This window comes from Nocardia beijingensis NBRC 16342 (genome assembly GCF_001612785.1).
In the GTDB taxonomy this organism is placed as follows: Bacteria; Actinomycetota; Actinomycetes; order Mycobacteriales; family Mycobacteriaceae; genus Nocardia; species Nocardia beijingensis.
On sequence record NZ_BDBC01000024.1, the window covers coordinates 1 to 41,114 of the forward strand.

General features: G+C 69.3%; 39 protein-coding genes and 2 tRNA genes. 20 read left to right on the top strand and 21 right to left on the bottom strand.

Annotated elements, in window-relative coordinates:
- The 6 genes from NB3_RS34125 to argS all read right to left on the bottom strand — a co-directional run.
- The coding region (locus tag NB3_RS34125; protein WP_174553209.1) for a Rho termination factor N-terminal domain-containing protein at nucleotides 1-268 on the bottom strand (268 nt) is incomplete at its 3' end.
- A 415-nt stretch (nucleotides 269-683) separates the two neighbouring features.
- Nucleotides 684-1,637 (bottom strand): homoserine kinase, encoded by a 954-nt coding sequence (thrB, locus tag NB3_RS15695; protein ID WP_067803268.1) that lies wholly within the window; start codon nucleotides 1,635-1,637, stop codon nucleotides 684-686.
- 25 nt (nucleotides 1,638-1,662) lie between these two features.
- Entirely contained in the window at nucleotides 1,663-2,766 is a 1,104-nt protein-coding gene (thrC, locus tag NB3_RS15700; protein WP_067803172.1) for a threonine synthase, read from the bottom strand.
- Nucleotides 2,763-4,118, bottom strand: a complete 1,356-nt coding sequence (locus NB3_RS15705; protein WP_084486275.1) for a homoserine dehydrogenase — start codon at nucleotides 4,116-4,118, stop codon at nucleotides 2,763-2,765. Before NB3_RS15705 ends, thrC begins: the two co-directional genes overlap by 4 nt.
- Nucleotides 4,115-5,536 (bottom strand): diaminopimelate decarboxylase, encoded by a 1,422-nt coding sequence (gene lysA / locus NB3_RS15710; protein WP_067803175.1) that lies wholly within the window; start codon nucleotides 5,534-5,536, stop codon nucleotides 4,115-4,117. The genes NB3_RS15705 and lysA overlap by 4 nt, the downstream gene beginning before the upstream one ends.
- Nucleotides 5,537-5,597: 61 nt before the next feature.
- Complete coding sequence (gene argS, locus NB3_RS15715; protein ID WP_067803178.1) at nucleotides 5,598-7,256, bottom strand: arginine--tRNA ligase; 1,659 nt, start codon at nucleotides 7,254-7,256, stop codon at nucleotides 5,598-5,600.
- Nucleotides 7,257-7,348: 92 nt separating this feature from the next.
- On the opposite strand from argS, the gene NB3_RS15720 reads away from it, so the two are divergent.
- The 5 genes from NB3_RS15720 (at nucleotide 7,349) to NB3_RS15740 (ending at nucleotide 10,454) form a co-directional block, all read left to right on the top strand.
- Entirely contained in the window at nucleotides 7,349-8,269 is a 921-nt protein-coding gene (locus NB3_RS15720) for a thioredoxin-like domain-containing protein (protein WP_067803181.1), read from the top strand.
- A 302-nt stretch (nucleotides 8,270-8,571) separates the two neighbouring features.
- Entirely contained in the window at nucleotides 8,572-9,207 is a 636-nt protein-coding gene (locus NB3_RS15725) for a DUF305 domain-containing protein (protein WP_067803273.1), read from the top strand.
- Between the two features lie 106 nt (nucleotides 9,208-9,313).
- Nucleotides 9,314-9,386, top strand: a tRNA-Arg gene (locus NB3_RS15730).
- A gap of 307 nt (nucleotides 9,387-9,693) precedes the next feature.
- On the top strand, nucleotides 9,694-10,200 hold the full coding sequence (locus tag NB3_RS15735) for a type II toxin-antitoxin system Phd/YefM family antitoxin (RefSeq protein WP_067803184.1): 507 nt from the start codon (nucleotides 9,694-9,696) through the stop codon (nucleotides 10,198-10,200).
- Nucleotides 10,197-10,454, top strand: a complete 258-nt coding sequence (locus NB3_RS15740) for a Txe/YoeB family addiction module toxin (RefSeq protein ID WP_067803187.1) — start codon at nucleotides 10,197-10,199, stop codon at nucleotides 10,452-10,454. The genes NB3_RS15735 and NB3_RS15740 overlap by 4 nt, the downstream gene beginning before the upstream one ends.
- Before the next feature lie 90 nt (nucleotides 10,455-10,544).
- On the opposite strand, the gene NB3_RS15745 is transcribed toward NB3_RS15740, so the two are convergent.
- Together NB3_RS15745 and NB3_RS15750 are read right to left on the bottom strand one after the other, a co-directional pair.
- Nucleotides 10,545-10,751, bottom strand: coding sequence for a DUF397 domain-containing protein (locus tag NB3_RS15745; protein WP_067803196.1), 207 nt, complete (start codon nucleotides 10,749-10,751; stop codon nucleotides 10,545-10,547).
- The gene (locus tag NB3_RS15750; protein ID WP_067803197.1) at nucleotides 10,741-11,643 is read right to left on the bottom strand and encodes a helix-turn-helix domain-containing protein; all 903 of its coding nucleotides are present in this window, start codon (nucleotides 11,641-11,643) and stop codon (nucleotides 10,741-10,743) included. Before NB3_RS15750 ends, NB3_RS15745 begins: the two co-directional genes overlap by 11 nt.
- A gap of 158 nt (nucleotides 11,644-11,801) precedes the next feature.
- Between NB3_RS15750 and NB3_RS15755 the strand changes: the two genes are divergently transcribed.
- The 3 genes from NB3_RS15755 (at nucleotide 11,802) to NB3_RS35035 (ending at nucleotide 13,093) form a co-directional block, all read left to right on the top strand.
- A complete protein-coding gene (locus NB3_RS15755) occupies nucleotides 11,802-12,089 on the top strand; it encodes a hypothetical protein (protein ID WP_067803205.1) in 288 nt (95 codons plus the stop codon).
- The gene (locus NB3_RS35905; protein ID WP_067803208.1) at nucleotides 12,064-12,354 is read left to right on the top strand and encodes a hypothetical protein; all 291 of its coding nucleotides are present in this window, start codon (nucleotides 12,064-12,066) and stop codon (nucleotides 12,352-12,354) included. The genes NB3_RS15755 and NB3_RS35905 overlap by 26 nt, the downstream gene beginning before the upstream one ends.
- A 340-nt stretch (nucleotides 12,355-12,694) precedes the next feature.
- A complete protein-coding gene (locus tag NB3_RS35035) occupies nucleotides 12,695-13,093 on the top strand; it encodes a hypothetical protein (protein WP_157111816.1) in 399 nt (132 codons plus the stop codon).
- A 262-nt stretch (nucleotides 13,094-13,355) separates the two neighbouring features.
- On the opposite strand, the gene NB3_RS15765 is transcribed toward NB3_RS35035, so the two are convergent.
- Together NB3_RS15765 and NB3_RS15770 are read right to left on the bottom strand one after the other, a co-directional pair.
- Nucleotides 13,356-14,039: a hypothetical protein gene (locus NB3_RS15765; protein WP_067803212.1), complete on the bottom strand. Its 684-nt coding sequence runs from the start codon at nucleotides 14,037-14,039 to the stop codon at nucleotides 13,356-13,358.
- Nucleotides 14,040-14,200: 161 nt separating this feature from the next.
- Nucleotides 14,201-14,611: a hypothetical protein gene (locus tag NB3_RS15770; RefSeq protein ID WP_067803214.1), complete on the bottom strand. Its 411-nt coding sequence runs from the start codon at nucleotides 14,609-14,611 to the stop codon at nucleotides 14,201-14,203.
- A 136-nt stretch (nucleotides 14,612-14,747) separates the two neighbouring features.
- Here NB3_RS15770 and NB3_RS15775 point away from each other — a divergent pair, with 136 nt between their 5' ends.
- From NB3_RS15775 to NB3_RS15800, 6 genes are all read left to right on the top strand, one after another.
- The gene (locus tag NB3_RS15775) at nucleotides 14,748-15,149 is read left to right on the top strand and encodes a nuclear transport factor 2 family protein (protein ID WP_067803216.1); all 402 of its coding nucleotides are present in this window, start codon (nucleotides 14,748-14,750) and stop codon (nucleotides 15,147-15,149) included.
- Between the two features lie 296 nt (nucleotides 15,150-15,445).
- On the top strand, nucleotides 15,446-16,063 hold the full coding sequence (locus tag NB3_RS15780; RefSeq protein ID WP_067803219.1) for an Rv0361 family membrane protein: 618 nt from the start codon (nucleotides 15,446-15,448) through the stop codon (nucleotides 16,061-16,063).
- 4 nt (nucleotides 16,064-16,067) lie between these two features.
- On the top strand, nucleotides 16,068-17,489 hold the full coding sequence (locus tag NB3_RS15785) for a metallophosphoesterase family protein (protein ID WP_244891923.1): 1,422 nt from the start codon (nucleotides 16,068-16,070) through the stop codon (nucleotides 17,487-17,489).
- Nucleotides 17,490-17,597: 108 nt separating this feature from the next.
- Nucleotides 17,598-18,620, top strand: coding sequence for an iron ABC transporter substrate-binding protein (locus tag NB3_RS15790; RefSeq protein WP_067803225.1), 1,023 nt, complete (start codon nucleotides 17,598-17,600; stop codon nucleotides 18,618-18,620).
- A 2-nt stretch (nucleotides 18,621-18,622) separates the two neighbouring features.
- Nucleotides 18,623-20,176 carry an ABC transporter permease gene (locus NB3_RS15795; RefSeq protein ID WP_067803227.1) on the top strand — a complete coding sequence of 518 codons (1,554 nt, stop codon included), beginning with the start codon at nucleotides 18,623-18,625 and terminating at the stop codon, nucleotides 20,174-20,176.
- The gene (locus NB3_RS15800) at nucleotides 20,173-21,225 is read left to right on the top strand and encodes an ABC transporter ATP-binding protein (protein ID WP_067803228.1); all 1,053 of its coding nucleotides are present in this window, start codon (nucleotides 20,173-20,175) and stop codon (nucleotides 21,223-21,225) included. Before NB3_RS15795 ends, NB3_RS15800 begins: the two co-directional genes overlap by 4 nt.
- An 82-nt stretch (nucleotides 21,226-21,307) precedes the next feature.
- Here NB3_RS15800 and NB3_RS15805 read toward each other — a convergent pair.
- Nucleotides 21,308-21,382, bottom strand: a tRNA-Cys gene (locus NB3_RS15805).
- A gap of 114 nt (nucleotides 21,383-21,496) precedes the next feature.
- Here NB3_RS15805 and NB3_RS15810 point away from each other — a divergent pair.
- Both NB3_RS15810 and NB3_RS15815 read left to right on the top strand, forming a co-directional pair.
- Nucleotides 21,497-22,048 (top strand): MarR family winged helix-turn-helix transcriptional regulator, encoded by a 552-nt coding sequence (locus tag NB3_RS15810; protein ID WP_067803231.1) that lies wholly within the window; start codon nucleotides 21,497-21,499, stop codon nucleotides 22,046-22,048.
- A 125-nt stretch (nucleotides 22,049-22,173) separates the two neighbouring features.
- Nucleotides 22,174-23,214 carry an Hsp70 family protein gene (locus tag NB3_RS15815; RefSeq protein ID WP_067803276.1) on the top strand — a complete coding sequence of 347 codons (1,041 nt, stop codon included), beginning with the start codon at nucleotides 22,174-22,176 and terminating at the stop codon, nucleotides 23,212-23,214.
- 38 nt (nucleotides 23,215-23,252) lie between these two features.
- On the opposite strand, the gene NB3_RS15820 is transcribed toward NB3_RS15815, so the two are convergent.
- The 6 genes from NB3_RS15820 to NB3_RS36575 form a co-directional block, all read right to left on the bottom strand.
- Nucleotides 23,253-24,080 carry an enoyl-CoA hydratase gene (locus tag NB3_RS15820; protein WP_067803234.1) on the bottom strand — a complete coding sequence of 276 codons (828 nt, stop codon included), beginning with the start codon at nucleotides 24,078-24,080 and terminating at the stop codon, nucleotides 23,253-23,255.
- Nucleotides 24,081-24,974, bottom strand: coding sequence for a 3-hydroxyisobutyrate dehydrogenase (gene mmsB, locus NB3_RS15825; protein ID WP_067803237.1), 894 nt, complete (start codon nucleotides 24,972-24,974; stop codon nucleotides 24,081-24,083).
- Entirely contained in the window at nucleotides 24,975-26,039 is a 1,065-nt protein-coding gene (locus NB3_RS15830; protein WP_067803239.1) for an enoyl-CoA hydratase/isomerase family protein, read from the bottom strand.
- The gene (locus tag NB3_RS15835; RefSeq protein WP_067803241.1) at nucleotides 26,036-27,175 is read right to left on the bottom strand and encodes an acyl-CoA dehydrogenase family protein; all 1,140 of its coding nucleotides are present in this window, start codon (nucleotides 27,173-27,175) and stop codon (nucleotides 26,036-26,038) included. Before NB3_RS15835 ends, NB3_RS15830 begins: the two co-directional genes overlap by 4 nt.
- Before the next feature lie 5 nt (nucleotides 27,176-27,180).
- On the bottom strand, nucleotides 27,181-28,680 hold the full coding sequence (locus NB3_RS15840) for a CoA-acylating methylmalonate-semialdehyde dehydrogenase (RefSeq protein ID WP_067803243.1): 1,500 nt from the start codon (nucleotides 28,678-28,680) through the stop codon (nucleotides 27,181-27,183).
- 165 nt (nucleotides 28,681-28,845) lie between these two features.
- Nucleotides 28,846-29,817, bottom strand: coding sequence for a DUF2157 domain-containing protein (locus NB3_RS36575; RefSeq protein ID WP_067803246.1), 972 nt, complete (start codon nucleotides 29,815-29,817; stop codon nucleotides 28,846-28,848).
- A 197-nt stretch (nucleotides 29,818-30,014) separates the two neighbouring features.
- Here NB3_RS36575 and icmF point away from each other — a divergent pair, with 197 nt between their 5' ends.
- Together icmF and NB3_RS15855 are read left to right on the top strand one after the other, a co-directional pair.
- Nucleotides 30,015-33,233, top strand: a complete 3,219-nt coding sequence (gene icmF / locus NB3_RS15850) for a fused isobutyryl-CoA mutase/GTPase IcmF (RefSeq protein WP_067803249.1) — start codon at nucleotides 30,015-30,017, stop codon at nucleotides 33,231-33,233.
- 183 nt (nucleotides 33,234-33,416) lie between these two features.
- Complete coding sequence (locus NB3_RS15855) at nucleotides 33,417-34,487, top strand: amidohydrolase family protein (RefSeq protein WP_067803251.1); 1,071 nt, start codon at nucleotides 33,417-33,419, stop codon at nucleotides 34,485-34,487.
- An 18-nt stretch (nucleotides 34,488-34,505) separates the two neighbouring features.
- Here NB3_RS15855 and NB3_RS15860 read toward each other — a convergent pair whose 3' ends face one another.
- From NB3_RS15860 to NB3_RS15870, 3 genes are all read right to left on the bottom strand, one after another.
- Complete coding sequence (locus NB3_RS15860) at nucleotides 34,506-35,303, bottom strand: helical backbone metal receptor (RefSeq protein WP_067803253.1); 798 nt, start codon at nucleotides 35,301-35,303, stop codon at nucleotides 34,506-34,508.
- Nucleotides 35,304-35,585: 282 nt separating this feature from the next.
- Nucleotides 35,586-36,353 (bottom strand): SWIM zinc finger family protein, encoded by a 768-nt coding sequence (locus NB3_RS15865; protein WP_067803255.1) that lies wholly within the window; start codon nucleotides 36,351-36,353, stop codon nucleotides 35,586-35,588.
- A complete protein-coding gene (locus tag NB3_RS15870; protein WP_067803258.1) occupies nucleotides 36,350-39,160 on the bottom strand; it encodes a DEAD/DEAH box helicase in 2,811 nt (936 codons plus the stop codon). The genes NB3_RS15865 and NB3_RS15870 overlap by 4 nt, the downstream gene beginning before the upstream one ends.
- A 149-nt stretch (nucleotides 39,161-39,309) precedes the next feature.
- Between NB3_RS15870 and NB3_RS15875 the strand changes: the two genes are divergently transcribed.
- Nucleotides 39,310-39,672: a hypothetical protein gene (locus NB3_RS15875; RefSeq protein ID WP_067803264.1), complete on the top strand. Its 363-nt coding sequence runs from the start codon at nucleotides 39,310-39,312 to the stop codon at nucleotides 39,670-39,672.
- A 4-nt stretch (nucleotides 39,673-39,676) separates the two neighbouring features.
- On the opposite strand, the gene NB3_RS15880 is transcribed toward NB3_RS15875, so the two are convergent.
- Nucleotides 39,677-40,495: a sulfurtransferase gene (locus tag NB3_RS15880; protein ID WP_067803266.1), complete on the bottom strand. Its 819-nt coding sequence runs from the start codon at nucleotides 40,493-40,495 to the stop codon at nucleotides 39,677-39,679.
- 174 nt (nucleotides 40,496-40,669) lie between these two features.
- Between NB3_RS15880 and NB3_RS15885 the strand changes: the two genes are divergently transcribed.
- Nucleotides 40,670-41,114, top strand: a 445-nt coding sequence (locus tag NB3_RS15885; RefSeq protein ID WP_174553210.1) for a benzoate/H(+) symporter BenE family transporter, incomplete at its 3' end; no start/stop codon positions are given.

Here is a 41,114-nt window from a genome sequence, read left to right on the forward strand (position 1 = left end):
GCTCCGCGGGAGCGGCGGTCTTGGCGGGGGCACCGGCCTTCGCGGGCGCGTCGGCCTTGGTGGTTGCCGCGGACTTGGCCTCGCTCTTGGCGGGCTTCTCCACCTTCGCCGCCTTGCCCGCGGCCTGATTTTCCTTGATGGCGGCGATCAGATCGCCCTTGCGCATCCCGGAGGTGCCTCGGATACCGAGCTCCCCCGCGAGCGCGCGCAGTTGCGGCAACAACATTCCAGTCAGCCCCGATCGTGCGACGTCGGTGTGTTCGCTCATCTTCGAAATCTGTCCGGATTCACTTTCGCGCTCGCCCGTCGGGCTCGATTCCACGCCGGGTGTCGCGAGCAGGTCCGTATCTGTCACGGAAATCCTTTCCTTCCCTCGATTGCCGTGTGCTGTTTCGAGGGTTCGTCCCGCAGCCCGGGCATTCTGCCGGACTGGGATGCGTCCGTCCGGGCGCTGTGTGCCGTATCACCTGCCCCGCCGGCCCGGCGGCTTCTCCACCGTTGGTGAAAGGTGGGGAGAGATCATTCCAGTTGCGCAGCTACGCAGCACCCCCATGGCCTGGAGGCTCGAGCCTGGAGCCTGCTGGAGCGATTGCCCTGATGAAGCACCGGCGTCTGATGCGCACGATGTACGGACCTGCCCAGAATAGCTGTCCATTGCGAATCTCGGCAAGGCAGACTCGCCGTCAGTCGACCAGGACGCCTTCGGCGATTCCCGGCTCCACCACGCGCAGGCCGTCGGCCGCCGCCAGTTCGCGGAGTTCCGCGGGAAATTCGCTGGTCCCCATGGCCAAGATGGTCGGTCCCGCCCCGGAGACGGTGGCCGCGATGCCCGCCGTGCGCAGGCGGGTGATCCAAGCGGTGGTCAACGGTAGCGCGGGGGCACGCTGGGTTTGGTGCAGCCGGTCCGCGGTGGCGGGAAGCAACAGGTCGGGACGCTGGGTGAGTGCCACGACGGCCAGCGCGGCGCGACTGACGTTGAACGCCGCGTCGCTGTGCGGCACGACGTCGGGCAGCAGGCCGCGGGTGTGCGCGGTGGAGGAGCGCTCCTGCGGGATCAGCACCACCGGGCGCAGCGCCGCATGCGCCTCCAGCCGCACCGCGCGGTAGACGCGACCGTGGTATTCCGTGCCGGGGGCCTCGTCGGCCGGATGATCGGTCTCGGTCCAGGAGACTACGATGCCGCCGAGCACGCTGGCCGCCGCGTTGTCCGGATGCCCCTCGAATTCCGCGGCCAGCTGCACCATTCGGTCTGGGGACGTGGCCAGCGCCGGGTCCAGCTTCGCGGCGAGAGCGCACCCGGCGGCCAGTCCGCCGACCACCGCCGAGGCCGAGGAGCCGAGTCCGCGGGAATGTGGAATCACGTTGCGGCACACCACATCGAGGCCGTCGGCCCATACGCCCGCCGCTTCCAGGCCGCGCTCGATCGCACGGACAACGAGATGCGAAGGGCCCCAGGGCACGTCGTCGGCGCCCTCACCCTCGACCCGGATGGTGAGCCCGGAATCGGTGGTTCGCACCTGGATTTCGTCGTAGATCCCCAATGCCATACCGAGCGAGTCGAACCCGGGACCGAGGTTCGCGGTGGACGCGGGCACCCGTGCGGTCACGGTCAGACCAGCGGGCAGCGTCGCGCTCATGACCTGGCTTTCGCGCGAATTCAACTCAGGCCAGCTCTAATTCGGCGGCCACCGCGACCGGGTCGACGGAGATCGGCTGCACCTGCGGCATGCCCGACAGCGCGGTGTCGGGGTCCTTGAGGCCGTTGCCGGTCACGGTGCACACCACGGTGAGCCCGGCATCCAGCCAGCCTTCCTTGCGTGCGGCGAGCACACCGGCGACACTGGCCGCCGACGCTGGCTCGACGAACACGCCTTCGGTGGCCGCGACCAGGCGGTACGCGTCGAGAATCTCCTCGTCGGTGGCGGCGCGGAAAGCGCCACCGGACTGTTCCTTGGCCTCGACGGCGCCGTTCCAGGACGCGGGCGCGCCGATCCGGATCGCCGTGGCGATGGTCTCGGGGTCCTTCACCGGGACGCCGTTGACCAGCGGGGCCGCGCCGGCGGCCTGCACGCCGAGCATGCGCGGCAGACCCCCGGTGATGCCGTCGGCGTGGTACTCCCGGTAGCCACGCCAGTACGCGGTGATGTTGCCCGCGTTGCCGACGGGGAGGGCGTGCACGTCGGGGGCCTTGCCGAGCACGTCGCAGATCTCGAAGGCCGCCGTCTTCTGGCCCTCGATGCGGGCCGGGTTCACCGAGTTGACCAGGCCGATGCTGGGGAAATCGGCGGTGACCTTGCGGGCGAGTTCCAGGCAGTCGTCGAAGTTGCCCTGCACCTGGATGATCTTCGCGCCGAGCATCACGGCCTGGGCCAGCTTGCCCATGGCGATCTTGCCCTGCGGAATCAGCACGGCGCAGCTCATACCGGCGCGGGTGGCGTACGCCGCGGCGGAGGCCGAGGTGTTACCCGTGGACGCGCACAGCACCGCCTTCTGGCCGCGGTACTTGGCGTCGGTCATCGCCATCGTCATGCCGCGGTCCTTGAACGAGCCGGTCGGGTTCAGGCCCTCGACCTTCAGGTACACCTCGCAGCCGGTGATCTCGGACAGGTGCGGCGCGGGCACCAGCGGCGTTCCGCCCTCGAACAGCGTGACCGGTTCCCAGTCGGCCGCGCCGGGGAGCCGGTCGCGGTAGGCCGCGATCAGGCCGGGCCAGCGTGAGTGCGCTCCGGCCTGTGGCGCGACGCCAGGCGTGTGCCCTGTGGTCATTCTTCGGTGCCTTCCAATCTCAGAACGCTGGTCACGGATGTGACGGATTCCATTTCCGCCAGTGCGGCCACGGTGTCCGCGAGCGCCGACTCCACGGCGTGGTGGGTCACCACGACCAGGCGCGCACCCGAGCCGTGCCCTTCTTGTCGGACGGTCGAGATGCTCACCCCATGTGCGGCGAATTCGCCCGCCACCGCGGCCAGGACCCCAGGGCGGTCCTCGACCTGCAGGTTCACGTGATAGCGGGTGGGCGTGTCGCCGATCGGCGCGATCGGTAGCTCAGCATAAACCGATTCGCCGGGAGCGCGACCCCCATAGAACTTGTTCCGCGCCGCCATCACCAGATCGCCGAGCACGGCCGACGCGGTCGGAGCACCGCCGGCGCCCTGCCCGTAGAACATCAGCCGTCCGGCGTTCTCCGCCTCGACGACCACCGCGTTGAACGCGCCGTTCACCGCGGCCAGCGGGTGCTTGCGGGGAATGAGCGCCGGGTAGACGCGCACCGAGACGCGCTCCTTGCCCCCGTCCTCCGGTCCCGGCTCACCGGGGCCCGCGTCCACGCGCTCGCAGATGGCCAGCAGCTTCACCGTGCAGTCGAGCGCCGATGCGGTCTCCAGATCCTCGGCGGTGATCCGGGAGATGCCCTCGCGGTAGACGTCGGCGGCGGTGACCCGGGTGTGGAACGCCAGCGAGGCGAGGATCGCGGCCTTGGCCGCGGCGTCGTAACCCTCCACGTCGGCGGTCGGGTCGGCTTCCGCGTAGCCCAGGCGGGTGGCCTCGGCCAGCGTCCGCGAGTAGTCGGCGCCGGTCTCGTCCATGGCGGAGAGGATGAAGTTGGTGGTGCCGTTGACGATGCCGACGACCCGGTTCACCCGGTCGCCCGCCAGCGACTGGATCAGCGGGCGCACCACGGGGATCGCGCCCGCGACGGCGGCCTCGAAGTACAGGTCGGCGCGGCTGGCCTCGGCGGCGGCGGCGAGCTCGCCGGTGTAGTCGGCCAGCAGCGCCTTGTTCGCGGTCACCACGGATTTGCCCGCGTTCAGCGCGGCCAGGATCAACCGGCGCGGCGGATCGATGCCGCCGATCACCTCCACCACCAGGTCGACGTCGGGGCGGGCGACCAGTGCGTCCGCGTCGGTGGTCAGCAGCTCGGCGGGGATGCCGCGGTCGGTGTCGAGGCTGCGCACGGCCACACCGCGGAGCACCACCGGCGCGCCGACGCGGGAACGCAGGTCCTCGGTGTGCTCACGCAGGATGCGCACGACCTCGGTGCCCACGTTGCCCATGCCGAGGACCGCGACCCCGATCGGGCGATCGGTCCCCCACACGCCGTTCTTCGCGTTGGCCGTCACGCTTCCACCTCCAAGCTGAGCAGGTCCGCCACCGTCTCCCTGCGCAGGATCAGGCGCGGCTGTCCGTCCCGCACCGCGACGACCGCGGGACGGGTCAACTGGTTGTACCGGCTGGACATCGAGTAGCAGTACGCGCCGGTGGCGGCGACGGCGATCAGGTCGCCGGGGCCGACGTCGGCGGGCATCCAGGTGTCCCGGATGACGATATCGCCGCTCTCGCAATGCTTTCCGACGACGCGCGCGACCACCGGCCCGGCCTGCGACGACCGCGAGACCAAGCGGCAGTCGTAGTCGGCCTGGTACAGCGCGGGCCGGATGTTGTCGCTCATGCCGCCGTCGACGCTCACGTAGCGGCGGCGCAGCCCGCCGTCCAGCGAGACATCCTTGATGGTGCCGACCTCGTAGAGCGTCACCGTGCCAGGACCGGCGATGGCGCGGCCGGGCTCGACCGCGATCGTCGGCGTGGGCAGGCCCGCGCGTTCGGCTTCGGCGGCCACCAGTTCGCGCAGGTTCGCCGCGAACTGGTCCAGCGGCGGCGGATCGTCCGACGGCAGGTAGGAAATGCCGAGTCCGCCACCGAGATCCAGCGTCGCGATCTGCGCGGTGCGCTCGATGCCGAACTTGTCGATGGCCTCGCGCAGCAGGCCGAGCATGCGCCGCGCGGCGATCTCGAAGCCGTCGATCTCGAAGATCTGCGAGCCGATGTGGCTGTGCAGACCGACCAAGCGCAGGTTGTCGGCGTCGAAGACGCGCGCGAGCGCTTCCATCGCGTCGCCGCCCGCGATCGAGAAGCCGAACTTCTGGTCCTCGTGCGCGGTCGAGATGTATTCGTGGGTATGGGCTTCCACGCCGACGGTGACCCGGACCAGCACGTCCTGCACCACGCCCGCGCGGGCGGCGACGGCTTCCAGGCGCTCGATCTCGATGAGCGAGTCGACCACGACGTGGCCGACACCGGCGGACACCGCGGCTTCCAGCTCCGCGACGGATTTGTTGTTGCCGTGCAAGGCGATTCGCTCCGCGGGGAAGCCCGCGTGCAACGCGATGGCCAATTCGCCGCCGGAGCAGACGTCCAGCGACAGGCCCTCGTCCCGGATCCAGCGGGCGACCTCGCCGCACAGGAACGCCTTGGACGCGTAGTGCACTCGCGCGTTCGCTCCGAACGCGCGGACCATGTCGCGGCAGCGGGAACGGAAGTCGTCCTCGTCCACCACGAACAGCGGAGTGCCGTACCGCTCGGCCAGCTCGTACACCGGCACGCCCGCCAGGTGGACCACGCCCGCGTCGTCACGGGTGGCGTTGCGCGGCCACACGTTCGCGGGCAGATCGATCATCTGCTTCGGATCGTTCGGACGCTCCGGCAGATTCGGGGCGTGCGGAATCTCGGCATGCCGTGGACCGGCGGGATGCACGCTCATAGCCGCCCCTCGCTGCGCTCGCTCACTGTCGCTTCCTTCCTCGCTCCGGTGGACCGGCCGGTCACATGCGCTCCGGCGCGCTGACGCCGAGCAGGCCGAGGCCGTTGGCCAAGACCTGGCGCGTGGCGTTCACCAGAGCGAGCCTGGCCGCGTTCGTCGGCGAGACGGGGTCGTCGCCCAGCGGCAGGACGCGCAGGTTCTTGTTGGTCTGGAATCGGTGGTAGGCGCCCGCCAGTTCCTCCAGGTAGCGGGCTACCCGGTGCGGTTCGCGCAGGCTCGCCGCGCTCGCCACCACGCGCGGGTATTCACCGAGGGTGCGGATCAGTTCGCCTTCCTCATCGGCCGACAGCAGCGCGAGGTCGGCGGCGACGGAGTCGTAGTCGAACTCCGCGGCGTTGCGCGCGATGGACGCGGTCCGAGCGTGCGCGTACTGCACGTAGTAGACCGGGTTCTCGTTGCTCTGGCTGGCCCACAGGTTCAGATCGATGTCGATGCTCGAGTTCACCGACGAACGCACCAGCGAGTACCGCGCCGCGTCCACGCCGATCGCCTCGACCAGGTCGTCCAGGGTCACCACGGTGCCCGCCCGCTTGCTCATCTTCACCGCGACGCCGTCGCGCAGCAGGTTCACCATCTGCCCGATCAGCACCTCGACCGTGGCCGGGTCGTCGCCGAACGCGGCCGCGGCGGCCTTCAGCCTGCCGATGTAACCGTGGTGGTCGGCGCCGAGCATGTAGATGCACAGATCGAAGCCGCGCGCCCGCTTGTCCTGGAAGTAGGCGATGTCGCCTGCGATGTAGGCGGCTTTGCCGTCGCTCTTGATGACCACGCGGTCCTGGTCGTCACCGTATTCCGAGCTGGCGATCCACCAGGCGCCGTCCTTCTCGTACAGGTCGCCGGAGTTCTTCAGCCGCTCCACGGCCTGCTCGACCGCGCCGGAGGCGAACAGCGAGCTCTCGTTGAAGTAGACGTCGAAATCGGTGCCGAACTCGTGCAGCGACTCCCTGATGTGCGCGAACATCAGCTCGACGCCCTCGGCCCTGAACAGCTCGAGCCGCTCGGCCTCCGGCTTGTCCAGCACGCCGGGGTTGGCGGCCACGATCTTGTCGGCGATCTCGCCGATGTAGGCGCCCGCGTACCCGTTCTCCGGAGTCGGCGCGCCGGTGGCGGCCGCGACCAGCGAGGCGGCGAACCGATCGATCTGCGCGCCGTGGTCGTTGAAGTAGTACTCGCGCACCACGTCCGCGCCCTGCGCGGCCAGGATGCGGCCGAGCGCGTCGCCGACCGACGCCCACCGGGTGCCGCCGAGATGCACGGGGCCGGTCGGGTTGGCCGAGACGAACTCGAGGTTGATCCTGGTGCCCTTCAGCGTCTCCGCGGTGCCGTACGCGGCGCCGGCGGCGAGCACCCGCTCGATGATCGCGCCCTGCGCGGAGGCCGCGAGGCGGATGTTGAGGAATCCGGGTCCGGCCACCTCGGCCGCGGCGACGCCGTCGGCCTCGGCCAGCGCGTCGGCCAGCCAGGTGGCCAGGTCACGCGGCTTGGTTCCGGCGCGCTTGGCCACCTGCATCGCGACGTTCGTGGCATAGTCGCCGTGTTCCGGGTTTCGGGGACGCTCCACGGTGACCTCGTCGGGCAGGACCGCGGGGTCCAGTCCACGTTCGACAAGCACCTTCGCCGCGGTCGAGCGAAGGAGATCTGCAAGGTCAGCTGGAGTCACGAGTCTCTATCCTATGGTCTTGGCGGGTGTACACCTCGGGTGGGCACTGCGCAGCCAGCGGATCCATCCACGTCGAAAGAGCACACTGAGCGATGCCTAGCAGTCCCAGCGCCAAATCGGCCAAGGCCGCCAAGGCCGCGGCGAAGTTGTCGTCTCCCCGCAAGCGGGGCGGACAAGGACAGCTTCCGAAGAAGAATCGCCAGATTCCCTGGTTGGCCATCGGCGCGGCCGTAGTAATCATCGCATTGATCGGCGCGCTGGCTTACAACCTGGTCCCCAAGTACCGGGAAAAGGCCGACCTGGACAAGTACACCCCCAGCGCGCAGAAGAAGGATCCGTCCGACGGGATCGCGGGCGTGGTGAAGAAGGAATACCCCGCCGGGCTGCACATCGGCTCGAACCAGCGCGTGGCCTACGACCAGGCGCCGCCCTTCGGCGGCCCGCACGACCAGTCCTGGGCGACCTGCACCGGTGTGGTCTACAACAAGCCGATCCGGGTGGAGAACGCGGTGCACTCGCTGGAGCACGGCGCGGTGTGGATCACCTACAACCCCGACAAGGTGAACGCCGACGGCATCGCGACGCTGAAGGCGAAGGTAGAGGGCAAGCCGTACACGCTGATGTCGCCCTACCCCGGCCTCGACTCCGCCGTCTCCTTGCAGTCCTGGGGGCACCAGTTGAAGCTGGACAGCCCCGACGACAAGCGCGTCGGCCAGTTCATCACCGCTCTGCGGCTGAACAACTACACCTACCCCGAGGTCGGCGCGGACTGCTCGACCATCGTGTTCGACACCGACAACCCGCCGCCGTTCGACCCGACGCCGCCCGGCCCCGACGCGGTGCCGATGGACGGCAAGGGCGCGCAGAAGGACCAGACCGAGCTAGGCGGTATGCCAGGGGGTCTGCCGGGTGTGCCCGGCGTGCCCGGTCTTCCTGGGCTTCCCGGTGTGCCCGGCGCTCCGGTGCCGGTGCAGCCCGCGCCCGTGCCGCCCGCTCCCGCCGCGGGGCAGTAGTGTCCGGCGATCGGAAGGGTGTGGAGTCCGCGGGGCGCGAAGCCGTCGGGGCCGGAGATAGCGCGACACCCACTGCGTCCGGTGCACATGAATTCGGCAAGACCGGCGATCGCGCGGCCTCGAGATCCGGCGATCCAGCCCCCACGGGATCCGGCAGCGAAGCACCCGCCGGATCGGGAGTACCCACCGGATCAGGCGAGCGCGGAGCCGCATCCGAACGCGAGGCGACGGGCGGAGCCGATGACCGCGAAGCTGCGGCGGAGCCCGGCCTCGGCGGACAGTTCCGCCGCCAGCGCACCGCGCTGCTGACGCTCGGCATCATCGGCGCCATCCTGATCGGGTTCGCGATCGGCGTGCTGGCCCGGATACCGCTGAACGGTTCCACCGAGCCCGACCCCGGCCCGGTCGACGTCGGCTTCGGCCAGGACATGTCCGCGCATCACGCCCAAGCGGTCGAAATGGCGGGCGTGCTGCTGGTTCGCTCCACCGACACCGAGGTCCGCCGCCTGGCCTACGACATCCTCACCACCCAGCAGAGCCAGATCGGGCGCATGCAGGGTTGGTTGCAACTCTGGGGCGAACCCGCGCAGAGCGTCGACGGTTTCATGGGCTGGATGGCCGAGCCGATGGGCGGCCACGACCATTCCGGCGCCGACATGCCCCACCACTCCGGCCCGGTGTCCACCATGCCCGGCATGGCCACTCCCGCCGAACTCGCCGCCCTGCGCCAGGCCACCAGCCCCATGCTGGACACCATGTTCCTGCAGCTCATGCTGCGCCACCACCAGGGCGGGCTGTCGATGATCGACTACGCCGCCCAGCACGCCGACACCACCGCGGTGCGCACCCTCGCCGAGACCATGGCCACCACCCAGCGCGGCGAATCCGACCTGATGACCACCATGCTCACCGCCCGCGGCGCGGCCCCACTCCCATAACCCGAAAACCCGCCGCCGTCGGCGCTTTTTGGCGGACGGCGGCCGATACGATAGGCTGACCCAGCCCGATCGGACCGCCATCCCGGCCCCGACCGAGCCCTATCCCGCCCTCGTAGCTCAGGGGATAGAGCGTCTGCCTCCGGAGCAGAAGGCCGCAGGTTCGAATCCTGCCGAGGGCACGCACGAGAAAGGCCCCGCGACCAGCACACTTGCTGGCAGGGGCCTTTCTCGTCTGCAACCTCGGTGACACGAGATGACACAACCTCACCCAAAGTCTTCGCCGCCTCCCTCAGCGCCCGGGCGCACTTCGCACCGCCGCCGCGCTGAGACGCGCAGCGCGTACTGATGAGGCGTCGCCCGTACTGATGTTCCCGTCCGGTCGCATCACTTGGCGGTTCGGTCCGCTGGTCTCCGGCGGCGTTCGCTTGCGGCTGAGCAACGTGGTGACATCGCGACGTCCTGTACAGAATCCTGTACAGTGAAGTCATGAAGCCGATGAGTTATACCGAGGCGCGAGCTAACTTCGCATCGGTTCTCGACACTGCCACCGAAGACCTGGAAGAGGTGGTGATCACTCGCGCGGGTCACGAGCCTGCCGTCGTCGTCGCGCTCAGCGAGTATCAGGCACTCCAAGAGACCGCGTACTTGCTGGGCAATCCGGCTAATGCGCGACATCTCGAACGTTCTATCGCAGAGCATCGTGGCGGCGGCGCAACGCCTCGGGAACTGGTCGACGTTGCCGAGGACGAGGATGAGGGGGAGACGAAGCGTCCGTCGGTGCGGGTCTATTCCGCGCGGCCCCCTCACTTCGACGCCGAGTTCCCTGCGGCCGCTCGCTACCTCAATGATCTGGTTTCCCCGGTTTTCGCGGCCCCCGAAAACGTCGATCCGGAGGAATTCGCAGCCGCCCTGCGCATGGTCAGTGCGTGGTTGTCGCGAGTGGGCATTCCTGAGTCCGAGCGCAAGGTGACTCGTCGCAAGGCGGGTAAGTGAAACTCACATTCACGGAACCTGCGTGGGACGACTACCAATGGTGGCTGGCCAACGACAAGAAGATCTTGCGGCGCATCAACACGCTGATCGCGGACATCGAGCGCAACGGCTACGAAGGTGTCGGAAAGCCAGAAGCGCTGAAACACAATCTGGCTGGCTACTGGTCGCGACGGATCACGACTGAACACCGGATCGTGTACGTCATCGAGGACGACACGGTCGTGATCATCGCCTGTCGCTTCCACTACGAGTAATCGAAGCGGGTGCGACCACCGCAGGTGCGCGCGACCGAGGGCCGCCCCCAGACAAGTCGAAGCTTCGTCTTGCGACCGCGGGCGGGAGTCCTATGTGCGGTCGAACGCGCCACGGACCACGCCGGTGGTGAAGGCGTCCCACTCGCCGGGCGGGAAGATCAGCGCCGGGCCGGTCGGGTTCTTCGAGTCACGGACGCCGACCGCGCCTCCGGCCAGGTGGGCGACCTCGACACAGTCGGCTCCCCCTTGGCTATGGCTCGATTTGAACCAGCACGCTCCGGACAAGTCAGCGTTCACGGTCGAACTCCCTCGCTATCTCTCGCAACAGGTCACGGCTCGGGCGGGTGTCCGGTCCTGCCTGCTGAAGCATCGCGAATGCCGCACGGAATCTGAGCACATCCGCCGGCCCTTCAAGGTACGCGGCGCCAGTGTAGTTCTCGCAATAGATGACCGGGGGCTCCTTCAACTTGCCACGCCCATCGCGGGCGAAGTCCAAGATGGTGAACGGCGGTAGGGCTGCCCCGAGCGGAATTCCGGCGTGGAACGGCAGTATCCGGATATCGACGTTGGCCAGAGTGCTCATATCTGCGAGGTGCCTCGACTGGGCTGTCATGACACGGCGGTTACCGACCACAGTTCGCAGCACGGACTCGTGGAGGACGAACGAGGCTGTTGTCGGGTTACGCGATCGGGTGAGAATGTTCTGTCGCTGAGCACGAACCTGAATACGGCGTTCCAACTCCTCCTCTGTGTCTTCAGTGAAGTAACGCCGATCGATTGCCCGCGTGTAGTCCGGTGTCTGTAGCAGTCCCGGTATGAGCAATGGCTGATAACTTGCCAATTCTGTAGCGCTGGCTTCCAAGCCGACATACAGGTTGACCCACGCCGGGATCAAATCTCCATAGGTATGCCACCACGACTTCGCCGGTGTCTGTTCAGCGAGCACCCTGGCGACAGCCGCGTTCTCGTCAGTCAATCCATAGATCTCACACAACCCTGAAACGTCGCGGACCCTGACCTTTTCGGTCAATCCACGCTCCAGGCGGCTCAGGGTCGATTTGTTCCACTCCATGAGGGACGCGGCCCGTTCCAGGGTGAAACCCGCCCCCTCCCGAGCCTCTTTCAGATACCTGCCGAGCTGTCGGCGCGGCAGTGTGCTGCCCGTTTCCTCCGCGTGGTCGTCTGCCATGCACGTCTCCCCTGCCGTTGCATTCCGAGATCTGTGTTTGTTGCGGTCCGCGCCGATCGTAGGCGGCGGCGCACAACCCGAGCTGGTGATTTGCGCGAGTTTGCCCACGGAATGTGTTGCGCTACCGCGTGACCGACGCCCGGCCCATCCTTTGCCGCATGCCACCGGACATCCCACTCAGCAGAACTCAGGCCGACGTGCTGGCAGCGCTCGAGCCGGGCGGAATCCTGTCGGTCGACGCGCTGGCGAAGACGGTGAACCTGACCGGATGGCGGGTGCGCCGCGCGTTACCGCCGCTCGAGTCGGCCGGGCTGATCGTGCATGCCGGACTGGTCCGCCGTCGCGGATACCAGATCACAGCCGACGGCAGGCGGGCGCTCTCCGCCCACGGCGGGATCGACACCACGCAAGCGAGGCTGGATGTTGCGCCGCACGACGTTTGGTGACCACACCGTCCTCTGGCAGATCGCACGAGGGGCACGGATCGCGATCGAATCACTGATCGACCAAGCGGCGGCTACCCCGGCCTACCGGATGAGAATGGACGGCTCGATCGTCGATATCCCGAACGGCGACCCAGGCGTGATCCTCTTCGGGGAGTGCGACCACCGCCCCGACCTCGCCCAGGTCCGCGAGTGGTTCCCCGAGCACTTCCAACTCTGGGACGCGGTCAGATCCGACTACTGGAACGCCGTAGCCCCACGTCGATAGCGCGAGTGGCACACCACGGTGAGGTCTACTCGATGTTTGCCGCGGCCATGTGCCGCTCGCCGACTCACCTGCTGTGAGGTGGTGGCGAATACGATGGCGTCGGGCGATGGTGGGCATCTGGTCGAGCGGAGGAGCGTGTATTGGCTGAGGCCGGGACCCGGCGCGGGCGGGTACTGCGCTGGACCGTGACCGGGGTTTTGGTGGCGGTCGCGGTGGTCGGGATCGTATCGGTGACCGGACTCAGCGGAAGCAGGCCGCCGTTCGATCCGGACGCGGTGCCGGGCAGTCAAGTCGTCTGGGTGACGGCGCCCGCCGGGGCCGATCGGGGGACGCTGGAATTGTGGCAGCGGAAGCGGTTTCGGCGGTGGCAGCGGACGTTGGCGGTGCCCGCCTGGGTGGGCAAGGCGGGTATTTCGCGGGAGGCGAGGGAAGGGGCGGCGTTCACGCCGGAGGGCACGTTCGCGTTGACCGAGGGCTTCGGCCGGTTACCTCACGCAGGCGCGAAGCTTCCCTACTCAGCGAGAATCTCGGCCGGACCGATCCGCAGTACAACTACGCGCTGGTCATCGACTACAACCGTTTTCCGGTCGTGCCGAATCGGGGCTCGGCTTTTTTCGTCCATGTGGAGGTCGGCAGGCCGACGGCAGGTTGCGTCGCGGTCGGTGACGACGTCATGCGTACGTTGCTGACCACCCTCGAGCCGTCGCGGAAGCCTGTTATCGGCATCTATGCGATCTGAATCCGTTGCCGCGACCGGCTCGATGGCGATGCTCGGTTACTCGGCCGAACGGAGCGACATCCGCTCGCGCCGCACGGTCACCAGACCGGCCACCGGCGGCAAACAGCCCGCCGACAGCTGCGAGCGTCGAATCCGGCGATCGACCGACCGGCGGCGTCGGATACGTAGACGAGAGGTTTCTCGAATGCCGCCGTGATACGAGCGAAGGGCCCCGGAAGCCGGAGCCCTTCTCGAATGGTGGGTGTCGCCTGCGATCAGACGGTCACGACAAAGGTTCGGTGGGTTTGTCGGTGGAGGTGAGGACGCCCGCGTTGGTGAGGTAGGTGAAGGCGGGGGCCGTGAAGGCGGGCTGGAGGAAGTAGAAGTGGGCCTTGGTGACGGCGCCGTTCTCGGTGGCGTCGCAGAGGGCGTGCAGGGCGGTGGGGTCGACGGTGCGGGCGATCAGTTTGCCCGCCTCGTAGTCCATCTCCACCCAGTTCGCGTGGATGGCGGCGCTCATGACGCTGCCGGTGAAGTCCTCCCGGTCGGAGGCGGCGCTGAGGCTGATCTCGAGGCCGTCGTCGAGGTCGGTCGGCGTGTGCTGCCAGCGGCCGAACTCCCACCAGCGCACGAAGCTGACCGGGCCCTCGACGCCGCCGGGCAGCTTCGTCGTCGGTTCCACCGACCGCACCCAGGCCGGCGCCGCGGCCAGCGGGTCGTAGGAGGTCCCGGCGACCTCGTTGTCCTCGTCCCGCCCGAATAGCAGTGCGCGCTCACCGGGGTATCTGACCAGCGAGTACCAATTGCCCTCGCCGTCGTCGTTGATCAGCCGGCCGCCTTCCACTCTGGCCGTCTGCCCGATCTCCTGTCCGCTCGCGGCCCGATCGGTGTGCGTGGCGCAGGTGATCACGTCCAAGACGGTCACGCGCGCCCACAGCACCTCGGGATGCGGCAACTGAAATCCCATGCCGGGCAACGTATCACCGGCCCCCTACGGCGACAACCGGGCCGGCAATCGACCGGACAACCCATTCGGGCCGCGAAGCCGGGAGCAGCAAACCCGACAGCACCCGGCACTGGCAGCTGTCGCGCGAATACCGGCGGAACAGGCAAATTGAGGGCAATGGATCAGGCCGGGCCCGCGCGACCTTCCCGCGTGGCCGGTCGATCGGATTCCGGTCCGGATTGTCCGGTACGACGCGGGCGCAGCGCGTACGCCGGGACCAACTGGTCGCGCACTTGCAGGTCCGGGCGGCCGTCGGCGAACTGGATGCTGTAGTTCACCCGGCCCATCCAGTCGCCGTCGACGGTGGGCAGCCAATGCGTCAGGGTTCCCGGACGCTCGCCGCGCATGATGACCCCGGCGCCGTTCACATGGCGCGGCGTCCCCGGATCGCGGACCAGGATCGCGTCCAGCCGCACCCAGACCGGCCGCGGCGGATAGGTCAGCGTCCGGTAGTAGTGGCCGGTCCGGTTCGGGTAGACCAGCTCGGGTTCCGTTCCTTCGGTTCGCGGCGTTTCATCGCTTATCGAACCCATGTTCGAATGTTAGCCGGACATATGCGGCAAGCACCAGGCAAACACAGCCGGAACGGCATGACGACGCACACACTGTCGGCACACACGGCTATCTAGTATGTTCATTCTAGAACGATCATATTAGAAGGAGTGCGACATGCTCACGAAGTCCGAGGTCGTCAAGGGTTTCTACACGGCGACGCAGACCGGTGACGGACCGGCGATCCTGGCCCTGTTGCACCCGGAGTTCGAGGCGCGAACCGCACCGGGCCTGCCGTGCGGCGCGGGCGGTGTCTTCCACGGCCCGATCGCGGCGATGGCGCGTGTCTGGGGCGCGGTCGCGCGACATTTCGACACCGCGCCGTACGACGAGACCTGGCAGGAGACCACCGACGGCACCATTGTGGTGACGGGGCACTATCGCGGCGCGGCCCGTGCCACCGGCCGGGAGTATGACGCCGAATTCGTGCATCTGTGGCAAGTCGACGAGGACGGCCGCATTACGCGGCTGCACCAATACACCGACACCGCACGCTGGCATGCCGCCCTGAACGCCTGACGCCGTCGGAGTGCCGCGCGTGCCGGGGAGTCACCGCGACCGGCGCGGACGGACGGCTCGACCGGCCAGACCGTGCCCCGGCGCTGAACACCACGCAGTACTGATCCGAGCAGAGCACGAACCGCCGGCCATTCCGCCGAACCCGGACTTGCCAGCCGGAACAGCGGTCCAAGGCGGGACACCAGGACCGCTCGCGAGCAACCGCCAGCGGATGATCCGGCTTGGTTTGGTTTCCGGTCACCCGGGCACGCTTTTGCCGTAGCGATGCAGGCACCGGGGGCAGACCGGAGGACGACATGGCTTATCCACCGGGCGGGCAACCGCCGGATGACCGACCGCCGCAGCCGCCCCCTGGCGCCCCGCCACCCGGGCAACCCCTTCCGCCGCCGGGGCAACCCCTCCCACCGCCCGGTCCGGGTTATCCGCCACCCGGCTACCCACCATCGGGACCACAGCCGAAGAAGAGCCATGCCGGCCTGATCGCGGGCCTGGTGGTGATAGTCGTGCTGGTGATCACGGGCGCGGTGATCGCCGGGTTCTTCTTGACCACGCAGGGCAAAGGCCCGCTCGCCTCGGACGAGAAGAAGATCGAACTCGCGATCCGCGATTTCTACGAGACCCTGGACAGGCGCGGCTTCCGCGCGGCGGCCGAACAGGCGTGCTTGCGCGAACGCGCCGCGTTCGAGGCGATGACCGAGAGCGAGAAGAAGGAATTCGACAGCACCTCGATTTCGGTCACCATCGATAGGATCGAGGACATCGTCGTCACCGGGGACACCGCGACCGCGAAGGTCGACGGCAAACTCACCGTCACGGTGCCAGGCCAGCAGCCCGATACCGAGACCAGCACGACCGAGCACCTGAAGAAAGAAGACGGCAAGTGGAAGGTCTGCTCCCCGGAGGGCACGCGCTGATCGCATGCACCCACGCATGAGTTGCTGCGGCCCCAGCCGCAGGACCGTTCTCGGGGCGCTCGGCCTCGCCGCTCTGCTCCCCCTCGCCGGGCGAACGAAATCGTCACGCGCTCAAACCGATTCGATCATCGCGACCGATCTCGAGGTGGTGACCGTCACCGACACCTCGGTCGTCCTCACCTGGACCACGCTCGCGCCCGACCCGGCCGGTCGCCTGCTGCCCGTCGCCACCGACACCCAGGTGCGGATCGGTCCCGCCGACTCCCCGCGCGCGCCGGCGCCGCTCTTCGCCGACGACCGCCCGACTCCCTTCCACTACGCCGAGGTCGATGGCCTCGAGCCGGGACGCGCCTACCGCTTCGAAGCCTGGTCGGCGGGCCTGCGCGCCACACCGGCCCTCTCGCTCACCACGGCCGATCCCGCCGCGCCGGAAGCACGCGGCGAGTTCACCACCCTGGTCCCTCCGCCCGGCCGCAGGCTGCGCACGCTGGCATTGGCCAACGACGTGCACTACGGCGAGCAGGTCAGTGGGCTGATCGTCGGCGACCTGCCGCCCGGCTTCCGGCAGACCCCCGGCCTGGCGCCCTATCCCGAGGTGATGCTGGCCGCGATGCTGGACGACTTACGCAGGCCCGACCGCGCGGCAACACTCCTGCTGCTCGCGGGCGACCTCACCGCGGAAGCCTCCGAGCACGACACCCGCACGGTGCGGTCGCGCCTCGACGCGTGGGGCGAACTGGGCCACGACTACCTGGCCGTGCGCGGCAACCACGACCGCCCACACGTGGGTGGTGAATACGCCGGTTGCGCGCCCGCGCCCGCCGGCCACCGCGACTGCTGGGCCGATGTCTTCTCCCCGCGACAGGACCTGGTCGAACACGAGGTCGGCGGCCTGCGCGTGCTCGGCTTGGACACCAGCCGGCTCGATGAGGCGGGCGGGTCCATCGAGCGCCCGCAATTCGATCATCTCGCCGCACTCCTGCGCGCCGACCCGGATCGGCCGACGCTGGTGTTCGGCCATCACCCGGTGACGACGGAATCGGGACTGACCAACCTCGCCGGGCCCGGGTTCGTGCTCGACGGACGCGACAGCGCCGAGTTGCAGGCGCTCTACACCCGCAGTCCCGGAGTGTTCCTCCAGCACAGCGGCCACACCCACCGCAATCGCCGCACCAGGCCGGACGCGTCGTGCGCGGTGGAGTTCCTGGAGGTCGCCGCGGTCAAGGAGTATCCGGGCGGCTACAGCCTGCTGCGCCTCTACGAGGGCGGCTACATGGTGAATTTCTACAAGACCCGCACCGACGACGCCCGGCGCTGGAGCGCGCTGACCCGCGGCGAGTACTTCGGACTGCAACCGGATTACACGCTCGGCACCTGCGCCGACCGCAATCACGTTGTCGCGCGGGACTTCTCGGGGCTGTCGTGACAGGCCGGGCCGATGCCGACGGCTGCGAACATTCGCGCATGTCGGACGCGGTATCTTCCTTAGGTAAGGCTCAACATATGCACGGGTAGCGCGGTCGGAAGGACGAGGATGAAGCCGGTCAGATGGAAGACGATTGCCGCTGGATTGGTCCTCACCTTGACGGCGCTCGGCGGCACGGCTTGCTCGAATTCCTCCGACGACGCGAACGAGATCACCGTCTACAACGCGCAGCACGAGTCGCTCACCAAGGAATGGGCCGAGCAGTTCACCAAGGAGACCGGCATCAAGGTGACGTTGCGCCAGGGCGGCGACACCGCGCTGGGCAACCAGCTGGTCGCCGAGGGCGCCGCCTCGCCCGCCGACGTCTTCCTCACCGAGAACTCCCCCGCCATGGCGCTGGTGGAGAACGCGGGCCTGTTCGCCGACGTGGACGCCAAGACCCTGGAGCAGGTGCCAGCGCAGTTCCGGCCGTCCACCGGCAAGTGGACCGGCGTCGCGGCTCGTTCGACGGTCTTCGTCTACAACAAGAACAAGGTCCAGCCCGGTCAGCTGCCGGCCTCGCTGCTGGACTTGGCGCAGCCGCAGTGGAAGGGCCGCTGGGGCGCGGGCGTTTCCGGCGCCGACTTCCAGGCGATCGTGGCGGCCCTGCTGGCGCTGAAGGGTGAGGACGTCACCCGGACCTGGCTGAAGGGCATGAAGGAGAACGCCACGCCGTTCCCGAACAACGTCGCCACCATGAAGGCGGTCAATTCCGGCAGCCCGGACGGCGGCGTCATCTACCACTACTACTGGTACCGCGATCAGGCGAACACCAAGGAGAGCAGCGCCGACACCGCCCTGCACTACTTCAAGAACCAGGACCCCGGCGCCTTCGTCAGCGTCTCCGGCGGCGGCGTGCTGAAGGCGAGCAACAAGCAGGAGGCGGCGCAGAAGTTCCTGGCGTTCATCGTCGGCAAGACCGGACAAGAGGTGTTGCGCGACGGCACGTCGCTGGAGTACCCGGTGGCCGCCGGGGTGGCCGCGAACCCGGCGCTGCCGCCGCTGGCGGACCTCCAGGCGCCCGCGGTGGACCCCTCCAAGCTGGACTCGAAGAAGGTCACCCAGCTGATGACCGAAGCGGGTCTGCTGTAGCCGTGGCACTGCGGACCGCTGTCGCCGCGCCCCGGGTCGGCAGGCCGGGGCCGGTGGTCACTGGCGTCGCGCTGCTGCTGGTGGCGGCGACGTTCGTGCCGCTCGGTTACATCGTTTCGACGCTGTTGTCCACCGGCCTCGATCAGGCGGCCGAGCTGGTGTTCCGCCCCAGAGTCGGTGAGCTGCTGCGCAACACGGCCGCGCTGGTGGCGTGCACGGTGCCGATCTGCGTGGCGCTCGGCGTCGGGCTCGCCTGGGTGGTCGAACGCACCGATGTGCCGGGAAAGTCGTGGTGGGGGCCGGTTTTCGCGGCGCCGCTCGCGGTTCCCGCGTTCGTCAACAGCTATGCCTGGGTGAGCGTCTTCCCCACCATGCACGGCCTGTGGGCGGGTGTGGTGATCTCGACGATGTCCTATTTCCCGCTGGTCTATCTGCCCGCGGCGGCCACCTTGCGCCGCCTGGACCCCGCAGTGGAGGAGTCGGCGCGCGCGCTCGGTTCCGGCCCGGTCGCGGTGTTCGCGCGCATCGTGCTGCCGCAACTGCGCTTGGCGATCCTCGGTGGTGGGCTGCTCATCGGGCTGCATCTGCTCGCCGAATACGGCGCCTTCGTGATGGTGCGGTTCGACACCTTCACCACGGCGATCTTCGAGCAGTACCAGTCCAGCTTCGCCGGTCCGGCCGGCAGCATGCTGGCCGGTGTGCTCGTGCTGTGCTGCCTGGCTCTGCTCGGGGCGGAGGCGGGACTGCGCGGCCGGGCGCGTTATGCGCGGATCGGCAGCGGTGCGCCACGCGCCGCGACCAGAGCCCGGTTGGGCGCCGGGACGTTGCCGGTGCTGGCCGCGCTCGTCGCGGTGACGGCGGGCGCGCTGGGTGTGCCGCTGTGGACGATCGGACGCTGGTTGCGCATCGGCGGCGCGGCGGTATGGGATCTCACCGATATCGGCAACGCACTCGGGCAGACGATCGGCCTCGCGGCCGTCGCCGCACTGCTCACCACTCTGTGCGCGTTCCCGGTCGCGTGGATCGCGGTGCGGTCCACCTCGGCGTTCGCCCGGCTGATCGAGGGCGCCAACTACATCACCAGCTCACTGCCCGGCATCGTCATCGCGCTGGCCATGGTGACCGTGACCATCCGGTGGGCGCCCGCGCTCTACCAGACGGCGGGCATGGTGATCGCCGCCTATCTCCTGCTGTTCCTGCCCCGCGCCCTGGTCAGCGTGCGGGCCGGGCTCGCCCAGGTGCCGGTCGGCCTGGAGGAGGCGTCCCGGTCGCTGGGCCGATCGGGGCCCGCGACGTTCTTCCTGGTCACGCTGCGTCTCGCGGCGCCTGCCGCGGCGGCGGCCGCCGCTCTGGTGTTCGTCGCCGTGGCGACGGAGCTGACCGCGACCCTGCTGCTGGCGCCCAACGGAACCCGCACGCTGGCGATGCGGTTCTGGGGCCTGTCCGGCGAACTGGACTACGCGGGCGCAGCGCCGTACGCCCTGATCATGATCGTCGCCGCAGTGCCGGTGACCTACCTGCTGTTCACCAACTCGCGGAAGGCGGCCGGGATATGAGTCGCGTTGTCGTCGCCGATGTCTCGAAGACCTTCGGCCACACCCGGGTGCTCGGCGGGATCAGCCTCGACGTGCCGGATCACACCGCCACCGCGGTGGTCGGATCGTCCGGATGCGGCAAGACCACGCTGCTGCGCGTGATCGCCGGATTCGAGGCGCCGGATACGGGTTCGGTATCAATCGGAACGGAAACCGTTGTCGGGGAACGTCTCTCGGTACCGCCGCAGCGCCGCAACATCGGTTACGTCGCCCAGGACGGTGCGCTGTTCCCGCATCTGACCGTCGGCCAGAACATCGCCTACGGCTTGCCCGGCCTGCGCCGTAACAGCCGAGGGCGGGTGCACGAACTGCTGGAGATGGTGTCGCTGGACGCGTCCTATGCCGACCGGCGGCCGCATCAGCTCTCCGGCGGCCAGCAGCAGCGCGTCGCCCTGGCCCGCGCGCTGGCGCGCAAACCATCGGTGATGCTGCTGGACGAGCCGTTCAGCGCACTGGACGCCGGCCTGCGCGCGACCACCAGGCAGGCGGTGGCCGACACGCTGCGCGAGGCAGGCATGACCAGCATTCTGGTGACGCACGACCAGGAGGAGGCGCTCAGTTTCGCCGAGCAGGTGGCGGTGATGCGGGAGGGGCGCTTCACCCAGGTCGGGACGCCGGAGGAGGTCTACGCCACGCCGAAGGACCTGTTCACCGCCCGGTTCCTCGGCGACTGCGTGCTGCTGGACGCGGTGGTGGAGGCGGACGTGGCCAAATGCGCGCTGGGCCGGATCCCGGTGCAGCGCGATGCCGCGAGCGGACCGGCGACGATCATGCTGCGCCCGGAACAGCTTGTCGCCCATGTCGCTTCGGAGAGCGAGGCGGAGACCGGCCGGGTCCGGGCCGTCGACTTCCGCGGCGCCGACGTCATCCTGACCATCGAATTGGAAGGCACCGCCACGCCCATTCGGGTCCGCCGGGCCAGCGTCGCCGCCCCGGTCACCGGGCAGCGAGTGCGTTTGGAAGTGATCGGCTCGGCCGTGGCGTATTCCGAGCCGGACGAAGCCGCCTGAAACGAGCGCTCGGGCTGGTCACGACCGCGCCGCTGCCGGTGCGCCTCGGCGCTCGGCGTGGCGACCGAGCACCGAGGACGTCTGGAGCGAGCGGCGGGAATTGAACCCGCGTAAACGGCTTTGCAGACCGTTGCCTAAACCACTCAGCCACGCCCGCCTCGCCCTAGATAGTGCCCGCGGCCGGTCGCCCCGGCCTACCATTACGCTCACGGTGATCCGAAGCCTGGCCGGATGCCCCCGCCCCCTCGAGGTGGCATGGAATGATCGGAACATGTCTCGGCCACGCCCGCTTCCGAACGACCCGATCGAGGAGGCCCACCGCCAGTGGGTCGGCCACGGCTGGGGCGATGTCGCCGACGGCATGGCCGCGGTGACGTCGCTGGTCCGGGCTCAGCAAATCGTGATGGCGCGGGTGGACGAGGCGCTGAAACCCACGGGATTGACCTTCTCCCGCTACGAGTTGCTCATGCTGCTCAATTTCAGCAAAACCGGAGCGTTGCCGATGGCGAAGGCGAGCGCCCGCTTGCAGGTGCACCCGACCAGCGTCACCAACACCGTGGACCGGCTGGAGGCGGCGAAACTCGTCGAGCGGGTTCCGCATCCCAGCGACCGGCGCGCCACCTTGATCGAAATCACCGACGCCGGAAGGGAATTGGTGGCGAAGGCGACCGAGGAACTCAACGCGAAGGTGTTCGCGCTCCCCGGACTCCCACCGGACCGACTGCACACCCTCCTGCAACTGCTCGCCGAATTCCGACACGCCGCGGGCGACTTCGACACCGCGGAGGGCACGGCGCGCTGGTCGGCCACGGCCACAGACTGATTCGCCGTACCGGTCGGTCGCATAAACGTTTTGCCCGACCGCCGAGTGACATTCCGGCATCCAACCGGCGAATTGCCTGGCATGCCGTCTTGGCAGCGGAACGGAAAAGGTCCACCATGGAGAACATGGTGCTGGTCTTGGGTGTATCGGCGGGCGCTGGCGGCGCCCACGCGATGCTGACACACTCCGATCAGCCGCACCTACCCCCGATCGATCGCTGCGAAGTGCCGCGGCGAGCGGGTGGCGGCGTAGAGGAACCGGTCTTCGAGGCGATCCGCCGGATGAACGGCGCCGCCGACCGCAGGGACGAGCTGATCTCGGGCACGGCGGTGACCTGCCGCTGCCCGCTGCACGCCGAGGCCGTCCGGGCTCGCGTCGGTCGCCGGGACGTGACCATCGTCGACGAACCGCTCGCCCAGCTGCGCTACCTGCGCTTCACCGGGCAACTGCCGGACAGCGGCTCGGTGATCCTCTACGACCTGGGCAGTTCCGGGCTGACCATCACCCATGCCGACTGCCGCACCGACACGATCCTGTCCAGCAAACGCAGCACGGTGCTCGGCGGCGACGGCTACGACGCGCTGTTGCGCTGGCGCTTGGCCCGCGACGGCGTGCTCACCGACACGACGACCATCCGGCGCCATCGCGAGGAGCTGAGCGAGGCCAGGGTGGTCACCGCGATCGACGACGGCACCGGCGACCGAGCCGTTCTCACCCGCAGCGACCTGGCGGAGTTGTGCGCGGCGGGCATTCATCACTCGGTGTCGTTCGTGCGGCAGATCATCGACGAGACCGGCGTGCGACCGGAGGCCATGGTGCTGCTGGGCGGCTGCACCCGCAGCCCCAGCATTCGCGCCGAACTGGCCGAACTGATCGATCTGCCGATCGTCTACGACCCCGAACCCGACTTCGTCTCCGCGCGCGGCGCCGTGCTGCTCGCCGCCGAACGCAGGGGCGGCGAGGTCAGGATGGCCAGGCTGCGCGCCGGAGCCACCCTGGTCCCGGCCGCCGTCGACCGGCGCAAACTCATCGCGGCGGCGGCGGTCACCATCGCGCTCGGCGCCACCATCGCCGGACTGCTCGCCACCGACGACAACGATCCCCCACCGGAGGGGAACAGAGTGCCCGCGCAGATTGTGGCGCCAACGCCGGGACCCACCGGATAACCCGCCCGGCCTGGCATTACGGCCGGGCGGGATCGCTGTCAGCGGTTGGTGAACTTCGCCGGACGCTTCTCCACGAAGGCGTTCATGCCTTCCTTCTGGTCCTCGATCGCGAACAGCGAGTGGAAGACCCGTCGTTCGAACCGCAGCCCCTCGGCGAGCGTGGTCTCGAACGAGCGGTTCACCGCTTCCTTGGCGATCATGGTGACCGGCAACGACATGCCCGCGATGGTCTCGGCGACCTCGAGCGCGGTGTCGAGCAGCTCCGCGGCGGGAACGATGCGCGAGACCAACCCGGCCCGCTCGGCCTCTTCGGCGTCCATATTGCGGCCGGTGAGCACCAGATCCATGGCCTTGGCCTTGCCGATCGCGCGGGTCAGGCGCTGCGAGCCGCCGATGCCGGGGATGACACCCAGCTTGATCTCCGGCTGCCCGAACTTCGCGGTGTCGGCCGCGAGCAGGATGTCGCAGATCATGGCCAGCTCACAACCGCCGCCGAGCGCGTAGCCCGCCACCGCGGCGATGGTGGGCTTGCGGAACTGCGCCAGCCGGTCCCAGCGGGCGAAGTAGTCGTTCATGAACATGTCCATGTACGACTTGGGCTGCATCTCCTTGATGTCGGCGCCCGCCGCGAAGGCCCGCTCCGAACCGGTGATCACGATGGCGCCGATCTCGTCGTCGTGCTCCAGCTCGTCGAGCGCGGCGATGACGTCGTCGAGGACCTGCGCGTTCAGCGCGTTGAGCGCCTTCGGGCGGTTCAGCGTGATCCAGCCGACCCGGCCCTTGCGTTCCAGCAGAATCGTCTCGAACTCACGCCCACCCGTCACCCGGCCGCCGCCCCCCACGGAATCGCTTCGCGATGCGTCCATTTATGCATCCTCTTTGTCGGAACGGTTACGGATATCGGTGACGATAGCCGAGAAGTCCCGCCCGGCATCCGTCTGGTTGAAGCGGTCGTAGATGGTGGCGGCGAGCAAGCCGAGCTGCCCGTCGACGTTGTTCTCACGCAACGCGTTCGCGGCCAGACCCAGGTCCTTCGACATGAGCGCCGTCGCGAAACCGGGCTGGTAGTCGTTGTTGGCCGGACTGGTCGGCACCGGGCCGGGGACCGGGCAGTAGCTGGTCAGCGCCCAGCTCTGGCCGGAAGCGGTGGAGACGACGTCGAAGAACGACTGATGACTCAGGCCCAGCTTCTCACCAAGCACCAGCGACTCCGACAGCGCGATCATCGACACGCCCAGCAGCATGTTGTTGCAGATCTTCGCCGCCTGGCCCACACCGGAGCCACCACAGTGCACCACCTTGCCGCCCATCACCTCGAGCACCGGCAGCGCGTCGGCGAAGTCCTCGGCCGCGCCGCCGACCATGAAGGTCAGCGTGCCCGCCGCCGCGCCGGCGACGCCGCCGGACACCGGTGCGTCCAGCGCGCGGTGCCCGGCGGCGGTGGCGCGTTCGGCCGCGGCCTTGGCGTCGGCGACGTCGATGGTGGAGCAGTCGATGAACAGGGTGCCCGGCGCGGCGGCCGGGAGCAGCTCGGCGTACACGTCCAGGACGAGTTTGCCGTTGGGCAGCATGGTGATCACGGTCTCGGCCGCGGCGGCCTCTGCGGCCGAACCGACCACGAGCGCGCCGTCGCGCCCGGCCTGTTCCCGCGCCGCGGGCACCGGGTCGAAGGCGAGCACCTCGTAGCCCGCTCGCACCAGGTTGGCCGCCATCGGGCCGCCCATGTGGCCGAGGCCGAGAAATCCGATTCGCTTGCTCATCTACGCCACCTCCGGGGCCCGCAGACCCAGCTCTCGATCGCCCAACTCGGCGAAGTACGCGTCCACCTGCGCGTCCGTGACCGCCGCCAGGGTCGCCGGCGACCATTTCGGATCACGGTCCTTGTCGATCACCTGGGCGCGGATGCCCTCGACCAGATCGTGCGAGGACAGCGACGCGATGGACACCCGGTACTCCTCGTTCAGCACCGCCTCCAGGTTCGGCGCGGTGCGCGCCGCCCGCAGCGAGCGCAGCGTCACCTTCAGGGCCACCGGGGATTTCGCCAGGATCTCGGTGGCCGCCGCCCGCGCCTCCGGCGCGTCGTGCGCTTGCAGCCGCGCGACGATCTCCTCCACGGAATCGGCTCCGTAGCAGGCGTCGATCCAGTCCTGCCCGGCGGCAAGCGCGGATTCCGGCGCGTCGGTGGCGAATTTGGCGATCGCGATGTCGGCGCTCTCCGTGCGCAGCGTCTCCAGCAGGGCGGGCAGATGCTCGGAGGCGACGAAATAGTCGGCGAAGCCCGCGGCGATGGCGTCGCCCGGGCTCATCCGCGCGGTGGTCAGCGCCACGTGCGTGCCGATCTCGCCCGGCGTCCGCGCCAGCAGGTAGGTGCCGCCGACATCCGGGACGAACCCGATGCCGACCTCGGGCATGCCGATCTTGGACCGCTCGGTGACGATGCGGTGGCTGCCGTGCCCGGAGAGTCCGACGCCGCCGCCCATCACGATGCCGTCCATGACCACCACGTACGGCTTGGGGTAGCGGCCGATCAAGGCGTTGAGGACGTACTCGTCGCGCCAGAACCGCCCGGTGGCCGAATCCGCGGTGTTCGCACCGCTTTTCGCGTCGGCGTGGATGGCGACGATGTCGCCGCCCGCGCACAGGCCGCGCTCCCCCGCGCCGGTGACCACGACGGTGCGCACCGCGTCGTCCTCGGCCCACTCGCGCAGCGCCTCGGTGATCGTCAGTGCCATCGAGTGGTTCAGGGCGTTGATGGCCTTGGGCCGGTTCAGCGTGATCAGGCCGAGCCCGTCACGCCGTTCGAGCAGAACTTCTGGGTCGCTCATGCCGCTCCTACCAGTGCGCGGGCGACGACCACCCGCATGATTTCGTTGGTGCCCTCGAGGATCTGGTGCACCCGCAGATCCCGGACGATCTTCTCCACGCCGTATTCGGTCAGATAGCCGTAGCCGCCGTGCAGTTGCAGGGCCTTGTTGGCCACCTCGAAGCCCGCGTCGGTGGCGAAACGCTTCGCCATGGCGCACAGCTCCACCTTGTCCGGCGCGTCGGCGTCCAGCGCGTCGGCGGCCCGCCACAGCAGCGTGCGGGCGGCCTCCAATTCGATGCGCATATCGGCGAGTTCGAATTGCAGCGCCGGATTCCGCAGCAGCGGCTTGCCGAACGCGTGCCGCTCGGCGAGGTACGGCACCGTCTTGTCCAGCGCCGCCTGCGCGCCGCCGACCGAGCACGCGGCGATGTTGAGCCTGCCGCCGTTGAGCCCGTTCATCGCGATGCGGAAGCCGTCGCCCTCCGCGCCGAGCCGGTTGGCCGCCGGGACCCTGGCGTCGGAGAAGATCACCTGACGGGTCGGCTGCGCGTTCCAGCCCATCTTCTTCTCGTTGGCGCCAACGGAGATGCCGGGTGTGTCGGCGGGCACGATGAACGCCGAGATCCCGCGCGCTCCCGAATCACCGGTTCTGGCCATGACGACGTAGACGTCCGTGGCGCCCGCGCCGGAGATGAACTGCTTGGCGCCGTTGAAGACGTAGTCGTCACCGTCGCGCACGGCTCTGGTGCTCAACGCCGCCGCGTCGGAGCCGACGCCCGGCTCGGTGAGCGCGTAGCTGGCCAGCGTTTCCATCGCGGTCAGCCCGGGTAGCCACCGGGTGCGCTGATCGTCGTCGCCGTAGCGGTCGATCATCCACGCCGCCATGTTGTGGATGGAGATGTAGGCGGCGATGGCCGGGCAGCCGGTGGCCAGCTGCTCGAAGATGCGCACGGCGTCGAGCCTGCGCAAACCCGAACCACCGACGTCATCGCGCACGTAGATGCCGCCGAGGCCGAGCGGGCCTGCCTTGCGCAGCACGTCCACCGGGAAATGCTTCTGCTCGTCCCATTCCAGCGCGTTCGGGGCGAGGTATTCGTCGGCGAAGCCGCGCGCGGTGTCGCGGATCGCCTTCTCGTCGTCGTCCAGTGCGAACATCCGCGTCAGTCCATCGTCGGGATGACGAACGCGTTGCTCTCCTTCAGGCCCGCGGGCCAGCGCTGCGTCACCGTCTTGGTCTTGGTGTAGAAGCGGATCGAGTCCGGGCCGTGCTGGTTCAGGTCGCCGAAGCCGGAACGCTTCCACCCGCCGAAGGTGTAGTACGCGATCGGCACCGGGATCGGCACGTTGATGCCCACCATGCCCACCTGCACGCGCGCGGCGAAGTCGCGGGCGGTGTCGCCGTCCCTGGTGAAGATCGCGACGCCGTTGCCGTACTCGTGCTCGTCGGCCAGCCGCAGCCCCTCCTCGTAGTCCTTGGCGCGGACCACGCTGAGCACCGGGCCGAAGATCTCCTCGCGGTAGATCCGCATGTCCGGGGTCACCTTGTCGAACAGCGTCGCGCCGACGAAGTAGCCGTTCTCAGCGCCTTCCACGACCAGGCCGCGGCCGTCCACCACCAGCTCGGCCCCCTCATCGATGCCGATCTGGACGTAGTTGTTCACCCGGTTCACGCCGTCCTGGCCGACCAGCGGGCCGTAGTCGGCGCCGGGATCGTCGGACCTGCCGACGTTGAGCTTGCGCACCCGCTCGGTCAGCTTGGCCACCAAGCGGTCGGCGGTCTCCTCGCCGACCGGGACGGCCACCGAGATGGCCATGCAGCGCTCGCCCGCGGACCCGTAACCCGCGCCGATCAGCTGATCGGCCACGTCGTCGAGGTCGGCGTCGGGCATGACGATCGCGTGGTTCTTCGCGCCGCCGAAGCACTGCGCCCGCTTGCCGTTCGCGGTCGCGGTCTCGTAGATGTACTGCGCGATGGGAGTGGAGCCGACGAAGCCGACGGCCTTGACGCGCGGATCGTGCAGCAGCGTGTCGACGGCTTCCTTGTCGCCGTTGACCACGTTGAACACGCCTGCGGGCAGACCGGCCTCGAGGAACAGCTCGGCCAGCCGCAGCGGCACCGAGGGGTCGCGCTCGGACGGCTTCAGCACGAACGCGTTGCCGGTGGCCAGCGCGGGACCGGCCTTCCACAGCGGGATCATGGCCGGGAAGTTGAACGGGGTGATGCCGGCGACGACGCCGAGCGGCTGGCGCATCGAGTAGACGTCGATGCCGGTGCCGGCCCCCTCGGTGTACTCGCCCTTGAGCAGGTGCGGGATGCCGGTGGCGAACTCGATGACCTCCAGGCCGCGCTGGATGTCACCCTTCGCGTCGGCGATGGTCTTGCCGTGCTCGGAGGACAGCAGGGCGGCCAGCGAGTCCATCTCGTCCTGCACCAGCGTCAGGAACTTCATCAGTACCCGCGCGCGCTTCTGCGGGTTGAACGCGGCCCACACCGGCTGCGCCGCCTCCGCGTTCGCGATGGCCGCCTCGACCTCGGACTTGCTCGCCAGCGGTACCCGCGCCTGCACCTCACCGAGGTTGGGGTCGAAGACGTCGCCGAAGTTGCCGGACGCGCCCGGCACATGCTGTCCGCCGATGAAATGGGTGAGTTCGCGAACCATGCCAGTCCTGTTCTCGTAGCGATCGGGACACCGCGATGCGGTATGCCGGTCATCCTATAGTTGGACGTCCAAGTATTGGTACTCCCCGAAGGGCGATGTGATTCATCCCACCACCGCACGGAGGGCTACAGCAAGCGCAGCCGTGGGACGGGCGCGAAGGATGGCCTACGTCTGCGATACCGGCACGGGCGGATCGTTCTCCTTCTCCCGCCGCGGCCGCGCCAGCCGGAACGCGCCCACCGCGAGCGTGATCGCGCCGAGCGCCACGACCACCGCCGCCGCGCCGAGCGAGTCGCCGGTCCATTCCGAGACCGCTTCCCCCGCCGCGACCGCGATGGCAACACCGCCTCCGATGACGAGCACCGCCGAGCGCTGCGTCGCGTACAACGCGAAGCACAGCACGGCGATCACCGCCGTGACCCCATAGGCCCAGGCCCGGCCGTCGAGACTCTGCGCTGCCGCGACGGAGGTGACGATCGCGATCAGGTATCCGACCCGGAGGTCGGCCATGGCGCCGATTCTGGTCAGCGCGAACCACCCGGCGCCGAGCAGCAGCACCGCCACAGCGGCCCACATGTCATCGAGGTCGAACAGGTCGGTCAGCACCCCAGCGACGGCCGCGGGCACGAAGCAGGCGCAGACGAGCATGCCGAGCACGGAGGGCAGCGCGAGGTAACCGAGCACCGCGATCACCGCCCCGGCCGCGCACGCGAAAACCCATGCGGCGTCGGCCCCGTCGAGCGCGGCGCCGACGGCTCCGGCGAGCGCGACGGCGCCGAGGGCGAACAGCGCGGCCGCCAACCTGCCGCGGGCGCTTCGCGCGTTCCCTCGGCCGGAAGGCAGCCCCGCGAGCAGCACTCCCCCGAGCAGCAGACCGGCCGCGACGACGGCGAGCACGCCGACCCGGACCGGCCGATCGAGCGCGTCCCAGGACGAGGCCGCCACCAGGGCGATCCCGCCGAACAGCAGACCCGCGCCGACATACGAGGCGATTTCGGCGAGCACCTTCCCGCGCGCCGACACCGCGGCCCGCTCGACGGCCAGTGCCGCGAGCACCGCGTCGGCCTGGTCGCGGGTCAGCACCCCGTCGGCGACCAGCCGCCCGATCGCGGCTTCCGCTCTGCCGTCGCTCACCATGCGCCCAGTATGTCCGAGTCCGCCGCCATGACAACACGATCGGCCGCGCTACCGGCCGAAGTTCCAGGTCCGCCGCTCGGAGGCGACCGAGGCGCGCGACCCGTCGCCGACCGGCTGGCGATGTGACGACAGTCACCGTACGATTAGTTTGACGTCCTAGTATCGGGCGGCAATGGAATCCCCGGAGGAATCCCCCAGTGGCCGACAGCAGCGCGCTCTACACGCCCACCCATCCCGTTCGCTTCGTCACCTCGGCGGCCCTGTTCGACGGGCACGACGCGGCGATCAACATCATGCGCCGCATCCTCCAGAGCCAGGGCGCGGAGGTGATCCACCTCGGCCACAACCGCTCCGTCGCCGAGGTTGTCGACGCCGTCCTCACCGAGGACGCCCAAGGCGTCGCGGTCAGCTCCTACCAGGGCGGCCACGTGGAGTACTTCGAATATCTCGCCGACGCGCTGCGGAAAGCCGGAGCCGAGCACGTGCGGATCTTCGGCGGCGGCGGTGGCGTGATCGTGGCGGAGGAGATCGCCCGGCTGGCCGCGTCCGGCGTGACCATCTTCTCCCCCGAGGACGGACAGCGACTCGGCCTGCCCGGCATGATCAATCAGCTGATCCGCGCCTGCGATGTCGACCTCGCGGCCGAGCCACCCGCGCCGGACGCGGTGCTCGCGGGCGAGCGCGCCGCCCTGGCACGCGCCATCACCTGCCTGCAAGCGGACGCGCTGCCGGAGGCCGACCGCAGGAAACTGGCCGAGGCCGCGGCGGCGCGCACCGTGCCGGTGCTCGGCATCACCGGGACGGGCGGCTCCGGGAAGTCCTCGCTCACCGACGAATTGGTGCGCAGGCTGCGGTCGGACCAGCAGGACAAGGTGCGCGTGGCGATCCTCGCGGTCGACCCCACCCGGCGGCGCGGCGGCGGCGCGCTGCTCGGCGACCGCATCCGGATGAACGCACTCGACGGCGAGCACGTCTTCTTCCGTTCGCTGGCCACTCGCGGCGGACACGAACTGCCGGACAACATCGATCTCATCGTGGCCGCGTGCAAGGCGGCGGGCTACGACCTGGTCATCCTGGAGACGCCCGGCATCGGTCAGGGCGACGCCGCGGTGATCGACCACGTGGACGTGTCGATGTACGTGATGACGCCCGAGTTCGGCGCCGCCTCCCAGCTGGAGAAGATCGACATGCTGGACTACGCGGACGTGGTGGCGATCAACAAATTCGAGCGCCGCGGCGCCGCGGACGCGCTGCGCGACGTGGCCAGGCAGCTGGTCCGCAACCGGGAGGCCTTCCACGCCGCCCCGGAGGACATGCCGGTCTTCGGCACCAGCGCGGCCACGTTCAACGACGACGGGGTGACCGCGCTCTACCAGCACCTGACCGGGCTGCTCGCGAACCACGGTCTGCGGCTGGAGCCCGGCGCGCTGCCCCGGGTGGACACCCGCGCGTCCACCCGGTTCGCCCAGCTCATCCCGCCCGCGCGGGTGCGTTACCTGGCCGAGATCGCCGAGACGGTGCGCGGGTACCACGCCGAGACGGCCGCCCAGGTCGCCGCCGCGCAACGGCTGCAACGCCTCGAGCAGGTCGCGGCCGAACTGCCCGACGACACCGCCGTCGCCGAACTGGCCGAACGCGCCCGCGCCGACCTCACCCCCGCGAACGCCGCGCTGCTGGCGGAGTGGCCCGCGCTCGCCGAGTCCTATCGCGGCGAAGAACAGGTGGTGCGGGTGCGGGACCGCGAGATCCACACCCCGCTGCGCCGGGAGACGTTGTCGGGCAACTCGATTCCGCGCGTCGCCCTGCCCCGCTTCACCGATCACGGTGAGCTGCTGCGTTTCCTGCGCGCCGAGCATCTACCGGGGCACTTCCCGTTCACCGCCGGAGTGTTCCCGTTCAAACGCGACAACGAGGACCCGGCGCGGATGTTCGCGGGCGAGGGCGACCCGTTCCGCACCAACCGCCGGTTCAAGGTGCTCAGCGAGCATTCCGACGCGAAAAGGCTGTCCACGGCTTTCGATTCGGTGACGCTCTACGGGCACGATCCCGCCGAGCGGCCCGATATCTACGGCAAGGTCGGCACCTCCGGCGTGTCGATCGCCTCGCTCGACGACATGAAGGTGCTCTACGACGGTTTCGACCTGACCGCGCCGACCACCTCGGTGTCGATGACGATCAACGGCCCCGCGCCGACCATCCTGGCCTATTTCCTCAACACCGCGATCGATCAGGCGCTGGACCGCTTCGCGGCGGAGCAGGGACGTCCGCCGACCGACGCCGAAGCGGCCGACGTGCGCGCCCGCACGCTGGCGACCGTGCGCGGCACGGTGCAGGCCGACATCCTCAAAGAGGACCAGGGCCAGAACACCTGCATCTTCTCCACCGAGTTCAGCCTCCGCATGATGGCCGACATCCAGGAGTGGTTCGTGCGCAACGGCGTGCGCAATTTCTACTCGGTGTCGATTTCCGGCTACCACATCGCCGAGGCGGGCGCGAACCCGATCAGCCAGCTGGCTTTCACCCTGGCGAACGGATTCACCTATGTGGAGGCGTACCTCGCGCGCGGCATGCACATCGACGACTTCGCGCCGAACCTGTCGTTCTTCTTCTCCAACGGGATGGATCCGGAGTACTCGGTGATCGGCCGGGTGGCCCGCCGCATCTGGGCGGTCGCCATGCGGGACCGCTACGGCGCCAACGAGCGGTCGCAGAAGCTGAAGTACCACATCCAGACCTCCGGCCGGTCGCTGCACGCGCAGGAGATGAACTTCAACGACATCCGCACCACGTTGCAGGCGCTGATCGCGATCTACGACAACTGCAACAGCCTGCACACCAACGCCTACGACGAGGCGGTCACCACGCCCACCGAGGAATCGGTGCGGCGCGCGCTGGCCATCCAGCTCATCATCAACCGCGAGTGGGGCGTCGCGATGAACGAGAACCCGCTGCAAGGCAGCTTCCTGATCGACGAGCTCACCGATCTGGTCGAGGAGGCGGTGCTGGCCGAGTTCGAGCGGATCAGCGAACGCGGCGGCGTACTCGGCGCGATGGAGACCGGTTATCAGCGCGGCAAGATCCAGGACGAGTCGATGCGCTACGAACAGCGCAAGCACGACGGCTCGCTGCCCATCATCGGGGTGAACACCTTCCGCAACTCCCACGAGGAGCCGCACCGGGAGCTGGAGCTGGCGCGCGGCACCGAAGCGGAGAAGCAGTCGCAGCTGCGGCGGGTGCGCGAGTTCCAGCAGCGCAACCGGGACGCCGCCCATGCCGCGCTGGCCCGGCTCGAGGCGGTCGCCCGCACCGACGACAACATCTTCGAGGTCCTGATGGACGCCGCACGCGTGTGCACGTTGCAGCAGGTCACCGACACGTTCTTCACCGTCGGCGGTCAGTACCGCCGCAACGTGTGAGCTGGGCGCGCGGATTCGGAGCAGGCGGTACTCAGTGGACGGCGGTGCGCTCGCGGACCGGGTTCGCCCGCCGATCCGGCCGGACCCGCCGAGCCGGCTCGGCGGCCGCGGATTCCGGACGCACCGCGCGCCGGGCATGTGACAATCGCCGAGCAAACCTTCGGCGCGGTTGGGACGGCGGACATGGAGCTATCGGGAATCCGGATCATCGACGCACACATCCATCAGTGGGATCCGTTCACCACACCGCGGGATTTCAGCACGTTGGCGAAACTGTTCCGGCTGCTGCCGGTGCCGGTGGACGCGGCCAAGCGACTCGCGCCGCGGCGGGACCGGGAGTTCGTCGGTGATCCGGTCGCCTACCTGCGGCCCTACCTGCCGTTCGACTACCGGGCGGACGCCGGGAACGCGCCGATCGAGGTGATCGCGCACATCGAGGTCGAGTGGTCGCAACCGGGACCACTGGGGAAAGCCGGGGAGACCGCATGGGTGGCGGGGCTGCCGCTGGAGGCGGCGCCGCGGCTGGGCGCGATCCTCGCCGGCGGCGACCCGGCCGACCCGGGGTTCGGCGAACTGCTCGACGCGCACGCGGCCGCGTCGCCGCTACTGCGCGGTATCCGCACCATGGTCGCCCACCATCCCGATCCCGGGGTGCGGTCGTTCACCCACACGCCGGGCAAGCTCGTCACCAAGGAATTCCTGGACGGCTTCGCGCGGCTGGCCGAGCGCGGCCTGCCGTTCGAAGCGTGGGTGTACTCGCACGCCATTCCCGACGTCACCGCGCTGGCCGAACGCTATCCCGAGGTTCCGATCGTGCTGAACCACCTCGGTACGCCCGCGGGAATCTTCGGGGCGGTAGGCAAACACACCGGCGCCAATCCCGGCCTGCGCAGGCAGTTGCTGGTGCGGTGGCGCGACGATCTCGCCGCACTGGCCGCGCGGCCGAACGTGGTCGCGAAGGTGAGCGGGCTGATGATGCCGATCCTCGGCCATCCGATCCCGCCGCGCGGCACGCCGACGCCGGTGCCGGAACTGCTCGACCGGATCGGCCCGCTGGTCGAGCACGCCGTGGACGTCTTCGGCGCGGACCGGCTCATCTGGGGATCGAACTTCCCCGTCGACAAACCCGTCACCAGCATCGCGAACAGCATCGAGGCGATCGCGACGGCCGTCACCGGCCACGGCGGCGGGCAGGCCGAGCTGGAGCGGATCTTCCGGACCACCGCGCAGCGCGTGTACCGGATCGCGGACTGATCCGGTTGTCGGTGGGCGTTACGAATCGGGTCGAGCCGCCCTGGCCAGCTTTGCGGTGAGGGTCTCGCGGGCGGTCGCCAACGACGGCCCGTACCAGGTGAGGGCGCGGCCCTCGACCAGCGCGACCGGTATGTCCGGAAACGCTTCGGGGCCATCGGTTTCGGTGAAGACATACGGCTCGTCGGGCAGCACCGCGATGTCCACGCCTTCGGTCAGTTCGGCCTCCGTGACGCGCGGATAGCGGTCGGGGCGATCGGCGTGCACGAGCCGCAGGCCGAGACGGCGGGCGATGTCGCCGGTGAAAGTGTTGCGGCCCACCACCATCCACGGATTGCGCCAGACCGGGATGACGGCCGCACGAGCCGGTTCGGGCGGTGGCGCCGCCCAGGCGGTTCGAGCCTCGGCGAGCCAGGCGGGGATGTCGACGCCGAGCGCCTCCACGCACAGCCGGGCAAGGGAGGCCATGGCGTCCTCGACGGTCTCGATCTCGGTCACCCACACCGGGATTCCCGCCGCGCGCAGACGTTCGACGTCGAGGCGGCGGTTCTCCTCCTTGTTGCACAGCACCAGGTCGGGGGCGAGTTCGATGATCCGGCGGACATCCGGGTTCTTGGTTCCACGGACCCGCTCGACCGCCAAGTCGGCTGGATGCGTACACCATTGCGTCGCGGCCACCAAGACGTCCGGGCAAGTGCGCGCCACCGCCTCGGTGAGTGATGGAACGAGCGACACCACCCGGCGCGGGGGTGTTCGCAGATCCACCGGAGCACCGAGGTCGTCGCGGGGCGATCCGGCCGTTGGGCTCTTTCCTGCCACGCTGTCAGCGTATAACAGGATGTTTACGCAGGTCTGTGCGCTTTTCGCCCCGGAGACGCAGGGTGCGGCGATCCGAGGACGCACGGCCGACGAATCGGCAAGTTCGGTGCAAGGGCAGCGCGCGGGCGTAGCTGGGGCAGTTCCGCACCGGGTTATGCCGCGCGACACTGAACAGTGGCACCCGGCGTCGGGAAGTCTCCGGTCCCTTCGCTCCGCCGGTATCGATCCCGCCCCGACAGACCGGCGGTAACCGACAGCCCCGATGCTGGGTGCCGACCAAACTCAGCGGTCGAACCGCCGATAGAGCGCGGTGAGATCGCGCAGGCCGGTCGCGGCGATCGTCTCCTCCGCCGAAGTCATCCGCAGCGCCTTGCGCAGCAGCAGCGGATCCAGATCCTCCGGAGCGGCCCGGAAATCGACCGCGGGCAAGTCCGGCAGCGGACTGCGCTCGCCGTACGGATCGTCGGAGACAGTGGGTTCCGGCTCGCGTTCGATGCCGCCGATCAGGGTGTCCAGGTCGAGACCGCGCAGGGTCAGGATCTCGCGCGGGTGTTCGTCGAGCCGCTCGGCCATCAGGTAGCAGACCGCAGCCACGTGCTTGCACGGCCAGCCCGGATCCGGGCAGGTGCAGGTGAAATCCAGGTCCGCCGCGGTGCTCGGCAGCAGCAGCGGCCCCAGCCCGGCGGGCAGCGCGCCCGAGGCGATCTCGGCGAGCATGCCCGGCGCCGAGCGGATGGTGTCGATGAGCAGCTCGAGTTCGTCCTCGCGCAACGGGCGCACGGTGAACACCGCCGTGAACGGGCGCGGTTGGCTGCCCTGCACTTCCGCCGTCACCGCGCCCGGCTCGATCCGGTAGTTCACCACCTGACCGGACCTGGCGTAGTTGCGGCCGCGCGCCAGCCGCCCCGGCTCCGCCATCCGCTCGACCGACTCCACCAGCGCCTTGCCCCACCAGGTACGGCCGAAACCGCCGCGCCTGCTGCGTGCTTCCACTCCGCCGCGCACCGGCAGCTTCTTCCCGTACTCGGAGTAGTCGACGAAGGGACTCATTCGCCCACCGCCGCCGCACCGAGGGCGAACAGGTCGCGCAGTTCGTCGGTGCTCAGTTCGGTGATCCAGTTCTCCCCCGCGCCGACGGCCAGATCGGCCAGTTGCCGCTTGCCGTTGATCATCTCGTCGATGCGCTCCTCGATCGTGTCCACGCACACCAGCTTGCGCACCTGCACGTTGCGCTGCTGACCGATCCGGAAGGCGCGGTCGGTGGCCTGGTTCTCCACCGCGGGATTCCACCAGCGATCCAGGTGGACCACATGATTGGCGGCGGTGAGATTGAGTCCGGTGCCACCGGCCTTGAGCGACAACAACATCAGCGGCGGACCGTCCGGAGCCTGGAAGCCGGTGACCATCGCGTCGCGCTTCTTCTTCGGCACGCCGCCGTGCAGGAACGGGATCGCGGCGCCGAACCGCTCGGCCAGATACGGCGCGACCAGCTCGCCGAACTCCCGGAACTGGGTGAACAACAGCGCTTTCTCGCCGTCGGCCAGCACCGCGTCCACCACGTCCTCGACGAGGGCGAGCTTGCCGGAGCGGTGCGTCCCTCGGTGCAGCAGGCTGGACCCGTCGCCCAGGAAATGCGCGGGATGGTTGCACACCTGCTTGAGCCGGGTGAGCGCCCCGAGCACGGCTCCCTTGCGCGCCATGCCTTTCGCCTCTTTGAGCTTGGCCAGCATGTCGTCGACGACCGCCTGGTAGAGGGCGGCCTGCTCGACGGTGAGGTTGGCCCGCACGGTCATCTCCAGCTTCTCCGGTAGGTCGCTGATCACCGTTGGGTCGGTCTTCACCCGGCGCAGCACGAACGGCTGGGTGAGCCAGCGCAGGCGGCTGATCGCGTTCTGGTCGCGCTCGCGCTCGATGGGCACCGCGAAGCGGGCGCGGAACGACTGCGGGCTGCCGAGCACTTTGGGCATCGCGAAATCCATGATGGAGCGCAGCTCTTCCAACCGGTTCTCCACCGGAGTGCCGGTGAGCGCCAGGCGATGCCGCGCCCGCAGCGAGCGCGCCGCCCGCGCCTGCCGCGTCCCCGCGTTCTTGATGTGCTGCGCTTCGTCCAGCACGACGCGGTCCCACTGCTGCCTGCCCAGTTCCTCGGCGTCGCGCGCCAGCAGCGCGTAGGTGGTGATCACCAAATCCGCGGCGGCGACCGTCTCGTCGAACTCGGCGCCCGCTCGCCGCCCCACGCCGTGGTGCACCCACACCCGCAGGTCGGGCGCGAACCGCTCCGCCTCGCGCTGCCAGTTGCCGACCACCGACATCGGGCACACCAGCAAAGTAGGGCCCGGCCGCGGCTCGGACGCTTCGCGCTCGTGCACCAGCAGGGCCAGCACTTGGACGGTCTTGCCGAGCCCCATGTCGTCGGCCAGGATCGCCCCGCAACCCATCCGGCTCATCGTCGCCAGCCAAGCCAGGCCGCGTTCCTGGTAGGGGCGCAGGTCGGCCTTCAACCCGACCGGCGCGGCGACCGCTTCCGGTTCCCGCGCGCGGTCGAGCAGGTCACCGGCCCATCCGGTGGCGGTGACCTCGGTGATCGGCACCTGCGGCACCCGGGAGACCGCGATCTCGCCGAGCATGTCCGCGAAAGTGATCGGGGAGTCGTCGGCGTGCGCGGCGACATACTTCGCCGCGGCGGCCAGCGCCTTGTGATCGGCCTGCACCCATTGACCGCGCAACTGGACCAGGTCGGATTTGGCGCGCACCAGGCGTTCCATCTCGGCCGTGGTGAGTACCATGCCGCCGAGCGCGAGTTCCCAGCGATAGGAGACCAGGCCGCGCAGACCCACCGTGCTCTCCGCGGCGGGCACCGCGCTCTCCACCCGCAACCGCATGCTCGGCTCGGCGACACTCCAGGCGCGCGGGAGCAGCAACTGGACGCCCGCGTCGTGCAGCGCGTGCACGCCGTGCGCGACCAGGTCGAGCACCACTTCAGTGGGCAACAGCAGATCCATGCTGCGCGGATCGGCCGGCAGGTCACGCAATCTCGGATACGCCCGCCTGGCCGCGCCCAGCTTGTCCACCGCGATCCGGACCAGGTTCGGATCTTCGTGCAGCGGAACGGTTCTCGGCGCGTCACCGGCGAGCCGCAGGCACACCTCCAGCCGCCACAGCGCCACCGACTCGTCGGCGGCTCCGAGTTCGCCGTCCGGCTCCAGCAGGCGCAGCACCAGTTCCGGTTCGTCACCGGTCAGGCTGGCCCGCCAGCGCTCCAGTACCTCGGCGACCTGGTAGCTGCCGTTGTCCAGCGGAATGTCGCCGACCAGGGCGGCCACCAGCGGATGCGGCGAGTCCGGCAGATCGGCCAGCGACCGCGCGATCGGGTCGGTGAGTTCGGTGACCAGGTCTTCGAGCAGCGCCGCCGGACGCCCCGCGACCCGCAACGCCTCCGGCATGGCGACCGCGAGTTCGGCCAGCCAGGCCCGCTGCCGTTCCCCGCCGACCAGCCGCCAGCGCACCCACCACTGGCCGTCCTCCCTGCGCAGTTCCGGTACGACACGCCCGGCGCGCACCCAGCGTTCGATGCCGCCCGCGACATGCGCGAGGTAGCGCAGATCCCCCGACACCAGTTCGGCGGGCAACCGCTGCCGCAGCGCCCCGGCCGCCGCGGCCGGAGCCAGAGCGTGCGCGCGGACCTGCGCGGTCCCGGCGACCCCGTGCTCGACGACCAGGACCTCGGCCCGGTGCCGGAACTTCGACGCCCGCAGCACGCTGCCCAGCGGATCCGGAAGCTCGGCGGACGTCGCGGCGGCCTGCGAGTCGTGCCAGAGCAGCAACCCGGCACCCGGCGACCACAGTCCGTGCAGCATCACCCCATCCAAGCAGGCGGGTACGACACGTCCGCGCACACCGTGCCACGACCGTTGTGGATTTCTGCGCCCAACCGGCACATACTGGGATATCCGCAGGTCATCGCAGAACAACCGCAGCTTGGTTTCGAGAAAGCGGAGGAAGCGGCATGACGATCCTGCTCCAGGTTCTCGAGCAGAGCTTCACACCGACGACCACGTGGGAACGGCGCAAATTCACCTTCGTGCATGCCGACAAGATCGTCGGCATGCGGCTCGACGGGCAGTGTGGTGTGTGGCTGGACCTGTCGCGCCCCGGTGAATCCCAGCGGCTGGCCCGCACCAGCGACCCGCGCGAGGCGATCACCTTCCTGCTCACCACCTTCGCGAAGATCGCCGAATGCGAGGAGCGCGGTGGCTCGTGGGTGATCGGGCACGACGGGACGCATATCGAGTCGATCGCGGCCACCCGGTTCCCGCCACGGGTGAGCGAGGTCGCCGACGACGATCTCCTGGCCCGGGCCTGGTTGTAAGGCGTCAGCTACCGGTCGCGACCGGCCGTTTCGGATCGTTCGACCACTGCGACCACGACCCGGGGTACAAGGCCGCCTCCACACCCGCGATGGCGAGCGCCGCGACTTGGTGCGCCGCCGTCACGCCGGAACCGCAGTACACGGCCACCGGCCCGGATCCGAAACCGGCGAACCGGTCGCGCAGCTCGGCCACGGCACGGAAGCGCCCGCCCGCGTCGAGATTGTCGGCGGTCGGAGCGCTCAGCGCGCCGGGAATGTGCCCGGCGCGGGGATCGATCGGCTCCACCTCGCCGCGGAAACGCTCGCTCGCCCTGGCGTCCAGCAGCACGCCCTTCCAGCGCGCCGCCGCGTCCGCATCGATCACCGGCAGGTGGCCGGGGTGCAGCTCGACGTCACCCGGCTCGGGGTCGGGCTCGGCGCCGGTCGCGACGGCGCCGCCCGCTTCGATCCAGGCGGGCAACCCGCCGTCGAGGATGCGCACGTCCGCGACGCCCGCCCAGCGCAGCAGCCACCAGGCGCGCGCGGCGGCCATGCCGCCGGTGGCGTCGTAGACGACCACCGGGTCGCCCTCGCACAGGCCCCAGCTGCGCGCGCACTTCTCCAGCTGCGCCGCCTCCGGCAGCGGATGCCTGCCGCGCGCGGGTGAGGGCGGCGCGGCCAGCTCGGTTTCCAGGTCGACGAACACCGCGCCGGGAACATGCCCGGCGAGATAGTGCTGCGGCCCGTCCGGATCACCCAGCGCCCAGCGCACGTCCAGCAAGCGAAGCCGCTTGTCCGCCAAGGCTTCCCGAAGCTCCTCCGGTGAGATCAGTACCGCGCTCAACTCAGCTCCTCATCCCGAATCGCGTCCTCGCGCACCGACTCCCCCACCCTACGCATCCGGATGTACGGATGTCGCCGAACACTCCCGCCGCGTGCCGACCTCCGGTGCAAGTCAGGCCAGTTTCGCGGCACTGGCAGGCGACACGCCTTCGTGACCAGCGGCAATATCCCACCGATGTCGAACGTATCCACCACCGAGACCACCGCGACGCGGGAACCGGAACGGTCGCGAGCCGGACTGGCGCTGCCGCTCGGCGCGGGCGCGGTGACGGCGCTGGTCGGATTCACCAGCTCGTTCGCCGTGGTGCTGAGCGGATTGACGACGGTAGGGGCGAGCCACGCGCAGGCCGCGTCGGGTCTGCTGGCGCTGTGCGTCACGCAGGCGGTCGGCATGATGGCGCTGAGCTACCACTACCGCATGCCGATCACGCTGGCCTGGTCGACGCCGGGCGCGGCGCTGCTGGCCGGGACGGGTGCGGTGGCGGGCGGCTGGCCCGCCGCGATCGGGGCGTTCGCGGTGGCGGGTGTGCTGATCGTCGTCACCGGACTGTGGCAGCGGCTCGGCGCGCTGGTCGCGGCGATCCCGGTGGAGATAGCGCAGGCCATGCTGGCCGGAGTGC

Bases quoted from the DNA above. Each gene is read 5' to 3' on its own strand.
- NB3_RS15800 (WP_067803228.1), top strand. From the start codon at position 20,173: ATGAGTCGCGTTGTCGTCGCCGATGTCTCGAAGACCTTCGGCCACACC.
- NB3_RS15820 (WP_067803234.1), bottom strand. From the start codon at position 24,080: ATGGACGCATCGCGAAGCGATTCCGTGGGGGGCGGCGGCCGGGTGACG.
- NB3_RS15720 (WP_067803181.1), top strand. From the start codon at position 7,349: ATGCCTAGCAGTCCCAGCGCCAAATCGGCCAAGGCCGCCAAGGCCGCG.
- thrB (WP_067803268.1), bottom strand. From the start codon at position 1,637: ATGAGCGCGACGCTGCCCGCTGGTCTGACCGTGACCGCACGGGTGCCC.
- NB3_RS15785 (WP_244891923.1), top strand. From the start codon at position 16,068: ATGCACCCACGCATGAGTTGCTGCGGCCCCAGCCGCAGGACCGTTCTC.
- NB3_RS15755 (WP_067803205.1), top strand. From the start codon at position 11,802: ATGCCACCGGACATCCCACTCAGCAGAACTCAGGCCGACGTGCTGGCA.
- NB3_RS15815 (WP_067803276.1), top strand. From the start codon at position 22,174: ATGGTGCTGGTCTTGGGTGTATCGGCGGGCGCTGGCGGCGCCCACGCG.
- NB3_RS15750 (WP_067803197.1), bottom strand. From the start codon at position 11,643: ATGGCAGACGACCACGCGGAGGAAACGGGCAGCACACTGCCGCGCCGA.
- NB3_RS15875 (WP_067803264.1), top strand. From the start codon at position 39,310: ATGACGATCCTGCTCCAGGTTCTCGAGCAGAGCTTCACACCGACGACC.
- NB3_RS15790 (WP_067803225.1), top strand. From the start codon at position 17,598: ATGAAGCCGGTCAGATGGAAGACGATTGCCGCTGGATTGGTCCTCACC.
- NB3_RS15870 (WP_067803258.1), bottom strand. From the start codon at position 39,160: ATGCTGCACGGACTGTGGTCGCCGGGTGCCGGGTTGCTGCTCTGGCAC.
- NB3_RS15780 (WP_067803219.1), top strand. From the start codon at position 15,446: ATGGCTTATCCACCGGGCGGGCAACCGCCGGATGACCGACCGCCGCAG.
- NB3_RS15830 (WP_067803239.1), bottom strand. From the start codon at position 26,039: ATGAGCGACCCAGAAGTTCTGCTCGAACGGCGTGACGGGCTCGGCCTG.
- thrC (WP_067803172.1), bottom strand. From the start codon at position 2,766: ATGACCACAGGGCACACGCCTGGCGTCGCGCCACAGGCCGGAGCGCAC.
- NB3_RS15865 (WP_067803255.1), bottom strand. From the start codon at position 36,353: ATGAGTCCCTTCGTCGACTACTCCGAGTACGGGAAGAAGCTGCCGGTG.
- NB3_RS35905 (WP_067803208.1), top strand. From the start codon at position 12,064: ATGTTGCGCCGCACGACGTTTGGTGACCACACCGTCCTCTGGCAGATC.
- NB3_RS15770 (WP_067803214.1), bottom strand. From the start codon at position 14,611: ATGGGTTCGATAAGCGATGAAACGCCGCGAACCGAAGGAACGGAACCC.
- NB3_RS15855 (WP_067803251.1), top strand. From the start codon at position 33,417: ATGGAGCTATCGGGAATCCGGATCATCGACGCACACATCCATCAGTGG.
- NB3_RS36575 (WP_067803246.1), bottom strand. From the start codon at position 29,817: ATGGTGAGCGACGGCAGAGCGGAAGCCGCGATCGGGCGGCTGGTCGCC.
- mmsB (WP_067803237.1), bottom strand. From the start codon at position 24,974: ATGAGCAAGCGAATCGGATTTCTCGGCCTCGGCCACATGGGCGGCCCG.
- NB3_RS15775 (WP_067803216.1), top strand. From the start codon at position 14,748: ATGCTCACGAAGTCCGAGGTCGTCAAGGGTTTCTACACGGCGACGCAG.
- lysA (WP_067803175.1), bottom strand. From the start codon at position 5,536: ATGAGCGTGCATCCCGCCGGTCCACGGCATGCCGAGATTCCGCACGCC.
- NB3_RS15835 (WP_067803241.1), bottom strand. From the start codon at position 27,175: ATGTTCGCACTGGACGACGACGAGAAGGCGATCCGCGACACCGCGCGC.
- NB3_RS15810 (WP_067803231.1), top strand. From the start codon at position 21,497: ATGTCTCGGCCACGCCCGCTTCCGAACGACCCGATCGAGGAGGCCCAC.
- NB3_RS15735 (WP_067803184.1), top strand. From the start codon at position 9,694: ATGAAGCCGATGAGTTATACCGAGGCGCGAGCTAACTTCGCATCGGTT.
- NB3_RS15765 (WP_067803212.1), bottom strand. From the start codon at position 14,039: ATGGGATTTCAGTTGCCGCATCCCGAGGTGCTGTGGGCGCGCGTGACC.
- NB3_RS15840 (WP_067803243.1), bottom strand. From the start codon at position 28,680: ATGGTTCGCGAACTCACCCATTTCATCGGCGGACAGCATGTGCCGGGC.